Genomic DNA, 55,261 nt, shown 5'->3' on the forward strand with positions numbered 1-55,261 from the left:
CGACAATGTCGCGCGCAAGCGCTCGACCAGCGCCTGGATGGCGTCGGCCAGATGCGCCTCGGCGATGTTGTAGTCGCCACGCGCGACGCGGAGCTTGTGCGCTTCCATCAGCACGTCGGCATGGCTAAAGCCGGCCGGCGGCTCGAAACGGTAGGAAGCAAGTTCGATCAGCAGGCCAAGCGGATCCTCGAAATAGATCGAATCCATGAAACCGCGGTCCTTGACGCCACTGTGCTTGATGGCGCGCTCGTCAAGCCGGGCGACCGCCTGCAGGAAGGTCACGCGCGACACGGCAAAGGCGATGTGGTGGACGCAGCCCGTGTCGGTCGGCGTGCGGCGCTTTGCCGGCGTGCGGGTCTCGTCGGTAAAGATGGTGATCAGCCGCCCGTCGCCCGGATCGAAATAGAGATGGCTTTCGGCTGCCTTGTCGAGGTTGGGTTGCTCGAAAATGAAAGGCATGCCCAGCACGCCTTCCCAGAAATCGATCGATGTCTGGCGACCGGCGCCGACCAGCGTGATGTGATGGACGCCTTGCGATTGCAGTTTCTGCATTGCGTTCTCCCCCTGATGTCGGCGTTTCGATATCCGTAAGTGCCAGCTGTCAGGCCCACCGCGCATGATGCGAATGGCGTCTCTTATGCGAGCGCTGGCTTCCTGATCCGCACCGTTCCCTTGGCTCGCCGAACCTTACGCGCCGGCTTTGTGAGACGATGCTAAACCAATCAGTCGCGCCGCGCCAGAAGCCGCATCGGGATCGGCCCTGCCCCAACGCAAGCACGGCGCTGGAGCAGCGCCATGCAAGGTTTCGCCCCTATAGCTGGCGGGAGCGGAGCCGACAGGGGCCGGAGCCGTTTTCACACAAGGCCGCTTGTCGCATGGCCGATGTCGCCATTCTCGAAACACGCGAAAGGGTTCTCGCCGGTATCCTCCTGACCGGCGCCGCCTATTTGCTTTTTTCGACGCAGGACGCTTCGATCAAGCTGCTGGTAGCCGGCATGAGCGTCTGGCAGATCCTGTTCTTCCGCAGCATCACCATACTGACCGCCTGCGCGGCGATCGGCGGACGGCATCTCTATGCGGAGACGGCGCGGTCGCCGATCGTGTGGCCGATGCTGTTGCGCGGCGTCTTCACCCTGGCGGCGTGGCTTTGTTATTACAATGCCGCGCGCAGCCTGCAGCTCGCCGAACTGACCACCGTCTATTACGCGGCCCCGATCATCGTCACCGTGCTTTCGGTGGTGATGCTTGGCGAAAAAGTGCCAATGCTGCGCTGGCTGGCGGTGGCAATCGGCTTCGCCGGCGTCTTTGTCGCCTGTGACCCTGCCCATCTCGGGCTGTCCGTGCCGGTGCTGCTGGTGCTGGCCGCCGCTTTCCTGTGGGGCATCGCCATCGTGCTGTTGCGCAAGACAGCACTTGCCGAGCGCTCGATGATCCAGCTCATGCTCAACAATTTCTATTTCCTGATATTCTCGGCGGTGCCCGCGCTGCTCTGGTGGAAGATGCCCGGCTGGAGCGAACTGCTTCTGCTTGCCAGCGTCGGCGCGCTCGGCGGCTTGGCGCAGTATCTTCTCTTCGAAGGCATGAAACGGGCGCCGGCCTCGATCATCGCGCCGCTGGAATACACTTCGCTGTTGTGGGCCTTCGCGCTCGGCTTCGCCATCTGGGGCGACGTGCCGCGTCGCGAAGTGTTTTTCGGCGCTGCTCTCATCATCACCGCAGGGCTCCTGATCGTCGGCGGCGAGCATTTCCGCAAACGGCTGTGACGGGCCAGACTGCTGACACTACGATGTCAGGACAGAACCACGTAAATTGGCTTTCATGACCGATGTAGCAGCCGCCACCGACACCGCAGAACGGACACTTGGCATCATCCTGGTGTCGTCGTCGGCGGCGGTGTTCGGATTGACCGGCGTGCTGACCAAATCGATCCATGCCGATCCGCTGACCATCACCTGCTGGCGCGGTTTCGTCGGCTCGATCCTGATCAGCCTCTATGTGCTGTGGCGCCGCCACCGCTCCGGCAACCGCGAAACGCTGCGGCTCGGCTGGCGCGGCTGGCTGCTGGCGGTGGAAGGCGCGCTGGCCAGCATCGCCTTCATCTGCGCCTTCAAATTCACCTTCGTCGCCAATGTCACGGTCATCTACGCGACGTCGCCTTTCATTGCCGCGCTGCTCGCCTTCCTGCTGGTGCGCGAGCCCTTCCGCCTTCAGACGATGTTAGCCGCCGCCGTCTCGCTTTGCGGCGTTGCGGTCATGGTCTGGTCGAGCTTCGGCACAGGCAATCTGTTCGGAGACGGGCTGGCGCTGCTGATGACGATCGGCAGCGCGCTCTACATGATCATGGTGCGCGCCTTCCGCGACACGCCGGCGGTCTGGGCAGGCGCGGTCTCGGCCCTGCTGTTGTTCATACTCGGCTGGTTCGTCACCGACCCGCTTGCCGTCTCGGCAAGGGATGCCGTGCTGCTCGTCGCCTTCGGCTCGAGCTTCGCACTCTCCTCGATCCTGTGGACGGAAGGCGCGAGGCTCATCCCGGCGGCTGAATCCGGCCTGCTCGGCTCTGCCGAAGTGCCGTTCGCGATCCTGTTTGCCTTCCTTTTCCTGGCCGAGATACCGCCCATGGCCAGCATGATCGGCGGCGCAATCGTGCTTTGCGCGGTCTTTGCCCATGCCGGCCGCGACTGGCTGTCGGCAAAGCAGCAACAAGCGCCAGGTCCGTTGTGAAAGCCGAGCCCAAAAAAATTTGCGCAGTCACGGAACCATCATCCGGTTCAGGCATTGTTGAGCCGACGGACCACCCCCCGAGTCCCCCCAAACCCCTCGGTCCGTCCTACTCCAAGCCGACCGCAAGGTCGGCTTTTTCTTTGGCCCCACGCCTGAAGACAGGCAGCTGTCAGCCAAAAAGTCCTGGCACAGCCAGGCCGGCGCCGAGCAGTGCGGCCAAATCCCGCGCCGGGTTCTCGGCATCGGCGCGCAGCCGGATGGCGAATTCGGCAACGGGCACGGGCGGCAGGTCGAACGTGCGCGGTGCTTCGACGATGCCGGAATGGGCAAAGCGCGCGGTGCGCAGCGTCAGCGCAATGCCGGCCTTGACCGCCGTGCGCAGGCCGGCCAGGCTCGCGCTGCCGGCCGCAATGCGATAGCGCCGGCCGGCCGAATCGAGCGCCGAGATCGCCGCTTCGCGGAAGCCGCAATGCGGATCGAGCAGTGCAAGCGGCAACTCGTCCTGTCGCGCTGCCAGTCCTTTTTGCGAACAGAGCCACATCATCGGCTCGCGCAGCATGCCGATTTCGTCCGGCGTCGCAGCTTGCCGCATAACGATCGCCAGATCCAGGCTACCGCCCTGAAGGGCTTGCGCCAGCTCGGCGGAGCGGCCGACGCGCAGCTCGATCCTGACGCGCGGATGGCTTTCGGCGAAAGCACGCAATAGATCGGGCAAGCCGCTGTCGGCGAAATCCTGCGTCGTGCCGATCGCGATGCGTCCATCGGCCTTTGCGCCCTTCAAGCCGAGCCAGGCTTCACGATGCGCTGCAAGGATACGCCGGGCATGGCCGACAAGCTCCTCACCGGTCGGCGTCAGGCCGCGGCCCCTGCCCTGCGGCGCCAGGAGCGGTTCGCCGACAGCCTCTTCCAGCCGCTGCATCTGCGCCGTCACAGCCGACGGTGAACGGCCGACAATAGAGGCCGCCTGCGCCAGCGAGCCGCCGTCGGCGAAGGCGAGGAATGTCCTCAGGAAGTCGGGATCGAGCGTTTTCATAATTCGATATTATCGAACTATTCTTTGAAAACAAGTCGATTTTCATGATTCATGGTCGGTGACATGGTTGCGTCATCGGCTGACAGAGGCCGCCAGAACCAAGGAGAAGGACAATGCCCATCATCAACGTCAGCGTCACCGGGAAGCCCGACGCCACGCTGTCCGCCAGGATCGCCAAGGAGGCGACCGAACTCACCGCCACGCACCTTCGCAAGGATCCGACCATAACGGCGGTTGCCGTCTCTTATCTCGATCCGCAGCACTGGTTCGCCGGCGGCGCGTCGCTGGCCGAGCATGGGACCAATACGTTCTGGCTCGACATCAAGGTGGTCGACGGCACCAACACCAAGCTCGAGCTGGAAGCCTATCTCAAGGCGATCTTCGCCGCCTTCGGGCGCCTGCTCGGGTCCGTGCACGAAGAAAGCTACGCCTTCGTCCACGAAGTGCCGGCCGCCGCCTACGGTTATGGCGGCAAAACGCAGGAATTCCGCTTCATCAGCGGGAGACTGAAGGCGGCGTAAAGGATGCCGCTTTTGCCCTTCCCTTCGTGAGAGGCGGCAAGAGGCCCTTGCGCATTGACCTTGACCGCACATCGTCTAGGTTCTTGCCGAAGCGGCCGCAGAGCCGAGGTGCAAGGAACGTTGGGAGAGACGCGGTATGATCCTGACACTGGCGCTGCTTGCGGGTCTGGTCGTGGCCTGGCTGCTGATCGGGGTGATGGAAAAGTTCCGCCTCGGCCTGCGCTTTACCCAGGCGCTGCTCTACGTGCCGTTCAAGCTCGCCTACCGGATCAGCGACAGCCGCATGGCAATCGCGCGCGATGCGGCGGCGCCAGTCATCTATGTCATCTCACATCAGTCGCATTTCGAACCGGCGCTGATGCTGTCGCTGCTGCCTGACGACACGCTGCACATCCTCGACGGAGCCTCGGCCAGGGCACCATGGCTGGAGCCGTGGCGCGAGCTTGGCCGCACCATCGCCTTCAACGCCGAACACGTCTTCGTCAGCCGCAGGCTGGTGCGCGTGCTGAAGGGCAAGGGCCGGCTTGCCGTCTACCTGCCGGACGCGGTCGAGCCCGACGTCAAGTCGTTCCGGCTGTTTCGCGCTGTCACGCGCATCGCCATGCAGGCCGATGCCCGCATCGTGCCGATCTTCGTCGGCGGCGCCCGCGACCTTCCGGTCTCGTTGACGCCGGCCAGCATCGTGCCCCGGCGCTGGTTCCCGCGCCTGTCGATCAGCGCATTGGAACCAATGACCATCGCCGAGCTGGTGGCGCGCATTCCCGAGCAGGCCTCGAACACCAACGCGCTGTTCGACCGCTTCGCCGAGGCGCGCTTCGCAGCCGCCGATCTCGATCGCGGCCTGTTCCTGGCCATGCGTGATGCCGCAACCAGGGTCGGCGCATCCCATCCGATCATCGAGGACGTCGTCTCGGGCGCGCTCAGCTATCGAAAACTGTTCATCGGCGCGCGCGTGCTGGGCAGGCATTTCGAGGCGGTGACGGCGCCCGGCGAAGCGGTCGGCCTGCTCCTGCCCAACGCCAATGGCGTGGTGCTGTCCCTGGTCGGGCTGCTCTCGGCCGGTCGGGTGGCCGCGATGATCAACTACACCGCGGGTCCGGCCAGCGTCACCGCCGCCATCCGCACGGCGGTGATCCGCACGGTCGTCTCCTCCCGCGCCTTCATCGAGAAGGCCGACCTCGGCGATATCGTGACGGCGGTCGAAAAGGGCGGCGCGAAATTTCTCTGGCTGGAGGATACACGCGCAAGCGTGACGGCGCTGGAAAAGCTTACCGCCGCCTTGCTGTGGCGCTGGCCGCTGCAGCGCCAGGACGCAGCCAAACCCGCGGTCATCCTGTTCACCTCCGGTTCGGAAGGCACGCCGAAGGCGGTGGTGCTGTCGCACAAGAACCTTTACGCCAACGCCATGCAGGCGGAAGCCCGTATCACCATCTCGCCGGCCGATATCCTGCTCAACGTATTGCCTGTGTTCCACTCCTTCGGGCTGACGGGCGGCACCATTCTGCCGCTGGTCACAGGCGTAAAGTTGTTCCTCTACCCCTCGCCTCTCCACTACAAGATCATCCCCGAGATCGCCCGTAAGGTGAAGCCGACGGTCATGTTCGGCACCGACACTTTCCTCGCCAATTACGCGCGCACCGCCAAGGACGGCGATTTTTCCAGCCTGCGCTTCGTCGTCGCCGGCGCCGAAGCGGTGAAGCCGGAAACCCGCCGCACCTATCGCGAGCGTTTCCAGGCCGAGATCATCGAAGGCTTTGGGCTGACCGAGGCCGCGCCCGTGGTTGCCGTCAACACCGCCATCCATAGCCGCGACGGCACCGTCGGGCGGCTGCTGCCGGCCATCCGCATGAAGCTCGAACCCGTCGACGGCATCGATGGCGCCGGCCGTCTGTGGCTCGACGGCCCGAATATGATGATGGGCTACATGACCGCCGACCGACCGGGCGAATTGCAGCGGCTCGAGGGCTGGCACGACACCGGCGACATCGTCTCGGTCGACCGCGAGGGCTTCATCACCATTCGCGGCCGGGCCAAGCGTTTCGCCAAGATCGCCGGCGAGATGGTGTCGCTGGGTGCGGTCGAGATGCTGGTGCAGTCGCTGTGGCCGGAAGAGCGCCATGCCGCCGTGGCGGTGCCCGACAAACGGCGCGGCGAGCGCATCGTGCTGGTGACCACCGCCGACGATGCGAGTGCCGAGGAACTGCGCCAATTCGGCAAGAAGGCCGGGGCGGCCGAACTGATGGTGCCCAACGACATCGTCAAGGTGGAAGAGATCCCGGCGCTGGGCTCGGGCAAGACCGACTATGTGTCGGCCCGCAGACTGGCCATCGATCGTCTGGGGCTGAGTGCGGCGGCGTAGCCGAACGGCCTGAAGGGTCGTCTCGCCTAAATCGCAGGCCCGGGCGCAAAGCGCTGGCTTTCAATGCACCCTCTGTCGCCTTCGGCGACATCCCCGCCTTCAAAGAGGGATAACAGCGTTATCCTATATCCGAAGGCGGCACCTGCTCGCCTTCCAGCCTGGCGCGCTTCGAATAGGCACGCACGCTGAAGGGCAGGAAGAGGAGATAACCGGCGACGGAGGCCGTCAGCGTGTACCAGGGATAGGTCATCAAGAGCAGGATGTAGAGCACGACCCCCAGGATGACCGGCAATACCTTGTCACCCGGCACCTTGACGCTCTTACCCGAATAGACCGGCAAACGGCTGACCAGCAGGAAGGCGACCAGTACGGTGAAGCCGGTGGCGATGAAGGCGGCCGGGCGGCCGGGCTCCAGCCCAAGCCGCAGGAAATACAGATAAAGCGGCAGCATCACCAGCACGGCGCCCGCCGGCGCCGGTACCCCAACGAAATATTCGGTCTGCCATGCCGGCCGCTCGGCCTTTTCCTCGTCAAGAACATTGAAGCGGGCGAGCCGCATGCCGCAGGCGATGGTGAACAAAAGGGCGGCAATCCAGCCCGGCGATCCCGCGCGGTCGAGCAGGAAAGCGTAAAGCACCAGCGCGGGCGCGACGCCGAAATTGACGATGTCGGCCAGCGAATCCATCTGCGCGCCGAATTTCGACGTTGCCTTCAGCATTCGCGCCAACCGGCCGTCTATGCCGTCGAGGAACGCGGCGAGCAGCACCATGACCACCGCGGGCTCGAAGCGGTTCTCGAAAGCGAAGCGGATGCCGGACAAGCCGGCACAGATGGCGAGCACCGTAACCAGATTGGGCAGCACCATGCGCATCGGGATTTCGCGGATGCGCGGGCCGCCGCTGGCATGCGCCTCGAATTTCTTGAACGGCGCGCCCACCGGTCAGGAGATCCGCACGAGAGGCGTGGCGGCGATACCGCCGAATTCCGCCAGCACCGTTTCGCCGGCGACCGCCGTCTGGCCGACGGCCACGCGTGGTGTCGCCGCCTCCGGCAGGAAGACGTCGACGCGCGAGCCGAAGCGGATCAGGCCGAAACGCTCGCCGATGGCGATCGAGCCGCCGGTCTCGGCCCAGCAGACGATGCGCCGCGCCACGAGGCCAGCGATCTGCACTGCCGCGACGGTGCCGTTGGGGCTGTCGATGACCAGCCCGTTGCGCTCGTTCTCGGTGCTTGCCTTGTCGAGTTCGGCATTGAGGAATTTCCCCGGCCGATGCTCGATACGGGAAATCTTGCCGCGCACCGGGGCGCGGTTCACGTGGCAGGAAAAGACGTTCATGAACACCGATATCCGGGTCATTTCGGTATTGCCGAGGCCAAGCTCGCGCGGCGGCACGGCCGGGCCGACCGCCGAGATGACGCCGTCGGCGGGGCTCACCACCAGACGGTCGTCGACCGGCGTCACCCGCTCGGGATCGCGGAAGAAATAGGCGCACCAGGCGGTGAGGATGAGCCCGATCCAGAACAGGATCGAGGAGAAATAGCCGAGGAAAAGCGTGCCCGCGCCGAACGCGGCGATGAACGGATAGCCCTCGCGATGGATCGGTACGAACGCGTTCTTGACCGTATCGACAAGGCTCATGGGATGGGGCAGTCCCTGTTTCAGGTCCGGCCTCAATAACCGAAACACCCTCTGCCCGCAACGCGACAATGGGAAAGGAGGGTGGACGAGCTAGCCCGCAGCAGCGGAACGATCAAAGTGCTCGGCGAGTTCCGGGATTGTAGCGTCGGCAAGCTTTTCGTTATCTTTGCCACGCAAGAGCACACTACCATTCCACGAAGACAGCAAGAGGAAGGCCCGGTCAGACGCCAACACCACCCAGTTCACGACCACGCCTTCCGCCGTTTGCACGATTGAGTTCGCTGAAACGATGGCGTCCGTCGGGTCGAATCCGGCTTTGCGCAGTAGAAGGTCGACAGCAGCCGGGGCATGATACTGCTCAGCCAATTCGACAACCATTTTGATTTCCGAGCCTTCAGCGTGGCCAAGTCGGTTGCCTACTCGCGGAGCGATGGCTCCCAAAGAATTCTCACCCGGGCGTATGACCGGTGGGTCTTCCGCCGCGATGTATTCGTAGATATCGGCGTGCGTCTCAGTTGCAACGCATAGCCGAGGCTCCTTCGCACTGGTACGCAGTTGGAAAACCATCTGCATCTCACCCCCGACATCCAGCATTCTTGCCATGCCAAAGCCCAATCTGACCTCAGGCGGAGACACCTTGGCGCAGGCGAGACCGGCCCCAACGTCGCGCCAGCCGATCATCTGGCGCACCAGCTTGCTAATCGAACGATGAAGAAGCCTGGCTTCGCGTTGCGGGTTGGCCATCACCAGACCGTGTATAACATCGCTGTAATCGTCATCTTCGACAATCTGTAGATCAGGCCACGAGACGATCCAGCGCGCCAAGAAACCCTGCATCGGTGCAGCCTCATCTGCGTGGTAGAACTCACCGTCAAGCGCATCCAGAAAATCGTCGCAACCACCCTCGAAGCCCGTTTGTTCGGCCGCCTCATCGGGATGCTCGGCAATCCAGGAGGACATCTTTTCCAAAGTCGCCAATTGGCCGCTCGCACCGCTAGCAGCGAGTCCAACTCGGGCGTTCGTAATCATGGCGTTGGTTTCCTCTGCGCCATTGTAGATGAATTGACTGTGCCCGCCATTCTTCACCTCAGCCGAGTACGAGTTTGCGTGGGAAACCTGCATCGCCCTCGGGCTGATCTCCGGATATCGGTAGAGCCCTTCATAAGTCATGGTTTGGATGAAAATCTCAACGGCGAAGACGAGCTCCGAGGGGCTATCGATTGCCTGTTCTACTGTTGAACGGCGCACAAAAACCGGCAGCGGCAGCCTGACCTGTGGCCACCTGGCAGCATTCGACGCGAGTTTTTCAGACGTTTTTCTGGACTTGCGAAAGAAAAATCCGAACATCGAAAATGCTTTCATAGACCGCAAAGCAACCGCGGCTGGTTGTTCCCGAGGTGACAATATCACCTGTTCTTAGATTTGAAAGAGACCCAGGTATGTGCAGATTTGGCGGGGTCACCATCGCGCAGTAGCCTTTTAGAATTGTCGGCCGCCATGTCGGCAAGCCATACGCTCGCCCGTCCTTGGCAGGACAGTGCCCCGCGACGCCTTCGGAACGGTGACGTGGGTCACGCAGCCAAGGAGCCAGCCAATGTCATCCGTTGCCGAGAACGCCAAGATTATCGCCAAGGGCCTCGCTTTCGGGGAATCGCCGCGTTGGCATGAGGGACGCCTGTGGCTCTGCAACTGGGGTACCGGAGAGATCGTCGCCGTGAGCGACGAGGGCAAGAGCAGGGTGATGCTCACCGTGCCAGCGGTCCTGCCCTACTCCATCGACTGGCTGCCGGATGGCAGGTTGCTCGTGATTTCAGGCCGCGAAGGCCTGCTGCTAAGGCAGGAGGTGGATGGCAGGCTCGTCACCCATGCCGATCTGCGCGACCTTTCGAAAAGCCCCTGGAACGAGATCGTCGTCGATGGGCGCGGCAATATCTATGTCAATGGCGGCGGCCCGGCGCCGGCACCCGGCCAGCATTTCGGCCCGGGCACGATCGTGCTGATCACGCCGGACGGGACGGCCATGCAAGTGGCTGGGAATATCGCGTTTGCCAATGGCATGGCTGTGACCCCGGACAACAGGACGCTGATCATTGCCGAGTCCCACTCCAACCGGCTGACCGCCTTCGACATAGCCGCCGACGGCACTCTGGCTAATCGGCGGGTGTGGGCCGATGTCGACGGCTATCCCGATGGCATCTGCCTCGATGCCGAAGGGGCGGTCTGGTACGCGGATGTTCCCAACAAGCGCTGTGCGCAGGTACGCGAAGGCGGTGAAGTGATGCAGACCGTGACCGCCGATCGCGGCTGCTTCGCCTGCATGCTGGGCGGTGTCGACGGCAGGACGCTGTTCATCACCGCAGCCGAGTGGCGCGGCTTCGACCACATGACAAGCGACGCCCGCACTGGTCAGGTGCTGGGCGTCGCTGTTTCCTCGCCTGGCGCGGGATGGCCGTCTTACATTTCGGTCACACGCTGATTGGCGAAAGCGACGGAGATAGCCAACGCCGCTACGACAGTTCCGACGTGCGCCTGCGCACCACCACACCCAGTTCGTCGCTTTCGCGGGCGATGCGCAGACGCTCCTCGGCTTCGGTCGCCTCGCGCTGGCGGTCCCACATCGAGGCGTAAAGCCCGTGCTTGCGCATCAGATCGGCATGTGTACCGCGTTCGGCGATCTGGCCGTCCTTGAGCACGATGATTTCGTCGGCCGTGATCACCGTCGACAGCCGGTGGGCGATGACGATGGTGGTGCGGCCCCGGCTGACCAGGTCGAGCGCGGCCTGGATTTCCTGTTCGGTATGGCTGTCCAGCGCCGAAGTCGCCTCATCGAGCATCAGGATTGGCGGCGCCTTGAGGATGGTGCGGGCAATCGCCACGCGCTGCTTCTCGCCGCCGGAAAGCTTCAGCCCGCGCTCGCCGACCATCGAGCGGTAACCCTCGGGCAGCCGCTCGATGAAGGGGCCGATCTGGGCGAGTTCGGCCGCCTTGCGCACCTCCTCCTCGCTGGCGCCGATGCGGCCGTAGCGGATGTTGTAGGCGATGGTGTCGTTGAACAGCACGGTGTCCTGAGGCACCATGCCGATCGCCGCGCGCAGGCTCTCCTGCGTCACCTCCCTGACATCCTGGCCGTCGATCAGCACCTGGCCCGACTGGATGTCGTAGAAGCGGAACAGCAGCCGCGAGATGGTCGACTTGCCCGCGCCCGAAGGACCGACGATGGCGACGGTCTTGCCGGCCGGCACCTCGAAGCTGATGCCTTTCAGGATCTTGCGGTTCGGGTCGTAGGAGAAATGCACGTCACGGAATTCGACCTTGCCGGCCTCGATCGCGAGCGGCCTGGCATCAGATTTGTCGACGATCTCCTGCGGCACGTCGAGCAGGTCGAACATCTGCTCGATATCGGTGAGGCCCTGGCGAATCTCGCGGTAGATGAAGCCGATGAAATTGAGCGGCACCGAGAGCTGCATCAGCATGGCGTTGATGAAGACGAAATCACCGACGGTCTGCGTGCCACGTTGCACTTCGAGCGCGGACATGCACATCACGATGACCGTGCCCAGCCCATAGATGACGCCCTGGCCGAAATTCAGCCAGCCGAGCGACGTCCAGATTCTCGTCGCCGACATCTCGTAGCGCGCCATGGAGCGGTCGAAGCGCTCGGCCTCCATGGCCTCGTTGTTGAAATATTTGACCGTCTCGAAATTGAGCAGAGAGTCGATCGCCTTGGTGTTGGCGTCGGTGTCGCTGTCGTTCATGTCGCGGCGGATCGAAATGCGCCAGTCGCTGGCGCGAACCGTGAACCAGACATAGAGCCAGACGGTGACCGCCACCACGGCTACGTATTTCCAGCCATAGGTGTAGGCGAAGATGCCCGTGGTCAGCGCGAATTCGAGGATGGTCGGCGCCGTGTTGAGCATGATGAAGCGCACGATCGTCTCGATGCCCTTGGTGCCGCGCTCGATAATGCGCGACAAGCCGCCGGTGCGCCGTTCGAGATGGAAGCGCAGGGACAACTGGTGCATGTGGACGAAGGTGCGGAAGGCAAGCTGGCGCACCGCGTACTGGCCGACGCGGGCAAACAGCGCGTCGCGCAACTGGTTGAAGCCGAGTTGCACGAGCCGCACGACATTGTAGGCGACAACCAACATGACTGGGGCGAGCAGGAAGGCGGGCAGCGGCGGCGTCGATCTGCCGTCACCGGCCAAGGCGTCGGTCGCCCATTTGAAGAAATAGGGTCCCGCGACCAATGTCAGCTTGGCAACCACCAGCAGAATTGTCGCCCAGGTGACGCGCGCCCGCAGATCGGCACGATCCGCCGGCCACATATAGGGCCAGAGGTTAAGCAGCGTCTTGAAGGTCGGGGAATCGGCGGAGACGGTTTTTTCGGCCACTTTTCTTGCCTTTTGGGTGAGCGGGTCAGCGGCTGGTCGAGCAGGAAACGACGAGCGCGCTCAACGAAGCCGACACGCCGGCAAGCGCGGCTTGGTCCACCTCGTAGCGCGAGCGCTGGCGGTCAGGCGCGAAGCGCACCAGCCCCGCCTCGACCAGGATCTTCAGATGCTGCGAGACGGTCGACTGGGCGAGATCGAGATGGTCGACAACGTCCCGACAGCAGCAGAAACCGCTGGCGGACAGGCGTTTCAGGATCTCGATGCGCGCAGGGTGCGAGAGCGCGGCGAAGCGGGCCGCGATGGAGTGGCTGTCGGTGGTGCAAGAGGTTGGCGCGCTCGTCGCGCGGTCCGGTTCAGGCAGGGATTCGGTCATCGTTCATCGGCGATAGACGATGAACAGTGACGAGGCAAGCTGGCCGGATGGGGAGATTGCAGGCGGAGGGCTGCGAAGGATCGGCTTCGGAACGGCTTGCAGCCGCCCCGCTGACGCTTGCCTACTCCGTCTTCGCCGAATGCGTCGTCATCTGGTCACCCATCGCCTTGAGGTCGGCGGCCTCGCCTTCCTTAGACCGTGGCGGGACCTTGAACACCTGTCCCGGCCAGATGCGGTCGGGATTGCGGATCTGGTCCTGGTTGGCGAGATAGATGGTCGAGTAGCGCATGCCATAGCCGTAAACGCGCCGCGAAATCCGCCACAGCGTGTCGTGACGGCGGATGATCACGGCGCCGTTGGCATGTTCGAGCTTGGGTGAAACAGTCTCGGCCACATCGGAAGGCGGCGTGGCCACTGCATCGGCCGGAGCCGGTTCCGCCGGGTTGGCGGGCGCTTCAGCGGCAGCCGACGGTTCGGCAGACTTTGCATCGGCCGCCTTGGATCCAGCAGGCGCCACGGCGGCGACCGCCTCGCCCGGTTCGCGCTCGAACGGTACGGCGGCGCGGGCCACCACCTTCACCCCGTCGGCATCGAGGCCATCGACACGGATGGTGTAACTGCCGACCGGTACGTCGCGCCTCGCCTCAACCAGGAAATGGCCATTCGGCGATGTCTGCGCTTCGCCAAGCAGGATGTCGTTGGCATAGGCGCGCACCTTGCGGCCCGGGTCGGCGAGGCCGGCGACAAAAATCTTGCTGCCGTCAATCTCGACCGCTTCGACGACGATCTTGGGTTCGGCCACGGATGGCGCGGGCGGCGTTGTCGGCGCCGCAGGAGCAGGCGTTGCTTCGATGGCGGCGGACGCGCCTGGCGCCGGAGCCGCGGCTGCAGGCGCTTCCGGTGTTGTCTGCGGCTGGGGCACGGTCAGCAGTTCGGCCGGCTTGCCCGGTTCCTCGACCATGGCCAGCACCTGACCGCTCGCATTGGCGGGAATGGAGACGACGGCCGTCTGGGCCGAAGCGGTCACCACATCGCCGGCGGTGGAGCGCAAGGCAATCGTATAGTCACCGGGCTTCAGCGGATCATCGAGCACGATGACGAAGGCGCCATCCGGACCAGCGACCGTCGAGCCGATCACGGTCGAACCGTTGAGGATCTCGACCTTTGAATTGGGCGCGGCATTGCCGGCGACGACGATCGAACCATCGCCTTCAACGCGCACCACGTCGAAGGTCGGGGCGATCGGACCCGCGACGGCAGGCGCGGTTGCCTCAGAGGTGGGAGCGGACGGTGCCGCAGCCTGCGGCAGCCGCGCTTCCGTGCCCGGATTGGCCGGCTTCGGCGCCACAGGCGGAGCCTGCGCCGCGACGTCCGCCGGCGGCGTGCGATTGAAATATGGGGCGAGCGCGCCCGACACATAGGCGGTTCCCGCGACCGCAACGGTCCCACCCGCCGCGAACAGAAACGCCTTCAACGGATTGATCGCCATCTACTTCCCTGCCCCTTAGCCACCTAACGCCGGTCTAGCCTGTTTTACCATCACCGACAAGAAAAAGCCCGGACTTCTCGGCCCTTAGGGCTTGACCGCGCTTTCAGACCCAATCACCAATCATCGGCATGAATACGATTCGATCCGTCTGCGTGTATTGCGGCTCGTCTCCGGGCCGTGATGAAACCTATGTCAAGGCTGGTCACCTGCTCGGGCGATCGCTTGCGCGCTCCGGCCTCAGGCTGATCTATGGCGGCGGCACCAAAGGCATCATGGGCGCCGTCGCTGAAGGCGCGCTCAAGGCCGGCGGCAAGGTCACCGGCATTATTCCCCGCTTCCTGATCAACAGGGAAGCAACCGAAACCGCGCTAGACCGGCTCGACGAGCTCGTGATCACCGAAAACATGCACGAGCGCAAACATAAGATGTTCGAGAAATCCGACGCCTTTGTGGCGCTGCCGGGCGGCATCGGCACAGTCGAGGAGATCGTCGAGGTCATGACCTGGGCGCAACTTGGCCATCACCGCAAGCCGATCGTCTTCGGCAATGTCGGCGGATTCTGGGATCCGATGCTGGCGCTTATCGACCATATGGCAACCGAAGGCTTCATTCACACCGCACAGCGGGTCAAGCCGCTGGTCGTCAATGACCCCGAGGCAATCGTCGCCGCCATCATGGTGGCAGGCTCCTCGGTCGATGCGCCGACGGAGGGCGTGCAGTCGGTGATAGATAAGATGTAGGGGAGTAAGGGAGTAAGGGAGTAGGGGAGTAAGGCAGTAGCGGAAGACAGAACCTACTGCCCTACTGCCCTACTGCCCTACTGCCCTACTGCCCTACTGCCCTACTGCCCTACTGCCGGCCAGCCGCAGATCATCGATTACCGCCCGCCGATCTTGGCGCCGCCAGGCGAAATGGATCGAGACCTTGCGCTCGAACCATGGCAGGTCCCGAAACAGGATCCCGGGCGGCGCGGCGATGCGCAGGCTCGACTGGACGGTGGCAAGGCCGAGGCCGGCGCTGACAAGGCCGAGCGAGGTCAACGGGTCCGCCGTCTCATAGGCGATATCGGGCAGGAAACCCGCCTTGGCGCAGGCGGCCAGGAACTGGCCGCGATTGGTGTCGTCGGGCTGGCGCACGACGGTGATCCAGACGCGGCCGTCGAGATGGTGCGGCTGGATATCGGCCACTTCGGCGAGCGGATCGCCTTCGGGCATCGCCAGCGCCAGCGGCTCGTGGCGCAGCGGCATGCTGGCGACATCGGGATCGTCCGCGGCGGGCGGCGAATAGACCAGGCCCAGATCCAGCGACCGCTGCCGCAGCTCCTCGATCTGCGCCGCCGAGCGCAGGCTTCTCAACTGGAGATGAAAATCCGGCCGGTCGCGGCGGAATTGGCGCAGCATCGCGGCGACAAGCCCGGCGTGCACGGCGCCTTCGACATAGCCGATGGCAAGACGCCCGACAGACCCGCTGGCAAGGTTTCGACCAAGTTCCTCCAGCCGGCGCGCGTTCGACAGCAGCGCGCGGGCCTCGGCGAGAAAGGCGCGGCCCTCGGCATTGAGATGGACGCGCTGTTTTACCCGTTCGAACAGGGTTACGCCAAGCTGCTGTTCAAGCTGCATGATCTGCCGGCTCAGCGGCGACTGCGAAATATGCAGCAGCTCGGCGGCGCGACCGACATTGCCGGTTTCCGCGACGGCGACGAAATATCGGATCTGGCGCAAGTCGAACATTTTTTGCTCCGCGCGGCATCAAGTCTTCAAAAGTCTCAACTTTAGCCTAATCAGTCTTGGACAGTCTGACCATCCAGCGCGATACCTGCCGTCACCTACCGCTGACAAACAGGAGACCGACATGCAGTTCTTTGCCCTCCTCACCCGCAACACCGAAAAATTCACCGATGCCGATTTCGCGCCGCTGCTGCCCGGCGAGGCCGAGCAGCGGCGCACGCTCTACGCCCAGGGCGCGGTTCGCCAGGTCTGGAACCGTGGCGACATTCCCGGGAGCGGCATGATGTTCGAGGCGGCCAGCGATGCCGACGTGCGCAGTCATCTCGGCAGCTTGCCGCTGGTCAAGGCCGGCATGATGGACATTGCCGCAATCGTGCCGCTGAACCCTTATCCCGGTTTCGGTCCGAAGCGCTAAGTGTGGCAGTCGCAATGCGGTGGCGGCGAAAGGCGCCGCCGCACTGACGCGGCCGCTCGAGAGAGTGTGATCGGCTGTCAAGGAACCGTCACACGAAACCCCGCCGCCCATGCTAGATGTTGCAATCACGCGCCGCCAAGCGGTGCGATGCTCGAAATATGCATCCGGCACTACACCATGGATACTGCTCTCGCCCCGGAAGGCACCGACCTGTCGCCCTACCTGCCAGACGAGCATGGGCTGTTCTTCATCTATCATTTCACCGCCGACGGCCTGCGCACCAAGGATGCCGCCGGCGCGCAATGGACGTGGCGCAGCTACCAGCTTTCCGACATGCGCGCACGCCACGAGATCGCCGCCGAACAGGCCCTGCCGGCGCCAGTGCGCGAGGCCTTCCTGTCCGCCAGCCATGGCTGCCACATCGACCTCGAGGATGACTGGCTTTACGGCGACCTGCCGGACCTGCGTCACGACTATTCGGCGGAAGCCGGCGGGCTCGGCCATTTCCGTTTCGCCCTCAACGACACCATGCTGGTCGGCGCCCGCAAGCAGCCCTTGCAGTCGGTCGACAATATCCGCAAGGCGATCGAGAACGGCTCGCGCAAGTTTCGCTCGCCGGCCGAGCTGATCGAGGCGGTCGTGGGCCAGTCGTTCGACGGCATGGCGGTGGAACTCGCTGCACTTGGCGACAGTCTCGACGGCATCGAGGACCGCATCGTCTGCGACGCATGGCACAATGAGCGGCAGGCGCTCGTCGATGCGCGCCGGCACCTGGTGGTGATTCACCGGCAGATGGCGACCCTGACCAATCTGTTTCGCCATCTCGACCATTCGCACCGCAACGACCTGCCCGATTCGATCAACGACATGGCAGCACGGCTTTCGCACCGCGCGCAGACGCTGCACTATGATGGCGAGCAGTTGCAGGCGCGCGCCAGGCTTTTGCAGGACGAACTGATGGCCAAGCTGACGACGCAGTCGAACCGGCTGCTCTACGTGCTGTCGGTGATGACCGCGGTGCTGTTGCCAATGACGATCATCTCGGGCCTGTTCGGCATGAATGTCGGCGGCTTGCCGCTGGTCAACACGCCGATAGGCTTCTGGGTGGTGACTGCGGTTTCGATGCTGATCGCCGGAGCGACCTATCTCTTCGTCAGGCGGCTCGGGCAGATGTAGCCCGGCGCGCCGTCGCCAGCATCGACCAGGAATACATGGCCAGCGCCGCCCAGATCAGGGCAAAGGCGACAGCCTGGGTGGTGTCGAACGGCTCTTTGAAGATCAGCACGGCGATCAGGAACACAATGGTCGGCGCAATATATTGCATGATACCTATGGTGGAGAGACGCAAAAGCCTGGCGCCGAATGCGAACAGCAGCAGCGGCACCGCGGTCACCGGCCCGCAACCGGCCAGCAACGCCGCATCGACGCCGTTGCCGGAAACGAAATGGTCCTGTCCGGTGGCGATCAGCCAGGCGATATAACCCAAGGCCGGCACCGACAACAGAAGCACTTCGAGCAGAAAACCCTGGCTGGGGCCGATCGGCAGCGTCTTGCGGAAAAAACCGTAGGCGGCGAAGGAAAAGGCCAGCGCCAGCGATACCCATGGCAACTTGCCAGCCTCGATCGTCAGCACGGCGACCGCGATCGCCGCAAGCACCACGGCCGCGATCTGCAGCCGATCGAGCCGCTCGCCGAGCAGCAGGGCGCCGACCACGACGCTGACCAGGGGATTGATGTAATAGCCAAGGGCGGTTTCTACGGTGCGGTCGACGGCGATCGCCCAGACGTAGACGCCCCAATTGACCGAGATCAGCGCCGCCGTCAGCGCCGCCATGGCGATCGTGCGGGGCGAACGGATTGCCGCCTTGAAATCCGCCGTGCGGCCGGCCCAGACCAGAACCGCGGCGGCGATCGGCACCGACCAGACGATGCGGTGGGCAATCACCTCGGCAAGCGGCAGGTGCGCAACCGCTTTCATGTAGAAAGGCAGCAAACCCCACAAGAAATAGGCACCCAGCGCCAGCAGGAAGCCGCGGCGGGCTTTTGAAACTGCGTCCTGGGTAATTGCTTCAGCGGCCATGGCCCAACGCTATGGCCCAGTAACCTTGGCAAGACCATCGCAAAGTTCTGATGGATCAATGGACTTTCGCTGATGGTTCAAACTTACTCCGCCGCCACCAGACCCGCCATGTCCCGGTTCTTCATCAGCTTGTAGATGATGGAATCCATCAGCGCCTGGAACGAGGCGTCGATGATGTTTTCGGAAACGCCGACCGTCCACCAGCGGGCACCGGTCGCATCATGCGATTCGATCAGAACGCGAGTGATCGCCTCGGTGCCGCCATTGAGGATACGCACCTTGAAGTCGGCGAGTTCCAGATCGGCGATTTCGCCCTGGTATTTGCCGAGATCCTTGCGCAGTGCGATGTCGAGCGCATTGACGGGGCCGTGCCCCTCGGCCACCGACATCTTCTCCTCGCCCTCGACCAGCACCTTGACCACCGCTTCCGACACCGTCTTCAACTGGCCATTGGCATCGAAGCGGCGTTCGATCATGCAGCGGAACGAGGTGACATGGAAGAACTCGGGCAAACCGTGCAGCATCTTGCGTGCCAGAAGCTCGAAGGAGGCGTCGGCGCCCTCATAGGCATAGCCGGAGGCCTCACGCTCCTTGACCACCGATATCAATGCGTCGAGCCGGTGATCGTCCTTCGGCACATCGATGCCGCGCCGCTTCAGCTCGGCCAAGAAATTGGCCTTGCCGCCCTGGTCGGAAACCATGACGCGGCGGCGGTTGCCAACCGCTTCCGGCGGCACATGCTCGTAGGTCGCAGGTTCCTTGGCGAGCGCCGAAGCGTGGATGCCGGCCTTGGTGGCGAAGGCGGAAGCGCCGACATAGGGCGCCTGCGCCTCCGGAGCGCGGTTCAAGAGTTCGTCGAAAGCGCGCGACAAGCGCGAAATGCCGGTAAGCGCCTCGGCGGAAATCCCCGTCTCGAAACGGTCGGCGAAGGCCGGCTTCAACGCCAGCGTCGGCACGATGGAGATCAGATTGGCGTTGCCGCAGCGTTCGCCAATGCCGTTCAGCGTGCCCTGGATCTGGCGCACGCCCGCTTCGACCGCGGCCAGCGAATTCGCCACCGCCTGGCCGGTGTCATCATGGGCATGGATGCCGAGATGGTCGCCGGGAATGCCCGCGGCGACGACCCTTTCGACTGTTGCGCGTAGTTCCGAGGGCTGCGTGCCGCCATTGGTGTCGCACAGCACCACCCAGCGCGCGCCGGCATCATAAGCGGTCTTGGCGCACGCCAGCGCATAATCCGAATTGGCCTTGAACCCGTCGAAGAAATGCTCGCAATCGACCATCGCCTCCTTCCCCGCGGCAATGGCGGCTTCCACCGAGGCCTTGATGGACTCCAGATTCTCCTCATTGGTGCAGCCGAGCGCCACACGGACATGATAGTCCCAGCTCTTGGCGACAAAGCAGATGGCGTCCGACCGCGACTGGACGAGTGCGGCAAGCCCAGGATCGTTGGAAGCCGACACCCCCGCCCGCTTGGTCATGCCGAAGGCGACGAACTTTGCCTGCGCGGTGCGCTTCTCCCTAAAGAAGGCCGTGTCGGTCGGGTTGGCGCCGGGGTAACCGCCCTCGACATAGTCGAGGCCGAATTCGTCGAGCAGCTTGGCGATGGCGATCTTGTCCTCGACCGAGAAGTCGATACCGGGCGTCTGCTGGCCATCGCGAAGTGTTGTGTCGAAGAGGTAGAGGCGTTGCTTTTTCATCGTCCTGTGGGCGCTTGAACGCCCCCCTCTGTCCTACCGGACATCTCCCCCTCAAGGGGGGAGATCGGCAGTTCGAATGTCCCGCCATCACCTGCGGCGCTGAAAATTTGCGAAACCCCAGGTGATGGCCAATCTCCCCCCTTGAGGGGGAGATGGCCGGCAGGCCAGAGGGGGGTGAGCGCCGACATCAGTTTTTCCCCACAAACCCATCCGTCGCCCGGATCAGCCGGTCCAATATCCCTGGCTCGGAATAGGCATGGCCGGCACCCTCGATCAGGTGAAAATCCGCCTTCGGCCAGGCCTTGTGCAGCGCCCAGGCGTAGCGTGCCGGGCACGGCATGTCGTAGCGGCCGTGGACGATGGTGCCGGGAATGTCCTTCAACTTCCAGGCATCGCGCAGCAACTGTCCCTCCTCCAGCCAACCGGCATGGACGAAGTAGTGGTTCTCTATGCGGGCGAAGGCGACGGCGTAGTCGTCCTCACCAAACGGTCCGCTGGTCTCCGGCTCGGGCAAAAGCGTGATCGTCTCGCCTTCCCACAGGCTCCAGGCGCGGGCCGCCTCGATCTGCGCGTTTCTGTCGGACCCCACCAGCCGCTTGCGATAGGCGGCCATCATGTCGCCGCGCTCGGCCTCGGGGATCGGCGCCAGGAAGCGCTCCCACTTGTCGGGAAACATCTCGGAGACGCCGAACTGATAGTACCATTCGAGCTCGGGGCGGGTCAGCGTATAGATGCCCCGCACGACGAGCTCACTGACGCGTTGCGGGTGCGTCTCGGCGTAGGCGAGCGCCAGCGTCGAACCCCAGGAACCGCCGAAGACCAGCCATTTGTCGAAGCCGGCCATTTCGCGCAGGCGCTCGATATCGGCGACCAGGTGCCACGTGGTGTTGGCCTCCAGCGAGGCATTCGGCGTCGACTTGCCGCAACCGCGCTGGTCGAACAGGATGACGTCGTAGAGATCGGGATCGAACAGCCGCCGATGCTTTGGCGAAATGGTTCCGCCCGGCCCGCCATGCAGGAATACCGCCGGCTTGGCGCCTTTGGTGCCGGAGCGTTCCCAATAGACCTGGTGGCCGTCGCCGACGTCGAGCATACCGCTCTCGAAGGCTTCGATCTCGGGATAAAGCGTGCGCAGTTCAGAGCTCATAGTTGCAAACCTTTGGACGGCCAGTCCGTCGTTTCATGGTCGGGATGCTGGAAGGAGATGATCTGCTCCTGCCTTGCGTAATAGTCTGGATCCTGGTGGACGGGCTGGTCGAAGATCGTCTCCACCCAAGGCAGCCGCGCGGCGTAATTGACCTGGATCTGCGGCGCCAGGTCGGAGCGATCGTCGAAGGCGCCGATGGCGATCTCCAGGCCGCCGGGCTGGCGATAGGTCAGCGGCGTGCCGCAGCGAGCGCAGAAACCGCGATCGATGTTGACCGAGGACTGGAAATAGCTCGGCTCCTCACGGATCCATTCGACGCCGTCCTTCGGCGCCGTCACCAGGGCGCCGAAAAAGGAACCGAACTGTTTCTGGCACATGCGGCAGTGGCAGATGGACGGGCGTCCAAGCTTGCCCTTGATGCGGAAGCGCACGGCGCCGCACTGGCAGCCGCCGGTTCGAATGGTCTCGCTCATGATGTTTTCACCGGCGGCCATTGCTCGGTGTCGTGGTCGGGATGCTGGTAGGAGACAAGCTCTGCCAGATAGGGGGCCGAACCCATGTCCGCCATCGTATCCTCGCCCGGCAATTCTGGAATGGAATCGACGTAAGGCAGCTTTGCCTCGGTGCCCCATTGGATGGTCGGCGCGATGTCAGCCGGAGCGTCGAAGGCGGCAATCGCCAGCGCCATGCCGTCCGGCGCCTCGAAAGTCAGCGGCGTTCCGCATTCGGCGCAGAACCCACGCCAGGCAGCGTTCGACGAGCGGAAGCGCTTGGGCTCGCCGCGCGTCCAGTCCACCTTGGCGCCGCGCACCGAGACCAGCGGAAGGTAGAAATTGCCGCTCGCCTTCTGGCACATGCGGCAATGGCAGACCGAGGCATCGCCGAGTGCGCCCTCGACGCGAAAGCGCACGGCGCCGCACTGGCAGCCGCCGGTGTAGATCGGCCGGTTGTCGAGGCTCATGGCAGGTCACTCCGCATCATGGCAGACGGCCTCGACATTGTTGCCGTCGGGATCGAAGACGAAGGCGCCATAGTAGTCCGCATGATAGTGCGGGCGCAGGCCCGGCCCGCCATTGTCCTTGCCGCCGGCGGCGAGAGCGGCAGCATGGAAAGCATCAACCTCGGCGCGGCTGCGCGCGGTGAAGGCAACGTGCTGGCGGGCCTTTTGCCCCTCCTTGCCTTCCTGGAGCCAGAACACCGGCCGATCGCGGCCGTAGCCACCGACCTTGGCGCCGCCGGTGTATTCCAGCGGCACCATATAGAGCAGCGAGGCCCCAAGCGGCGCCATCGCCTTGTCATAGAAAGCCTTCGAAGCGTCAAAGTCAGCAACGTCGATGCCGAGATGGTCGATCATGGAACGAACTCCTCCGTTGCTGGTTCCGGCACTTCCGCGCCAGCCAGGCCGGCCGCAATCACGATGTGCTGACAGACACTGTCGATATCGCGGATCACGTCATCATTCCAGAAGCGCAGGGCGGTCCAGCCGAGCGCTGTGAGCTTGGCTGTTCGCGCGGCGTCAGACGCCGAGACCTCATGAGAGGCGTGCTGAGAACCATCCAGCTCAACGATCAGCTTCCTGTTAGGGCAAGCAAAATCGACGATGTAGCCCGCTATTGGCATTTGACGTCGAAACGCCAGCCCCATGAGTCGGTGTGCGCGTATCTCATTCCAAAGCTTCAGTTCGGCGTCGGTCATAGCCTTGCGCATCTTGCGCGCATTGGCTCGATTGACAGGAGACACACGATAATGGATCACGGCGAGGCGCCCCCCTCTGTCCTGCCGGACATCTCCCCCTCAAGGGGGGAGATCGGCAGTTTCGCTGACGGTACCCAACCTCCAACGTCAGCGATTGGCGAAAGCCTCGGTGATATCCAATCTCCCCCCTTGAGGGGGAGATGTCCGGCAGGACAGAGGGGGGTGCTTCGCGCCAACCTCTCCATTCCCGCCACAAGAACAGTCGCCCTCACCGCTTCACCTCCCACGTCGTCACACGTTCGCCGGTGACCGGGTCCTTGCCGTCCTTCAGTTGCACGCCTTGCGCCAACAACTCGTCGCGGATGCGGTCGGCTTCGGCCCAGTTCTTGGCGGCGATCAATTCCAGGCGCCTGGCGATCGCCTTGGCGAGCGCGGCTTCGTCGACCTTGGCCGCCCCGACATCGAAACCCAGGAAGGCAAGCGCACCCTTCAGCGAGGCCGCTGCGGCGTTTTCGCCATCGCCGCTGAAGTCGACCGCCTCGCCGGCCAACTGGGTCAAAACCTGGAAGGCGGCGTAGGTGGCGAGATCATCCGACAACGCCTGCACGACCTCGTCCGGCAATTGCCCGACCGCCGGCGCCAGATCGGCCGCGCGTTTCCACTTGCGCAGCGTGTTCTCCGCTTCCTCGAGCTTGCGCACGGAAAAGTCGATCGGTTCGCGATAATGGGTCATCAGCATAGCCAGCCTGAGCACCTCGCCGGGCCATTTGCGGCCGCCGAACGTTTCGGTCTCCAGCAGCTCGTTGATCGAGTAAAAATTGCCGAGGCTCTTCGACATCTTCTGCCCTTCGACCTGCAGGAAGCCGTTGTGCATCCAGATGTTGGCCATCACATCGGTGCCGTGCGCGCAGCGTGACTGGGCGATCTCGTTCTCGTGGTGCGGGAAGATCAGGTCGAGACCGCCGCCATGAATATCGAAGACCTCGCCCAGATAGGCGGCGGACATGGCTGAGCATTCGATGTGCCAGCCCGGCCGGCCCCTGCCCCATGGGCTCTGCCAGCCCGGCTCCTCCGGGGACGACAACTTCCACAGCACGAAGTCGCCAGGATTCTTCTTGTGCGCGTCGACTGCAACGCGAGCACCGGCCTGCTGCTCGTCGAGATTTCGCTTCGACAACTGGCCGTAGTCGGGCATCGAAGCGGTGTCGAACAGCACTTCGCCTGCGGCAACATAGGCATGGCCGCGTTTGATCAGGCTTTGAATCAAGGTGATCATGTCTGCCTTGCCGTCGGCACGGGGCTCGACGAACTCGGTGGCGCGCGGCTCGACTGTTGGCTCCAGGCAGCCGAGCGTCGCGACGTCCTTGTGGAATTGGCCCGCAGTCTTCTCCGTCACCCGCCTTATCGCCTCGTTAAGCGACAGTCTGCCGGCTGATATCTCGCTGCCGAAATCGCGCAGTGCGCGTGCATTGATCTTGTCGTCGACATCCGTGATGTTGCGCACATAGGTGACATGCATCTCGCCATAGAGATGGCGCAGCAGCCGGAACAGCACGTCGAAGACGATCACCGGCCTGGCATTGCCGATATGGGCGAAGTCGTAGACGGTCGGACCGCAGACATACATGCGCACGTTCAGCGCGTCGATCGGGACGAAATCCTGCTTCGCGCGCGTCAGCGTGTTGTAGAGGCGCAGGCCCTTCGATGCGTCAGACATTCCATGCCTTTCCGGTTCAGAACTTTTGCCTGGATGAAGCCAGCTCCGCGCCGAGGCGCAAAACGGACTCCAGCCTGCTGGCCGGGGCGTTTGTCCAATCTAGCGGAAGATGAGGCGAAAACGTCCGGACCAGCGCGAAGCTAGCCAATAATGCAAATGCCACAAATGGCGAAAGACGTTTTCATAGGCGGCTTTATCGCCTTGGCCAGTGTTGCCGTCAAGTCGCTTATCCCGAGAAAAACGACGCCAGAACTGGCAAATGCGTCGCCCGATCACACGGAATCAGCCACTGAAACATTTTATTAAACATGTCGGCACAGTCATGAAACATACGCCGGCTAGATCAACCTGCGTCACGATTTGGTCGGATTCGGCCGCCAAACGCAGACACGGAAACGTTATCTGGGAAGAGACACATGCCTCGAAGCAAGCAGGAAGCCAACCGCGCCAAGCAACCAGCGCTGGCAAACCATTATCGCGCAATCGGCCCGGCCGCGATCGTCGCCGCCCTGCTCCACACCGCGAAGAAGAAAAAGCCGGTGCAGAAAATCGTATCGCCCCGCGCTGCCTGAAGCAGTGCGCGATCGGCCCAAGGGTCGGAACGAGGCGCCAAACCGCACCTCGAACAGAGTTCCTGCTAAAACAGCGTCATCTGACTGTCGTCCGCGCCGGGTTTCCGGCGCTTGACCTTCTCGGGCTCGGGCCCGATCTCCCTCTTCTCCTGAATCTCCGGCCCGGTGTTGGCGACCTTGTTGACGAGGTCGGAGACCGGAATCGCTTCGAAGAAGTCGCGTTGCGCCGGCCGCAACAGGTCGGCGACGTCGCGCGGCTCAAGTCCGCGGCAATCGAGCCAGCGGGTGAAGTCTTCAGGTGCGATCACCACGGGCATGCGGTCATGGATATGCGCGATGTCGGCATTGGCCTCGACCGTCAGAACGGCGCCGGTGTCCAACTCCGAGCCGCCCGGTTCCGCATAGGTTTCAACCAGCCCGGCAAAGGCGACCAACCCGCCATGCCGCGGCCTGATCCAGTAAGGCTGCCCCTTCCTGCCGCCCGCCTCTCCGGGCCGCGCCTGGCGCCATTCGTAAAAACCTGATGCCGGCACCAGCGCCCGGCGATGGCGCATGGCGGCTTTGAACGAGGCCTTTTCGATCACGCCTTCGGAGCGTGCGTTGAACAGCAGCGGAAATTCGCCGACATCCTTTACCCAGGCGGGGATCAGGCCCCAGCGCACCAGCATCGGCCGGCGGTCCGGCAGGTTGGAACCCGGCGCCCGCGGCGGGCCTGAGATCGCCATCAGCACCGGCTGCGTCGGCGCTATATTGTAGCGCGTAGGAAACTGCTCCACCTCCGCCAGCCCGAGGAAAGCGGCTGTCTGGTCCGGTGTCGCGGTCAAGGCAAAACGTCCGCACATGTCTATTGGTCCTGATGTCCGGTTTCGAAAGTGGCGATGGAACAGCAGCACTGCAACCGCTAAAGCTGTCCGGCGTCGGCCGGTCCACAACAGGCTGCCGTAAATCAGGGCGATCGGATATCCATGGACGAAGTGCGAAAAGTCATTCCCGCGGTCTCGGTCGCCGTTGTGCGCGGCGACGCCGTGCTTCTGGTCAAGCGGGCGCGACAACCCTCGCAAGGGTTCTATGCATTCCCGGGCGGCAAGGTCGAAGCCGGTGAGACGCTGGAACAGGCGGCACGGCGCGAATTGCTGGAGGAGACGCAATTGCAGGCCGAAAACTACCGACGGCTGCGCGAAATCCTCATCGACGGCACGCTCGACGGGCATCCGGTCGATTACCTGCTGACGGTATTCGGTGCGGCCCATGCCGGCGGCGAGGCCGTGGCCAGCGACGACGCCGAGACCGCCGCCTTCTACACGCTGGCCGAAATGGCTGATCTGCCGCTTGCCGGTTCGGTGCTCGCGGTCGCCGAGGAACTGCTCGGACGGCCGTCGCAAACCCCTGAGCGACCCTGAAATCCGGAATTCGCCCGGCACAATCGCCTTGCAGGCGGCAAATTGTTTGGCCAGATTGACTTATGCGTTGCCTTCCTCTCCTTCTCGCGACATGCCTTGCCGTCAGCCCTGTGGCGGCACGACCGGCGTTCAGCGCCGAGGCACCCTTCGAACCGGGGCTGATGCGGCTGGCGGAGGTTCTGGGGTCGCTGCATTTCCTGCGCAATCTGTGCGGCGAAAAGGGCGACCAGTGGCGCGGCGAGATGCAGAAGCTGCTCGAATCGGAGAACCCGGATCCGCAACGGCGCGCCCGCTTCATCGCCAGCTTCAATCGCGGCTACCGCTCATTCGGCGGCACCTACACGCAATGCACCGCGTCGGCGACCGAAGCCATCGGCCGCTACATGAAGGAAGGCGAGACCCTGTCGCGCGACATCGCCTCGCGCTACGGCAACTAGCGCATATCGCCCAAAGTGCCCTCGCAAGAGCGCATCCGGCCTTCATCAACAGATATCCGGTCCATTGGCGACGACTGCGGGCATATCCAGCTTGTGTCGAGAACTGTCATGGTGCAATCCTTTTGTTGCGCTTATGCAACAGCGTTAATGAAACGTTAGCGCGCGGATGTGGAATTAACTCAAACTGAAGGTTTTCACCCCGCAGGCACGCCTAATCGGCTAAGTTTGACCAGGATTGAATGCAGCTTCGCAAGCGCAACCGGCCTCCTGTAAAGAACGATCAAAAAAATGTCGTATTTACAAAGACTTATTTGCGGCTGCGTGTAAACGGAACAGATCAAGCCTGATCCATCGACGGATCGCTGCTTGCAAGGGTGGACATCGCTTATGGAACATGGTGTCAACGACATCGACGCGCTGGTCAGGGAAGAAAAGCGCCTGACCGCGGTGGAGAGCCACAGCGAGGCCTGGGCCGAAGGTCTTTCGGCAGGCATAGAACCCGAGATCATCGCCGAAGCGGCGCTTGAAACCGCGTTCGGCGAAATGCTGCGCGCCAACGGCGAGACATCGGCCCTTGCCCTGCTCGACCGCATGCGTGAAAAGGTCATTGCTGGCGCCTTCGAACCCGAACGGCTGCGGCACTGAACCGACGTCCGGTTCTTTGACGGCAAATGCCGCTCGGGCATCATGCCCGGAAGCAGGGAGAAACGGGCAGTGGATTTTTCGATGTCAGGCAAGCCGCGCGGCTTGGTCCTTTGCATCTGTTTCGCCGCGTGCAGTGCCGCAATTCCCTTGGTTGCGTGTCTGGCAAGCAGCCCCGCTTATGCGCTGAGCGAGATCAAGCGCGAAGAATTCCCGTCGCCGGTCCAACCGATGGTGGACGACGACGTGTCGTCGCCGGGAGGCACCGTGCCGATACCCGATCCGGTCGGAACGCCATCTTCGACCAGCCAGCCAACCACTCCGGACAAGGCCGAGCCGGTCACCCCGCCGAACGGCGACGGTGCCACCAACAGGCCGCGCGTCGATCCCGACGCGCCCACGCCGGAGGTCGTCTACGACCTCGGCAAGCTGCCTGAACCGGTGCGGCGCATGCATGACCTGATCATCGAAGCCTGCGAGAGCGGCGACGTCGAAAGACTGAGGCCTTTGATCGGCAAGGGCGACGGCATGACCCAATTGTCACTGACCGACATAGATGGCGATGCCATTACCTTCCTCAAGGGGCTCTCCGGCGACCAGGATGGCCAGGAGATTCTTGCCATACTGGAGGAGGTGCTCAATGCCGGCTATGTCCATGTCGATGCCGGGACGCCACAAGAGCTCTATGTCTGGCCGTATTTCTTCGCTCTACCCCTGGACAAGCTCGACGCCAGGCAACGGGTCGAGCTGTTCAAGATCGTCACCGCGAGTGACTTCGACGACATGAAGCAGTTCGGCGCCTACATCTTCTACCGCGTCGGCATCACGCCCGCTGGGCAATGGACGTTTTTCGTCGCCGGCGACTGAAACTCGGACACGCGAGTGCCTATTCGTGCGGATCGCCTCGTCGAATGGCTGCATCGGGCCCGTTAATATTCCAGTTGCGGAGAAATCAGGAAGGAAACGAAACTTCAGCCAGTGGTCAAAAGAAGCCCTGGCCGAATTTTTCCGTCAGGTTCTGGATAAGCAGCCTTTCAGATGTTGTAAGGCGCTCTTGATCGACAAACCGCCAGTTGCGCTCGTAGATGGCGAAAGCTTCCTCGGCAGGAATCGGGCGCGTTGCATCGCGGCTCCAGACGAGTGCGTGTAGCTCCGGAAACTCAGCGGGGACAATCATTGGCGTGATATCTGTGCGCATAACCCACTCAACTTAGTGGATCGTGCCTAAGAAATCCAACGATGTGAAATGCCTATGCGGGCGGCGCTTCGGAGAACTCCACTGCCCTGCCCTGGCCCGGCGTCGCGATCTCGCCCTCCCACATGATGCGCTGGCCTCGAATGACAGTGCCGACCGGCCAGCCGGTGACTTCCTTGCCGTCATAAGGCGTCCAGCCGGCCTTCGAGCCGGCTTGTGCATTGGTGATGGTCTCGCGCCGCTTCATGTCGACAATTGTAAAATCGGCATCATAGCCGGCGGCGATACGGCCTTTCCTGGCCATGCCGAAGATGCGCTGCGGGCCGTGGCTTGAAAGATCGACGAAGCGCTGCAAGGTCAGCCTGCCGGCGTTGACGTGGTCAAGCATGATCGGCACCAGCGTCTGCACCCCGGTCATGCCCGAGGGCGATGCCGGATATGGTTTTGCTTTTTCGGCCAATGTGTGCGGGGCATGGTCGGAACCGAGTACGTCGACAATGCCTTGCGCGATTCCGTGCCAGACGCCGTCGCGATGGCGCGGGGCACGGACGGGCGGGTTCATCTGGATCAGCGTGCCGAGCCGTTTGTAGTCGTCCGCCGACAGTGTCAAATGGTGCGGTGTCGCCTCGCAGGTGGCGACATCCTTGTGCTGTTCGAGGAACAATATCTCCTCGGCCGTGGAGATGTGCAGGACGTGGATGCGGGCACGGGCGGCCCGCGCGACGCGCACCAGCCGCTCGGTGCAGCGCAAGGCGGCGATCTCGTCGCGCCAGACCGGATGCGATGAAGGATCGCCCCCGATGCGCTCGCCAAGGCGTTCGCGCAGCCGGAACTCGTCTTCCGAATGGAAAGCGGCGCGGCGGCGGGTGTTCCTGAGGATCGAGGCGACGCCTTCATCGTCCTCGACCAGCAGGTCGCCGGTGGACGAGCCCATGAAAACCTTTATCCCGGCCGCGCCCGGCAGGCGCTCGAGCTCGGCGACATCGTTGGCGTTGTCGCGGGTGCCGCCGACCCAGAAGGCGAAGTCGCAGTGCATACGGCCGGTGCCGCGTCGGACCTTGTCGGCAAGCGTTTCTTCGCTGGTGGTCAATGGATTGGTGTTGGGCATTTCGAACACGGCGGTGACGCCACCGAGCACCGCCGCCCGAGATCCAGTCTCCAGATCCTCCTTGTGCTCCAGTCCCGGCTCGCGGAAATGCACCTGGCTGTCGACGACGCCCGGAAGGATATGCAGGCCCCGGCAGTCGATCGTCTCGCCGGCCGAGGCCTGGCGCAGATCGCCGATGGCGGCGATGCGCCCATTCTTCACGCCGACATCGCGTTGCCCCTCGCCGTCATGGTTGACCACCATGCCGCCTGTCAGGATGAGGTCGTAGGTGTTGGCCATGCTGATCGATCTCTTGCGGGGGGAGTGTCAGCGGCTTACGTAATGGCCAACCGTTTTGCAAGATCAGGCTTTTATTCGTCCCATGCCCTTTGCCCTGCTGAAAGACCGCGCGCTCATCTCCATCTCCGGCCCTGATGCCGAACACTTCCTGCAGAACATCCTGACCACCGACCTCGACGCGCTCGGCGCCGGCGAGGCAAAACCGGGCGCGCTTTTGACACCGCAAGGCAAGATCCTGTTTGACTTCCTGATCTCACGGGCCGGCGAAAACGCGTTCCGCCTCGAATGCCGCGCCGACATCGCTGACGATTTCGTACGCCGGCTGATGCTGTACAAGTTGCGCGCCAAGGTCGAGATTGCCAAATCCGAACAGACGCTTGTCTCCATTGCCTGGGGAAATGAGTCAGCTCCCTCACAAAAGGATTCAACCGTGCTGGCCGACCGGCGCTTTCGCGATGAAAGCGTCACCCGCTCCTATGGCAGCGCTCAAGAGACTGACGACGGTGCCGCATGGCAGGCCTTGCGCATCGCGCATGGCATTGCCGAGAGCGGCACCGACTACCAGCTCGGCGACGCCTTCCCGCATGACGTGCTGCTCGACGAGACCGGTGGCGTCGGCTTCAGGAAAGGCTGCTATGTCGGCCAGGAGGTCGTCTCGCGCATGCAGCATCGTGGCACGGCAAGGCGGCGGGTGCTGATCGTCAGGGCCGAACGGGCCTTGCCTGAGGCCGGCGCCGAATTGACCGTCGACGGGCGATCGGTGGGCACTCTCGGCTCGAATGCCGGCACGATCGGCCTCGGCATCGCCCGTATCGACAGGGTCAAGACAGCGCTCGACGCCGGCCAGCCGATCCTGGCCGGAGACGTGCCGGTTACGGTGGCCATTCCACCTTTCGCCAACTTCAGCTTTCCCCAGGAAGCCGCCGGCACGGAGGAGGCCTGATGGCGGCCGACCGCATCGGTGCGCCGCCACGCGCCTGGCAGCGCATGCTGTCCGGCCGCCGGCTCGACTTGCTCGACCCCTCGCCTCTCGACATCGAGATATCGGATATCGCCCATGGGCTCGCCCGCGTCGCGCGCTGGAACGGCCAGACCAGCGGTGAGCACGCCTTCTCGGTCGCCCAGCATTCGCTGCTGGTGGAAGCGCTGTTTTGCGACCTGATGCCCGATGCGCCGGCGGACGCCCGGCTTATGGCATTGCTGCACGATGCGCCCGAATATGTCATCGGCGACATGATCTCGCCGTTCAAATCGGTGATGGGCGGCAGCTACAAGGACTGTGAACTGCGCTTGCAGCGCGCCATCCATCTGCGCTTCTCCCTGCCGCCGGAACCAGGCGCCGGCCTGCGCAAGGAGATCAAGCGCGCGGACCAGATCGCCGCCTATTTCGAGGCAACGCTGCTCGCCGGCTTTTCGACCGCGGAGGCGACCGAGTTCTTCGGTCGTCCACGCGGCTTCAGTGCCGAGCGCTTCGATTTCACGCCGCGCTCGGTAACCTGGGCACAGAATGCCTTCCTGAAGCGTTTTTCCGCGATCGAGAAGTCGCGGCGCAAGGTTGCTACGGCGGTAGGGTAGAAAACGCTAAATTAACCGGAACAGCCGACAGTGCGGTGTTCGATCACGAGCCGCAGGCACGCCTCATGCCCGTCGTTGACGACAAGGATGGTTCGACCGTCCCTGAACAGGGGGCCGAAGGCGTGGATCGTCGTGATATGGAAGACGAACTGCGCGAACAAAACGAACGCTTTTCGGCCGCCGTCGAGAACATGTCGCATGGTCTTTGCATGTTCGACGCCGACGAGCGCATGATCATCTGCAACGGCAACTATATCAACATCTTCTGCCTCGACGCCAACGTGGCGCAGCCGGGGATCCGTTTCATCGACATCCTGCGGCACAGCGTCGATGTCGGCATCGCCTCGCAAAGCGCCGAAGAACTTTACGCCATCCGCAAGCCCTATATCGATGGAGCGAAACCCTCGACCTATGAGGAGGCGCTCTCTGATGGGCGCATCATCAGCATCTCGCACCGGCCATTGGCATCGGGCGGCTGGGTTTCGATCTACGAAGACATCACCGAGCAGCGGCGCGCCGAACAGGATCTCAAGGAACAGCATCGCCGCTTCGACGCGGCGCTCGCGAACATGTCGCAGGGCCTGCTGATGTATGACGCCGGCGGCAGGCTGATCGTACGCAATCAGCGCATCCTGGAGCTTTATGGTGTGACCGAGGCGGATCTGCCGCTCGGCATGACTCACCGCGAACTCCTCGAACGGCTGGTGCGCCTTGGCGTCTATGCGCCCATAGATGTCGAGGACGAAGTTTCGAGGACCGAGGCTCGCGTGCTGGCCGGCCAGACGCGGTCGACCCCTCGCCGGCTCGCCGACGGACGAACGCTGATGGTTGCCCGCCGGCCGATGAGCGGCGGCGGCTGGGTCGCCACTTTCGACGACGTGACCGAGAGCAGGCTTGCCGAGGAGCGCATGACCCATCTTGCGCATCACGACGTGCTGACCGGGTTGCCCAATCGCTCGGTGTTTCGCGACCGGCTCGACCGGGCACTGGAGGATGCGGCCGCGGGACCGCTGGCAATCTTCTCGCTCGACCTCGACCGCTTCAAGGTCGTCAACGATACGCTGGGACATCCGGCTGGCGACCGGCTGCTGAAAGGCGTGGCCGCAAGACTGCTGCGCTGCGTGGACAACGACGCAGATATCGTCGCCCGTTTTGGCGGCGACGAGTTCGTGATCGTCCAATTCAACGTCGAGGGCCTGGCGAGCGCGGAAAAACTGGCGAAACGCATTGTCGAGGCCATCGCCAAACCATTTCATGACAAGAGCCGGGACATGCATGTGGGCGTCAGCGTTGGCATCGCGCTTTCTCCCGGCGATGGCAGGGACGCCGATACATTGCTGACAAACGCCGACATGGCGCTCTACCGGGCAAAAAGCGAAGGGCGCAACCTGTACCGTTTCTTCGAGCCCGGCATGGATGCCACGGTGCGCGCGCGCCGGGCGCTCGAAGCCGATCTCGATACGGCGCTGCCGAGCCGGGAATTCGATCTCGATTTCCAACCGATCATGGCCATAGCTTCGGGCGAGATTGTCGGCGCCGAGGCCCTGATGCGCTGGCATTCGCCGTCGCGCGGCACTGTGGCGCCGGACGAATTCATTCCGGTCGCCGAGGAAACCGGGCTGATCGTGCCGCTTGGCGAATGGGCGCTGAGAAAGGCCTGTGCGACGGCGGCAGCCTGGCCACCTGGCCTGCGCATTGCGGTCAATGTCTCCGCCGTGCAGCTCAAAAGCGGCGGCTTTGCTCGCAGCGTCATCTCTGCCCTGGCCTTTTCGGGCGTGCCGGCCAGACGACTGGAACTGGAGATCACCGAAACCGTGCTGATGGACGAGAGCAAAGCCGTCCTGAAGACGCTGCGACAGTTGCGTGAACTCGGCATCCGCATCGCGCTCGACGACTTTGGCACCGGCTATTCCTCACTCGGCTATCTCAGGCGCTTTCCCGTCGACAAGATCAAGATCGATCGTTCCTTCATCTCCGACATCGGCAATCTCGACACCGCAGCGATCGTGCGCACGATCATCGGGCTGGGCGCCGAACTGGGCATCACCGTCACCGCCGAAGGCGTGGAAACCGAAGCACAGCTCGACATGCTGCGCCGAAACGGCTGCGTTGAGGCGCAAGGCTATCTGATCGGCGTGCCGTCAAAGGCGGCGGAGATTCAGCACCTGTTGAAATCGAGCGCGGTGCGCAGCCAGACCGGCTGACGCCATAAATCAGCGCAGCGTCTCGATGTATTTTTCGTGGAAGCTGACATAACCCGGCTCGACAACCTTCAGATGCCGCTCGATCAGCGCGTGAAACTCCGGCAACCGGTGGAAGGGCACGCCCGGATAGGCGTGATGCTCGGCATGGAAGGGCATGTTCCAGGCAAGCTTGCGCACAGCCCAGTTGGTCAGCGTCGTCCTGGTGTTCTCCAGCATGTTGGCGACGAAGGGGCAGCGGCCATGCTCGGCCAACAGGTAGAGCCGCAGGAACGGCTGGCCGAGCAGCGCGGGAAAGATCCAGACATGGAGCAGCACCGTCGCCTTGAACCACAGCGCGAGCATCAGCACGACGGCGTAGAAGGCAATCATCGCGCGCGCCTCGGCGCGTACCTTCGAACGCCCCTTGGGGGGCACGTAGCTGTCCTGGCAACGTCCCACGGCATTGGCGTAGAGCGTCTTCAAATGCCCCAACCACACTGGAAGTCCGGAAACGTGGACCAGGTACTGCCGCCAGGTTTCCGGCTTCGGGAAAGCCAGCTCCGGATCGCGTTCGGGATCCTGTGTGAAACGGTGATGGGCGAAATGGAAATAGCGGAACCAGTCGGCCGGCAGCGCGATCGCCAGGCTGCAGACACGCGCGACTGCGTCGTTCAGCCATTGCCTTTCGAAAGCCGTGCGATGCACCGTCTCATGCAGCAGCGTGAACAGGAACACGATCAGTATGCCTTGCGGCAGCATCAGCAGCGGCCAGAACGGCACCTTGGCGGCGATCAACGATCCGAGGAGCAGGATCGCGCCGAGGTGGAAAGCGAGCTGAACAAGGCCGGGCCCATCCGACTTGCCGGTTAGCCGGCTGCGCTCCTCATTCGTCAGCGAGGCGATCACGTCACGATGATCCATAGGGGCATTCCGGCCGATTGAATTCATTCGGTCAGCATACCCCAGCAAGAAACCTTTCTAACAACGAGGATTTCTGCAATATAGATAAGCTGAACTTATCTTTTTGGTCACCGCCATGGTTGCAATGCCATCGTTGCGAGGTCTTCAGGCCTTCGAGGCGGCTGCGCGCACCGGCAGCTTCGCCGCGGCGGCGGAAGAGCTTTCGGTCTCGGCCGCCGCAGTCAGCCAGCTCATCCGCATCGTCGAGGAGCAAGTTGGCCGCAAGCTTTTCCACCGCGCCAACCGGCGTGTCGTCCTGAGCGAGGCTGGCGTCGAGATGCTGCCTCGATTGACCATGGCCTTCCAGGAAATCGGCAGCGTCTCGCGCCAGCTTGCAGGCGATGCGTTCCGCCCGCGGCTCGTCGTCTCGGTCCCTCCGTCCATGGCCATGGGCTGGCTTTCCGAGCGCCTTGCCGGCTTCATCGCCATCCACGGTGCCGTCGACATATCTCTCAGGGGCGATGACGACCCGGTGTCGTTCGACCGCGACCTGATCGACCTCAGGCTCTCCTACGGTCCGCACTATCATGAGCACCCGATCGAGGACATTGTCCAGGACGCGGTCTATCCCGTCTGCGCGCCAAAGCTCGCCAGCGTGCTGGAGGCGGATGGCGGTCCGCTCGCCGGGCTGCCCCTGATCCACACCGACTGGGGACCGACCGGCGCATCCTTTCCCTCATGGCGCAGCTGGTTCGAGGCGGCCGGCATAGCGCCTGGGCGCGGCATTCAGCGCGGCCTGTCGGCAAACTCCTCGCGCGCGGCGCTCGACCTCGCCATTTCGGGACTGGGCGTGGCGCTGGCGCAAGGGATCTATTGCGCCGAGGCCGTGGAGGACGGCCGGCTGGTCCGGCCTGTCGCCAAGGCGATTGCGCTGCGCCAGCCCTATTGCCTGACGATTCCGCAGCGGAGCGCAAGAAGGGACGTCGTGGCGGCGTTCCGTGAATGGCTGGTCGATGAATGCCAGCGCGTGGTGGCCTCGCCAGCGCTCCGCTGAGCCGGCAAGCGGCGATGGTCAGAGGTGCCCGCTCAATGCCTCGACCATGTCCTTGTTCGCCGCCACCGGCACGATCTCGACCTCCACCAGATCCGCCCACTCGATCACCCAGCGCTGCAGCAGCGTGACGTCGTCGGTCTCCACCAGCAGGAAACAGCGGCTCATGTCCGCCGCGATCCAGCTATGGTGCACCAGAAGCTCCTCGGGCTTCAGGCGACCGTATTCGCGGAAGCGGCGGTAGATCTCCTTGCGGTCGCAGCCGCGAAAATCCTCGGTCACCAAAAACAGCATCTCTGCCCCAATCGGATAATTATCGGCCCGGCCGCTCCAAACGTTCCAGGAACCATTGCGTCAGCCGCACCCAGACCTCGTCCTTCTCGCCGGAGTCCTCCCAGCCATGATCGAGGTTGGGATTGTCGTTGACCTCGATGACGAAGACGCCGTCCTTGGTCTCCTTGAGGTCGACGCCGTAGAGGCCGTCGCCGATGCAGCGCGCCGCCTTGACTGCCGTCTCGACGACATGGGGCGGCGTCTCCTTCAGCGTGAAGGTCTTGATGCCGCCCTGGTCGGGCTTGCCGCTGGCCTTGTGGTTGACGATCTGCCAGTGCTTCTTGGCCATTAGGTAATGTACGGCAAACAGCGGTTGGCCGCCGAGCACGCCGACACGCCAGTCATATTCGGTCGGGATGAATTTCTGCGCGATCAGAAGATCGGAATCCTCCAGCCATTCGGTGGCGAGTGTCTTCAATTCCTCGAAATTGGCGCATTTCTTGACGCCGCGCGAGAAGGAGGAATCCGGGATCTTCAGCACCAGCGGAAAACCCAGCGTCTGCGCCGCCAGTTCAAGGTCGGAAGTGCCGGCTATCATCACGGTCGGCGGAACCGGCACCTTGTTGTAGGCCATCAGCTCGTTGAGATAGACCTTGTTGGTGCAGCGGATCATCGACAGCGGGTCGTCGATGACCGGCATGCCTTCCTGCTGGGCGCGGCGCGCGAAACGATAGGTATGGTTGGAGATCGAGGTGGTCTCGCGGATGAACAGCGCGTCGTAATTGGCGAGCTTGGCGAGGTCCCTCTTGGTGATCGGCTCGATTTCGACGCCCATCTTTTCGGCGATCCTGGCCCAGTAGCGCAGCGAGGAGATTTCCGAGGGCGGCAATTCCTCATGCGGATCGACCAGCGTGGCGAAAGTGTAGCGCGCCGGCGTGCGGCCCTTGGTGTCGCGCCATTCGCGATTGGTATAGGTGTCCAGGCATTGCAGGAAGAAGCTCTCCTCCTCCTCGGTCATGCGCGCCAGGGGATGAAAGCCGATCTTGCGGATCGAGGCCCACTCGGCGCTGTCCTTGATGTGGACCTCGAGCGCCGGCGCGCGGAACCAGTCGAACAGGAGCTTGGCGAATCGGTCCCACACCTTGGACGGGCCAATGCCGAAGAAGATGCAGACCTTCGCCGGAAAAGCGCCGCCAAGATCCTTGCGGCACTTGTTGAGCGCCAGCTCCAGTTCGGGCAGCGCATGTTCGTAAAGCTTGCGCTCCGACAGATCGATCATGGTTTCTACGGTCGGGATGACCTTGTGGCCGCGCGAACCCGCCAGCAGCGAGGCATAATAGCCGCGGCTCTGGTAGCCGTAATTGTTCGACAGGTTGATGACCTTGGGACGCTGGCCGCGAAACAGCGCCGGATGCGCGAGATAGTCGCGGTTGGTGATAATCTTGTGCGGTGTCGCCACCTGGTCGAGATCGCTCTGCCGGCCAGTTAAGATAACCCAGGTCATTGTTATCAGCGCTTCCCCAGAGTGATGGCGGCGCGCAGTCCGTCGCGGCCGAACTGCGCCATGTTCATAAAGATGCCGTAAGGCACGGGAATGTTGGCGGCATCAAGGATGGTCTCCTGCCTCTCGTCCTCAACCCAGGGATCGTGGATCAGGATATGGTCGCCGTCGTCGCCGATGGCCAACACCCAGTGCGGCACCTTCTTGCCGAACATCAGGAAGCCGCTGATCAGCACCAGCACCAATTTTCCTTTCGCGATCGCGGCGCGAATGTCGTCGATGGTGAATGAACGGTAATTCACCGGGATGCCGTAAAGTTCCGCGCGTCGGCGAAAGTCGACCTGGGCCAGTTCCATCACCCGGCGCTTGTCCGCGCTGCGCACCGACTGGAGGAACAACGCGCCGTAGAACGACACGTAAATCTCGGCCGCAAGGCCGCTCTCATAGCCGGCGACCGCGAGGCCGAACGGCTCGCAGCCACCCGGGCCCGACATCATGAAGACGGTCGTCGCTTCGCGCCAAAGACGAATTTCCCTGACCGGGTCCGGTACGAAGTCGTGATCGAAATTGCCCATGGCCATCATCAGGCAGCAGGGACCGCAAGTGAATTCGCAGGTCTGCTGGTAGAATGGCACGCTCGTGGCGGCCGGAAGTTCGCCGCGCAAGGTCTTCTCGTAGCGCAGTGCCGTGGCGCCGTCCTCGTAGTAACCGGGTTCGCGGCCGATCTTGCGGTAGCCGGCCTGCTCGTAGATGCCGATGGCGCGGGCATTATCCTCCCGCACTTCTAGGCGCAGCATCATGCGGTCGTGTTCGAAGGCCGCCTCCTCCGCCGCCACTAGCAACCGGCGGCCGATGCCGAGGGCGCCAAAAAAGGGACTGGTGGCGATCGAATAAAGGCGCGCCACGCCGCTGCCCTTGCGAAACAGCACAATCGCATAACCGGCGACGCGGCCATCTCTTTCGGCGACCAGCGTCTCGGCGGTCTCGCGCTCGATGAACTGTCGGAAGGAGCGACGGGAAATGCGGTCGCTGGAGAAAACAGCTTTCTCGATGGCGGCGAGATCATCGACGTCAGTCGCGCGGGCCGTGCGGATCTCGGCAGGCATGCGGGCTTGGAAAACCTCGATTGGGTTGTGATGAAGGCCCTATTCGAAACGTCCAGACACCAGCCCAAAACGGCAGCGCCCATCCAGCGCTATCGCACCTCGATTAGGGCCGAATTGTGACAGATTCGGCGCCAGCCCGGGAGGACAAAGGCTTTGAACCAGGTCACCGTTTTCGAGTAGGCGGCGGCGCCAAAAACGATGCTGTTCAACTCGCCAAGCCGGCCAGAAGCTGGCTGTAGGCGCTCTTGGCCACGATGGCCAATTGCTCGCGCGGCACTGAGCCGACGACAGCGCAGCCATAGCCCTTGTCCAGCCAGTAGACCGCCTGCGGGCCGGCTTGCGCCGAAGCGTAGGTCCCCCTGGCGTTCTCCACCGACTCGGCCGTTACAAAGAGCGATATGCGCTCGCCCTTGTCGTCTTCATAGAGCAGCATTGCCGCCTTGCTCTCGCCAGCCGGCAGCAACCTGCCGCCGACCAGTTGGAACCCGCTGCCGGTCAAGTCCGGCGCAACCAGCTTCAATCCGACCCGGTTGGACAGCCAGGTCAGCAGATGGTCCCTGTCGCTTGCCGGCACTTCCACCGCATGCCGCTTCTCGGCGGCATAGATGACATGCGCGGCGATCGCCTGCTCGGCCAACTGATCCTCGGCCTGATCTTCCCGGCCAATACCGTCGCTGCCGGCAAAGTAGCCGCCAAACCCGCCCGCGGCCAGTAGACCGGCAGCGGCGGCAGCAAGCCACCAGCGCGAGCGTGGCATTGGCGTCCTGGCTGGCGTCTCGCCAAGCACCACCTTGCGCAACCGCACCGGCACCGGCTCGTCGATCACGCCAGCGAAGGCATCTCGCAATGCCGTCCTGTCGGCGATGAAACGGGCGCTTTTCGCCTTCATCTCGGGAGTGGCGTCGAGCCATGCGTCATAGGCGGCGCGCTCATCGGCCGGCAACTCGCCGTCGAGTGCCATGTGGATGTCGCGTTCGGAGAAATCGCGGCGGATCATTTCTAGACGATCCTTATCGAACGGCGGCGTGCCGTGTCGTCCAGCAGTCCGCGCAACTCCTCGCGCCCGCGCGCAATGCGCGACATCAGCGTTCCGGCCGGCACGCCCAGGATGTTGGCGGCCTCGGCATAGGAAAAGCCTTCGATCGCGACCATAACGAGCGCTGCACGGCGGTCGGGGCTGATCGCCTGCAATGCGTCAACGATCTCGCGCGAGGCGATGCTTTCCACCTGCTCGGCCGGCTGTGCAATCGCCTCGCCCGCTTCCAGCGGCAGCATCGCGGCTTCGCCGCGCCGGTTCACTTTGCGCATCTGGTCAATGAACAAATGATGCATGATCGTAAACAGCCACCTCCTGGGGCTTTCTCCCGTCTGCCAGTTGTCGAGCCGCATGAGGGCCCGTTCGAGACAGTCCTGGACGAGATCGTCGGCGGCATCGCGGTCGCGCAACAACGAGCGTGCGTAGCGGCGCAGGCGCGGTATTTCGCCGAGGATTGCTGCCTTCTTTTCGTCCATGACCGCTGGTTTTCGGAATTGCCCTATTCATCAGATTGAACGCGCCTTCGCGGCGCGACGCAAGCAGCCAGTGCGAAGCGGTCCACCGCCCCGGTCACCCAAGCAATGATGTAACGATGGGAGCGGCGGGTTTATTCCCGCAATCAACAGGAGGCCAACTACGCCAAATCGGTCTTGAGAAAGTCATTGCCTTTAAAGAGCAACGGAACATCAAGAGCCTTGGCGCAGGCGTAGGAAAAGCAATCACCAAAATTAAGGTCGGCCGGATGACCGACCGCTTTGCTGTACCGGATGCTGGCATCAATGGCGCGCCCACCGATATCCTCGTTGATGGTTACATTGCGAGCGTCGATCTCAACAATGAACGCATCGACCAGATTGCGCGCCGCAGACAGCATTCCGGGAGTCGGCTTTTTGGCACCGGCATTCACTCGCCCGAGGGCAAGCGTAGCTTCGAGCCGAACAAGCGCTGAAATGTACAGCTGACCGTCGACGTCGGCGATCCGCTTCAGCAATTCCTCCCAACCCGATTCCTTGGCGAGAATTGCAACGACAACCGATGCGTCGACAAACATCAGTCTTCCCACATCTCGTCCATGAATGCCTTCATATCGAAGGTGGTGTCGGACGGCCCCAACGCCGCTGCTTGCGCTTGAAGAACGGCAATCCTCTCCCGCAGCGGTTTGCGGGCGCGGCTTCGTTCAAGTTCGTGCAAAAGCGCGGTTCGCACGGCTTCCGTTTTGCTCGGCGCATTCGTCTCGCGCTGCAATTTCGTCGCCAGCGCATCTACCTCATCGTCGCGGATATAGAGCGGCATATGAATATCTCCGTGAATATTCATATATTCCATTTTGAATATTCAAACAATCCTAACCCTCACGCCCCTTCGCCACCCTGGTCAAAAGCCGCTGGTAAAACAGGCCGATGCCAATCAGCACGGCGCCAAGGCCGATGAAGGACAGCGCGCGAAGCACACCCTCCAGCTCCGACATGTCGAAGAGGAACACCTTCAGTACGGCGACCGCAATCAATGCGGCCGAGGCGATGCGCAGCACCTGCGATTTCAGCCAGACGCCGGCGGTCAGCAGCGCCACGCCGATGATCAGCCAGAGTGCCGAATAGGTGTAGGTTTCCAACTGGCCAAGGCCGCTCCACAAGCCGATGAACTCACCCTTGAACAGGCGCCGCACCGACAACGTGGCATAGGCGAAGGCAAGCAGGGCCGCCACCAGCGCCAGCATGGCGGCATACCATTTCGGCCGCTTGTTGCGGGCATAGAGCGCAAGCCCTCCGGCCGCGACCGCCGGCAGCAGATAGGCGAGGAACAACAGGTTGAAGACCGGGATCTGCCCGGTCGACTCGTCGGTGAAAAGCGGGTTCAGCACCAGGAAATGCTGCACGACGATGAAGGCGACCGAGATCACGCCCGCCGCCATGGACCCGTAGCGCAGCACGGAACTTGGCGAGCGCCTGTCGATGGCCACGAGTATGGCGCCGGCGCCGATCGCGATCAGCGTGTAGATGGCCTGTTCGGCAAGTGTGGGCGCATCGCTGTTGAGGACACCGCCATGCATGGCGTGGCGCACCAGCATGGCAAGCGTCAGCAGTGCAAACAGCGCCGCCGAAGCTTCCATGGCCAGGCGCGGCCGGCCGTCGGTGGTGCGGGCCAGTTGCCAGGCGGCGAAAGCGAAGGCGAGCGCCGGCACGCCATAGCCCGGCAGCAGCCAGTTGAAAACCGGGGTCGTCGACAGGAACTCGGGGCCAACGACGGTCGGATCGAAGATGACACGTCCAAGCACCGCCGCGACCGCGCCGACCGAAATCCAGCCGAGCACCGGATAGGAACGCCAGCGCGTGGCCAGCGCCGGCACGATTGCGGCCGCACCAAGCAGGATGGTTGTCCAGCCGGAACTGAAGGCCATATGCAGCATCAGCAGGCCTGCGAGCGCGGCTCCGCCGAGCGCGAAGAATACGGCCGCCCTGCCCTGCAACGGCGGTTGCTCGCCGCGCGCGATCCACTCGCCGCCGGCAGCGAAAACCACGACCAGCAGCGCCGCCACGGCGGCGTAGGCAAGATCGCGGTCGAGATTGCCGAACGTGAACCAGAGTGCCAGCAGGACGACCAACGGCACGATGACGCCCCACGCCGCCCATGACGCAGCGCGGAAGTGGGTCGCAGCGGCAAATTTGCGGGCGGCCCAGAAACCGGCGCCGATGAAGACAAGGCCAAGCGCAACACCGATGCGCAAGGTCAGTGCGTTCGATGTCGCCAGGGGCACGGCATCGATGCCCAAGACGTCGCCTGAAAAATCAGAAGCGATCGAAGTCGGCGGGATGATCCCGAGATAGATCAGCACCGTCACCAGTCCCGCCGCATAGAGCAGTGGCAGCGCCGGGGGGCGGTAGAGCGCGACGGCCACCATCGCGGCGAGCACGACGGCTCCCGGCAAGGCATCGCCGGCAGCGACGAAGGCCGGATCGACCGAAAGGCCCAGCGCCGAGAGGGCAACAAACAGGCCCGGCGCGACGGACGGCCAGTCGAAAGCCGTGGCTGATCCGCCTTCGTCGCTGCGGCGGCCGAGCCAGACGAAGGCGAGCACGGCCAGCGTGACGGTGTTCACGAACAGGATCACGGATAAATTCGCGCCCGGCGCATCGGTCATATAGAGGATCGTCCAGATGCCGGTACCGACAAAGGCCGCCGTCATCAGCAACTTCCAATCGCGCATGCGGGCAATGACGCCGCTGGCGGCAAGCACGATCGCCAGATAGCCGAACAGGGCCCAGGGATTGGGCGCCTGAGAGGCAATCAGCATCGGCGTCACCATGGCGCCGACGAGGCCGATACCAGCCAGCGCCTGGCCGTGGACAAGGGCGGCGGCAATCGTCGCTATGCCGATGGCGCCGAGCAGCGTGAAGGCGAGCGCCGGCCCGATAAATCCGTAGATGCCATGTGCGGCATAGACGGCGCCGAACAGGATGAAGGCGCCCGCCGCAGTCAGGATCGCCGGGATGTAGGCGCCTGCGGCGCCTTGCACGGGCACCCTGAAGCCGGTGCGGCGAATGAATTCGCCGGCTGCAATCAGCACAAGGCCGAGCAGCCCGGCCATGGTCAGCCGCACACCGGGGCCGAAAATTCCGGCTTCGATCGTGTAGCGGATGAGAAACAGGCCGCCCAGCGCCAGTGCCAAACCGCCGACCCAGACCGCCCAGCGGGTGCCGAGCGCCGTTTCGATATCGGGTTTGCCGGGCGCTTTCACCGCTGCGACAGGCTCGGATTCTGCTGCCTTGGGCGCCGCCTCGCCTGGTGTCCATGGTCCCGGCTTGACCTCGTCCGTCGCGGCGTCGGTTTCCAGAGCCGGCAGCGCCTGCCCGGTGGCTGCCTCGCTGGCCGTTGGCGAAACGACCACGGCCGCAGCAACAACGGCTTCGGCCGGCTGGCCCTCGGTCGCCGCCGGTTCGGACTGCTTGGCGAGAGGCGGCACGGCGCCGGAAAGGACGAGGCTCCGCAGTGCGCCTAGCTCACGCTCGATCAGTCCGATGCGGCTCTGCTGGCGCGAAATGATGACGAACAGCGCGATGATGGCGACAAGGCCGATCAGGCTTTCAAACATGGCGGCTCCCCCAAACCAGACCAGTTGCTACTGACAATCAAATGTGGCCTGCAAACGACCAGCCAACGGCCGTCGGATCGGCGGCTGGAAAGATCGAGCATGTTTCGGCGTCGAAAGCCAGCGGCTTGCGCCCATTGGCCCTCGGCATCGCTTGCGAATGGCCGGTTTCCGGAACATTGCCTGCCAAACCCGCAGCCGATGGCCTATGATACCTTGGCCGCAAAGGGTTCTCCAAGCGACGTCATGGGAATACGTATGCCGCAACGAAGCGCAGGACTGCTGATCTACCGGCGAAACGCCGGGGCCCTCCAGTTCCTGCTCGTCCATCCGGGTGGACCGTTCTGGGCAAGAAAAGACGAGGGGGCATGGTCTATCCCCAAAGGGCTCGTCGACGAAGGCGAGGACGAGTTGAAAGCCGCCCGACGTGAGGCGGAAGAAGAACTCGGCGTCGCCATCAACGGCGACTTTCAGCCTGTCGGCAGTTATCGGCAGCCTGGCGGCAAGATCGTGAGTGCGTGGAGCGTCGAGGCCGATGTCGACACCGATGCCATCAGAAGCAACATGTTCACCATGGAGTGGCCGCCAAGGTCGGGATCCATGAAGGCATTTCCCGAAGTTGACCGGGCCGGTTGGTTTTCAGAGTTGGAGGCCGGTCTCAAGATACTCAAAGGCCAGCGCGCGATCCTGGACGATTTCGTGGAACGGCAAAATGCCGGATAACATCCGCTGTTATCACCGCTCGCCCAGTGCGCCTTAGGACGATTCCTATCGTGCCGCCAGATTGGAGGCCGGGAAGATCGAGCATGTCTCGGTGCCGAAAGCCAGCAGCTTGCCGCCGGCGTCCTTCAGCGTCGCTTCCGAAACGGCCAGCGTGCGGCCCTTGTGAATGACCTTGCCCTCACAGACCACCTCTCCGGTCCTGGGCGTGATCGGCCGCGTCAGGTTCACCTTGAATTCCGCCGTCGTATAGGCCTCGCCTTTTGCGAGCAGCGTCTGCACGGCGCAGGCAAGCGCCGAATCGAGCAGTGTCGCCGCCCAGCCGCCATGCACGCCCCCCAACGGGTTCAGGTGGCGCTCGTTCGGCACACCCCGAAACACGGCACGGCCTTCCGAGACTTCGGTCAGCGCGAAGCTGAGCTGGAAGGAAATCGGCGGCGCCGGATATTTGCCATCGATGATGCGCTGCAAAAGTTCCAGGCCGGTGTAGGCAAGCATGTCGGCATGCGGAATGGTGCCGAGGCCGAGCGGCGAGACCCGGCCTGGATAAAGTTCCACTTCGCTCATGTGATGATTTCTCTCGCGGCGGTTTCTCCCGACAGGCCTTTTGTCGTGTGGTGCTTGCGCAGCGCGGCGAGGAAGCCGGAGCGCGCGTCCGGCTGCTCGATGCCGCGCGGCTCGTAGACGTGACGGGTGAAGAAGAAGCCGGTGAGCCGGAAGGCATCCTGGATCGCCGCCGGATCGGCGCGCAGGCCGGAGCCACGCAGGAAGGCCGGCAGCGCCAGCATCTTGTCGCGCCAAGGCGCGCCGGCTTCCCGCGACACCGCTCGGCCCGATTTCGGCGAGACATAGGCAAGATCCTGCCGCGTGCCGGTCGCGGCGCACTGGCTGAGATCGAGACCGAAACCCAGTTCGTCGAGGATCAGGAGCTCGAAACGGGCCACCAGTTCGCCGGCCGCATCGACGTCATCGAGATGCACGATCATCACCGACAGCGCCTCGTAGAGGCCGCCATGGGCGTCGCGCTCGGGCAACAGGCGCAGATGCGCGGCCATGGTCTGCAGGCCATACACGGCGACCGCACTCTCCATCAACCTGGCCGCATTCATCTCGATCGCTTCGGCCTGGAACGTGCCGAGGTGCTCATCAAGGCGCGCCCGCCAAAGCAGGTCGACACGGTTGCCGGGCTGGAGAACAGGCTGCTGCTTGCGCGAGCGCCCGCCACGCACGAGGCCGAGATGGCGGCCATGCGCACGCGTCATCACCTCGAGGATGGCGCTGGTTTCGCCATGCTTGCGGGTGCCGAGAATGATTCCCTCGTCGCGCCATTCCATGCCTGGAGCATTTCACCGATCGGGTGGCGAAATCAAGGTACGGGCTTGGTGCCTGGGCTGGCTCTCGCAAGGGTGCATAAAAAGCCGCCCGCAGCACAGCTGCGGGCGGGTCTGGTGGGGTCAGTCGATCCGTTAGAACGAGCGCTGGAAGCGGAGGATGCCGCCGACGCTGCTCTTCTTGTCGGCCTTGGTCCAGTTGTTGAAGTCGGCGTCGTCGAATTTTCCTGCATTGAGGTAATCGACTTCAGCCGTGATCGTGTAACCGGGCACAATCGTGTATGCGACGTTGGCAGCGACGCCGAGGTTCTTCCAGTCGTCATAGGAGATCTGGGCGTTGAACGAGGTCTTGTCGTTGAACTTGTAGGTGCCGCCACCCCAGATCGCCCAGTTTCCGCCCCACGGCTTGTATTGGGTGCGGCCCGTGCCGAAGTCGTTGATGTTGTCGTTGGTGCCGTAGCCGCCCATGACGAACAGCGTCAGTTCCTTGCCGACATTGACGTCCAAGCGAACCTTGCCGGCCACTTCCTCGTAATTGCTGTCATAGGCGACGACGCCGGTGACCGCACCCCAGTCGCCCTTGTACTTCAAGCCGCCGACGACATGCGGAACATAGCTGTCGATCGTGTTGACGCCGGTACCTTCTTCGAGCGAGACCACGGCCGAGAAGCCGCTGCCAGCGTCGAAATAGTACTGCACGACGTTGGTATCCTTGATACCGTACGGGATGATCGTGTCCTGGATGACGTTGCCGGCATAGCCGATAAACGAATCGTATGCCGTTTCATCCTTACCGACGCGCAGGCCGCCGAGCTGAATCCAGGCGAAGTTGAGGGTCGTCGCCTTGTTGCCGGCCTGCCAGCCAGTGCCGCCGGTCTCATAGTCGCCGCTGCTGTTGCCAAATTGAAAGCGAGTCTCGGTGTAGGTCTTCAACGTACCGAGCTCGGTTTCCTGGCCGGTCCAGGTCTTCAGCGCGAAGCGCATGTTCTTGTAGTAGGTGTCGTGGCTATCGCCGTCCATGTGATCGGCAACGTTGTTGACGCCATCCAGCGTGCCGCTGTCCCCGACGCCTATGTCATAGCGGAGATAGCCGCCGATGCGCAGGCAGGTCTCGGTGCCGGGGATATAGAAGTAGCCGGCGCCGTAGACGTCGCAGATCCTGACGTATTCAGCGGGTTCCGGCTCGGCGACGACGACAGCGTCGGCGGCGCGAGCGCCGGAGACCGCGATCAGTGCCGCGGCTGAGCCGAGAAGAAGGCTCTTGATGTTCATTTTCTGACCTCTCCAGTCAAAGTTAAAAATGGCTTCGGATTTTGGTTGGCGGATATATTTTCCCGCCTCACCACAACGAAAAAGGCCCGCACCGCGTCCCCTTTTCGCGGCGAACATACCCATCAATCTTCCGCCTTCAATGACAATTCCACAAACATTCGGGATTGATGACGTAGATTAAATCTGTGTTGCAGAAATAGCACTGGCGAATTCACTTCAAACCACGGCACCGCACAAGTGGAACATTGTCATATTTCCGTAATAATTCCCTGTATGTTCCAATTTTATGATGATATTCTACGAACACCAATTGTTTGAGAAACTTCGCGTAAATAAACCCACTTCCATGGTCGTTTCTACCTAGCCATTCCCCAGCCACGTGAAACCGAAGCCGATCCCCTCGAAGGAGTCTTTTCAGCGGGTCACGGGCACGCCGGGACGGACCACAGGCCATGATGGGAAGATCAATCCGACGTCGGCGGACTCGTCTGCAAGAATCCGCGCTGGCCAACTGAGAAGTCGACCCAACGGAACCTCGGCGTCCCTGGTCGATAGCCACCAGCCAACGGTTTGGGTCATTATTACCGGCGCTTGTGGTCGGCCAGCACCGCGTCGATCACGCGCCAGGATTGTTCGATCTCGGCCGAGTTGATGTCTATCTCGCCGGCGGCGGTGATCAGCGCCTTCCACAGTGCCTAGCCGCGGCCGCGCGCCCAGGTCGCGTCGTCGACGCCGAGGCCAGCGCGGAACGCCCCCCTGCTCTTTCCCTCGAACAATGTCCAGGCAATCGCCAGATCGCATGAGGGCTCGCCGACGCCGGAGGTGCCGAAGTCAATCACCGCGCTTAGCCTGCCGTGTTCAACCAGAAGATTGCCCCAGCTGACATCGCCGTGGAACCAGACGGGCGGGCCTTGCCAAGGGGCGGCAAGAGCCGTTTCCCAGACAGCGCTTGCCGCGCCGGCGTCGATACGGGTGTCGAGCGCCGTGATCGCTTGTCTCGTCTCCCCGTCATAGACGTTCAGCGGCCCGCCGCGAAAGAAATTGTGTTGGCCCGGCCCCGGTCCGCCAGCCGGGTCGATCCGCTTCAGCGCAACCAGAAAGCCGGCCAGGTCCGCCGCGAATTCCGACAGGTTGGCGATACGCTCGCGCTTTGCAGTCTCACCTTCGATCCACCTGTAGACGGACCAATGCCACGGATAGCCTTCGGCCGGGGCTCCCATCGCCAGCGGTATGGGGATGGGCAGCGGCAACAGCGGCGCCAGCCTCGGCAGCCAGCGATGTTCCTTCTCCACTTGCAGGGAATAGGCGGCGGCACTGGGCAACCGAACGGTCATCTCGTCGCCGAGACGAAAGCTTCTGTTGTCCCATCCGCCAGGTTCAATCGGCCGAACCGCAAGATCCCTCCAGCGAGGAAACTGCGCCGCGATCAACCGGCTGACCAAAGCTGCGTCGATATTCGACTTGCTATCCATCCATCCTAGTGCGGAAACTCGAGCCCCATCTCACGGTAGCGTTCGGGATCGTCGCCCCAGTTCTCGCGCACCTTGACGAACAGGAACAGATGCACCTTTTGCTCGAGGATGCCGGCGATTTCCATACGCGCCGCCTGGCCGATGGCACGGATGGTCTCGCCCTTGTGGCCGAGCACGATCTTCTTCTGGCTGTCGCGTTCGACATAGATGACCTGCTCGATGCGCACCGAGCCGTCCTTCTTCTCTTCCCATTTCTCGGTTTCGATGTGCGAGGAATAGGGCAGTTCCTGATGCAGCCTGAGATAGAGCTTCTCGCGAGTGATCTCGGCGGCGAGCTGGCGCATCGGCAGATCGGAGATCTGGTCTTCCGGATAATACCAGGGCCCCACCGGGAGCGCCTCGGCAAGGTAATCGAGGAGGTCCTTGCAGCCCGAGCCGGTCAGCGCCGAAACCATGAAGGTGCGCTTGAACGGCACTCTTTCGTTCGCTGCTGCCGCCAGCGCCAACAACGCCTCCGGCTTGACGCGGTCGACCTTGTTGAGGATCAGCGCCATCGGCTGGCGCACATCCTTCAGGCGTTCGAGAATGGCGTCGGCATCACCTCTAATGCCACGCTCGGCATCGATCAGGAGCAGCACGATATCGGCATCCTTGGCGCCGCCCCAGGCTGTCGTCACCATTGCCGTGTCGAGACGCCGCTTCGGCTTGAAGATGCCCGGCGTATCGACGAAGACGATCTGCGCGTTGTCGTGCGTGGCGATGCCTCTGACGATGGCACGCGTCGTCTGCACCTTGTGGGTGACGATTGACACCTTGGCGCCGACAAGCTGGTTGACCAGCGTCGACTTGCCGGCATTGGGCGCACCGATCAGCGCTACGAAGCCGGAATGCGTAACGGCCGCAGGCGCGGCCGGAACCGTGTCTTCCGTGGCTGTCATGCCGCGTCTCCCTGATCGATCCAGACACCTTCACGAATGAGAAGGGCGGCGGCGGCGGCCTGCTCGGCCTCGCGTTTGGAGCGGCCGCTGCCGACAGCCGGCTGAAACCCACCAACCATGACACTGACGGTGAACAGCGGATCGTGATCCGGCCCCTCGCGGCTATCGATGCGGTAGACGGGCACGGCGCTTGCCGCCTGATGCGCCCATTCCTGCAACTCGGTCTTGGCGTCGCGTCGGCCGGCACCCGACGCCTGCGAGCGCGGCTGCCAATATTTGTGGATGAAAGCGCGCGCCGCTTCCAGCCCTCCGTCGAGGTAGAGCACGGCGATCAGTGATTCCAGCGCGTCGGCGCGCAGATTGACGCGCTTGCGTCCCTTGAGCCCTTGAACGTCGGATCCGGCGCGGATCAGCTCCGGCAGACCAATATGTTCGGCGATCTCCGACAGCGCCTCGGCATTGACCAGCGCGTTGAACCGCAGCGACAATTCGCCTTCCGCCGCATCGGGAAACGCGGCCAGCAGCATATCGGCCACCACGAGGCCGAGAACCCGGTCGCCCAGGAACTCAAAGCGCTCATAGTCGGTGCCGGCATTGGCGCCGCGGGCGCTGGCATGGGTCAAGGCACGCTGCAGGCGCCGGCGGTCGGCAAAGGCATGGCCCGTGCGCTCCACCAGCGCTTCGGCGAGCGCGTCGGCGGTCAGCCGTCTTGTCGCCGCCATGACCCTAATTAACGAAGTGGAAGAGGCGCGAAGCACGCATAAGCGACGGCCACTTCCAGATTTCGAGCGGGCTCGCCTTGCCGGCGATCGAGAAGAAAACAAGGTTGGCCCGGCCAACCAGGTTTTCGGCCGGAACGTAGCCGACGGAGAATCGGCTGTCGGCGGAGTTGTCCCTGTTGTCGCCCATCATGAAATAGTGACCGGGCGGAACATCGAACTCGCGCGTGTTGTCGCCGATCGAGTTCGGCGACAGATCCAGCGTATCGTAGCTGACGCCGTTGGGCAGCGTCTCGCGATAGACGTCGATCGGATAATCCTTTTCGGTGATGTCGGGATTGTCGATCTGTCCGGTCTTCACGCGCGGCACGCCGACGCCGTTGATGAACAGCTGGCCGTCCTTCACCTGGATCTTGTCGCCAGGCAGGCCCACCACACGTTTGATATAGTCGACGGACGGGTCTGGCGGGAACTTGAACACAGCCACATCGCCGCGCTTCGGCTCGGAGCCCCAGATGCGGCCCGAGAAGATGTCCGGGCCGAAGGGCAGCGAATAACGGGAATAGCCGTAGGACCATTTGGTGACGAAGAGATAGTCGCCCTCGAGCAGCGTCGGCCGCATCGAACCCGACGGGATGGAAAAGGGTTGGAACAAGAGCGTGCGAATGACCAAGGCAAGCAAGAGCGCCTGGACGATGACGCTGACGGTTTCGCCAAGCCCGCCGGATTTCTTCTGGGGTTTTTCAGCCACGCTCATGTCGTCCTCGATTGTGCGTTGGATGGTATAGAGTCTCGGCGCGCGCTGGGCAACGTCATGCCGGTGGTCAGATGCAATCAATGTGGCGCTTGTTCGACGGGCAACGCTTCGATGATCACAAAGGCTTGAGCAAGCGGAAAATCATCCGTGATGGTGAGATGGATCATCGCCCGATGGCCCTTTGGCAGAATCGCGTTCAGCCGCGCCTCGGCGCCACCGGTCAGTGCCATGGTGGGCGCGCCGCTCGGAAGATTGACGACACCCATGTCGCGCCAGAACACGCCCTGCGCCAGGCCGGTGCCCAGTGCCTTGGCGCAGGCCTCCTTGGCTGCGAAGCGCTTGGCGTAGGAGGCCGCCCGCGCCCGACGGTTTTCGGAGCGGGCTTGCTCGACTTCGGTGTAGATTCTCTGGATAAAGCGCTGGCCATGGCGCTCCAAGGACTTTTCAATGCGTCTGATATCGATCAGATCGCTGCCGATGCCGATGATCATCGCGCGGTGGAACCGATGCTTGCGTTTGGGTGAGACGATTGCTCATGGCGGGCCGCGCGCTCTGCCAGCCGTTTGCGCCGCTGCTCGCGAAAGGCGTTCATGCCCCAGCGCGTGATGGCGTAGAACAGAACCCCAAAGGCCAGTCCAAGCGGTATCGCACCGATCAGCATCGGCTTCAGCACCGGGGCCCACAATTGCGCGAAGGAAAGGTTGTGCAGCATCTCGCCCAGATGTGCTGGCGGGCCGTGCGCCGGCAGGCGGCTGTGCAGGATCAGCTTGCCGGTCTCCCAGGAGGCGCCCCACAGCAGCGGGAACGTCAGAGGATTGCCGAAGAATACGGCGCCAAGTGCGGCCGCCACCAGATTGCCGGCTATGAGCCAGCACAGCACCGCGGCAATGGCGAAATGGAAACCCACCGGAAAGAACGAAGCAAAGACGCCAGCGGCGACGCCGGCCGCCACCGCATGCGGCGTGGCCTTCAGCCGCAGGATGCGCTTGGAGAAGTACTGCAGCGAGCGCGAAAACGACCGGCGCGGCCATAGATAGGTACGCACCCGCTCCAAGAGGCCATCAGGCTCGCGGCGTCGAAAAAGCACTCTATTCCAATTCCTGATCTACCAATACCCGCCGTCCTGCCACCCCAAGCCAGGTCACAGCAACTTATCTTGCGCTTCCGGGGCGCAGAAAGGCAACAACGACTTTGATATAGCGACAGGCTGCCTTCGGAACAACGAAACGCTGCCGCGATGGTCTGCCGCAGGGGGTAACAAGATCGCCATTGAGGCGAAACTGAGGAAAAGAAGGACGGCCGGCATGGCCACCATTCGACCAGCGCGCGACGACGAGGCGAAAGAGTTGCCCGATATCGGGCAATCCGCCGGGCTGGCGTTTCGTTCCATACCGGACCTCGCCTGGATCGCCGAAGACGGCAATATGAGCGTCGAGCGGCACCGCGCGCTGATCACGGAGGGCACATGCTGGGTCGCCACGGACAAGCGCGACCGCGCCATCGCCTTCTTGAGCGCCAGCGTTGAGGACGATGCATTGCATATCCTGGAATTCGACGTTCGTTTTGAGTGGCAAGGCTCGGGCATCGGCCGAGCCCTGCTGGAGACCGTCATCGAGGAGTCCAGGCGGCGCGGCCTTGCAACGATCACGCTGACGACATTTCGCGATGTTGCTTGGAACGTGCCGTTCTACCGAAAGTTCGGATTCCGCGTCCTGGAGGATGCGCGGATCGATGCGCGGCTCGCCGGGTGGCTGAGACAGGAAGCCGCGCACGGCATGCCGGTGAGCCGGCGCTGCGCAATGCTGCTCGATCTCGCGCGGATTTAACGGCGGCTATTCCAGATATTCACTGACCTCGATCAGATTGTCGTCGGGATCGCGGAAATAGACAGACATCATGCGGCCGCGTGCGCCGATCCGCTCTACTGGTCCAAGTTCCACCGCCACACGATCGGCTTCGAGACTGGCGAGGAGTTCGCCGAGCGGCCGATCGGTGATCAGGCAGAAATCACCGGATCCGGGCGTCGGCGACTTCGCCTTCGGCTCGAAGGTGCGGCCGACCTCGTGGACATTGATCTTTTGGTTGCCGAAAGCCAGCGCTGTCGGCAGGCCCGGCATATCGATGCGCCGAAAGCCCAGAACGCGCTGATAAAAGGCGCAGGTGGCCTCGATCGACGCCACTGTCAGCACGAAATGATCGATACTGACGATCATCCCGCCCCTCTCAGATATTGCGGCTGCCCGGCTTGATCGCCGGTATGGCGGCAAGTTCCGGCGGCAGCCGATCGGCCGGATAGGCCGGCACCTCGTACTCGGCGAGGGCGATCAGCGGCACGCCGACATCGGTCTTGCCGGCGGAGCGGTCGATGATGCAGGCCGCCGCCGTGACCTCGGCGCCAAGTTCGCGCAGGCAGTCGATGGTCTCGCGGATAGACAATCCAGTGGTGACGATGTCCTCGACAATGACGACACGCGCGCCGCGCGCGATCTCGAAGCGGCGCAGCCGGAACTCGCCCCCTTCCCGCTCGACCCAGATCGCCGGCACGCCAAGATGGCGCGAAGTCTCGTAGGCCGGGATCAGCCCGCCGATGGCCGGGCCGACGACATAGTCGATTTTGCCCGGCACGGCGGCGCGGATCTTTTCGGCCAGCGCCTTGCACAGCCGCTCGGTCTTATCGGCATGCATGAACACGCGCGCCTTCTGCAGGAACACCGGACTGCGCAGACCCGACGTCAGAATGAAATGCCCCTCCAGGACAGCACCAGCCTGGCGAAAAATATCCAGCACTTCGTCCGTATTCATCCGTCTATCCCCATGTAGATCAGTCACGTTAGCCATTGACACGCCGTGCATCGCTAACGCTCGAATTGTCCTTGAGCTGCGACAGCAGCCGGTTGAGATGCTTCAGATCCCAGACTTCGAGATCGATCAGCATTTCGGTGAAATCGGGCGCGGTGCGCACCATTGACAGCGTATGGATGTTGGCATCGTTCGAGGCAACGACCTGAGCGATGTCGGCGAGCGATCCCGGTGCATTGATGGCGGTGACGGAAACACGAGCGGGAAAGCGTTCCTTGGTGCGCTCGTCGATGTCCCAGCGCACGTCAATCCAGCGCTCGGGCTGGTCGTCGAAAGCCTGCAGCGCTGGCGACTGGATCGGATAGATGGTAATGCCGGTGCCCGGCTGCACGATGCCGACGATGCGGTCGCCAGGCACCGCTCCTTCCGGCGCGAAACGCACCGGCAGGTCACCGCGCACGCCACGGATCGGCACCGCGCCGTCGCGCGGCTGGTCCTTGTCCTTGCGCGCGGCACGGCCCGGGATCTGGAACAGCATGCCGGCGGCGTTGCGGATCTTCGACCAGCCTTCCTCGCGCTGCTTGGGCGCCGCCGGCGTGACGCGCTCGTCCTTGTAATCTGGGAAGACGGCTTTCATGACGTCGGTGGACGCCAATTCGCCGCGGCCGACGGACGCCAGCACGTCCTCGATGTCCTTGCGCGCCAGCCGGTGCAGGACGGGCTTCAGGTTTTCCTTGGTAAAATTCTTGCCGGCCCGCTCGAAAGCCCGTTCGAGAATGCGCGCGCCGAGACCCGAATACTGCTTGCGGATGGCGTTCTTGGTGGCGCGGCGAATGGCGGCGCGCGCCTTGCCAGTGACGACGACGGATTCCCACGCGGCCGGCGGCACCTGCGCCTTGGA

Annotated in this window: 59 protein-coding genes and 1 pseudogene (2 of these 60 running past the window's edge); 19 read left to right on the forward strand and 41 right to left on the reverse strand. The window is 63.2% G+C overall.

What is annotated here, in order from left to right; all coding sequences use genetic code 11:
- Positions 1-552, reverse strand: partial view of a VOC family protein gene (locus tag FJ973_RS10980; protein ID WP_140555764.1) — the 5' portion only. The gene continues 30 nt to the left of window position 1, outside the view; only the first 552 of its 582 coding nucleotides appear in the window; it begins with the start codon at positions 550-552; its stop codon lies off the left edge, out of view.
- A 323-nt stretch (positions 553-875) separates the two neighbouring features.
- On the opposite strand from FJ973_RS10980, the gene FJ973_RS10985 reads away from it, so the two are divergent.
- Positions 876-1,763: a DMT family transporter gene (locus FJ973_RS10985; RefSeq protein WP_140555766.1), complete on the forward strand. Its 888-nt coding sequence runs from the start codon at positions 876-878 to the stop codon at positions 1,761-1,763.
- Between the two features lie 55 nt (positions 1,764-1,818).
- Complete coding sequence (locus FJ973_RS10990) at positions 1,819-2,721, forward strand: DMT family transporter (RefSeq protein ID WP_140517836.1); 903 nt, start codon at positions 1,819-1,821, stop codon at positions 2,719-2,721.
- Between the two features lie 169 nt (positions 2,722-2,890).
- Here FJ973_RS10990 and FJ973_RS10995 read toward each other — a convergent pair whose 3' ends face one another.
- Complete coding sequence (locus FJ973_RS10995) at positions 2,891-3,754, reverse strand: LysR substrate-binding domain-containing protein (protein WP_140555767.1); 864 nt, start codon at positions 3,752-3,754, stop codon at positions 2,891-2,893.
- Between the two features lie 113 nt (positions 3,755-3,867).
- On the opposite strand from FJ973_RS10995, the gene FJ973_RS11000 reads away from it, so the two are divergent.
- Entirely contained in the window at positions 3,868-4,275 is a 408-nt protein-coding gene (locus FJ973_RS11000; protein WP_140517834.1) for a 4-oxalocrotonate tautomerase family protein, read from the forward strand.
- 136 nt (positions 4,276-4,411) lie between these two features.
- Positions 4,412-6,634 (forward strand): AMP-binding protein, encoded by a 2,223-nt coding sequence (locus tag FJ973_RS11005; protein ID WP_140517833.1) that lies wholly within the window; start codon positions 4,412-4,414, stop codon positions 6,632-6,634.
- A 118-nt stretch (positions 6,635-6,752) separates the two neighbouring features.
- On the opposite strand, the gene FJ973_RS11010 is transcribed toward FJ973_RS11005, so the two are convergent.
- The 3 genes from FJ973_RS11010 to FJ973_RS11020 form a co-directional block, all read right to left on the reverse strand.
- Positions 6,753-7,571 carry a phosphatidylcholine/phosphatidylserine synthase gene (locus FJ973_RS11010; RefSeq protein ID WP_140494505.1) on the reverse strand — a complete coding sequence of 273 codons (819 nt, stop codon included), beginning with the start codon at positions 7,569-7,571 and terminating at the stop codon, positions 6,753-6,755.
- 3 nt (positions 7,572-7,574) lie between these two features.
- A complete protein-coding gene (locus FJ973_RS11015; RefSeq protein ID WP_140494507.1) occupies positions 7,575-8,273 on the reverse strand; it encodes a phosphatidylserine decarboxylase in 699 nt (232 codons plus the stop codon).
- 90 nt (positions 8,274-8,363) lie between these two features.
- Complete coding sequence (locus FJ973_RS11020) at positions 8,364-9,635, reverse strand: DUF4375 domain-containing protein (RefSeq protein WP_140555769.1); 1,272 nt, start codon at positions 9,633-9,635, stop codon at positions 8,364-8,366.
- A gap of 232 nt (positions 9,636-9,867) precedes the next feature.
- On the opposite strand from FJ973_RS11020, the gene FJ973_RS11025 reads away from it, so the two are divergent.
- On the forward strand, positions 9,868-10,749 hold the full coding sequence (locus FJ973_RS11025) for an SMP-30/gluconolactonase/LRE family protein (protein WP_140555771.1): 882 nt from the start codon (positions 9,868-9,870) through the stop codon (positions 10,747-10,749).
- Between the two features lie 31 nt (positions 10,750-10,780).
- Here FJ973_RS11025 and FJ973_RS11030 read toward each other — a convergent pair whose 3' ends face one another.
- The 3 genes from FJ973_RS11030 to FJ973_RS11040 form a co-directional block, all read right to left on the reverse strand.
- Positions 10,781-12,664, reverse strand: a complete 1,884-nt coding sequence (locus tag FJ973_RS11030) for an ABC transporter ATP-binding protein/permease (protein ID WP_140494512.1) — start codon at positions 12,662-12,664, stop codon at positions 10,781-10,783.
- Positions 12,665-12,689: 25 nt separating this feature from the next.
- Positions 12,690-13,037 (reverse strand): metalloregulator ArsR/SmtB family transcription factor, encoded by a 348-nt coding sequence (locus FJ973_RS11035; protein ID WP_140494514.1) that lies wholly within the window; start codon positions 13,035-13,037, stop codon positions 12,690-12,692.
- A gap of 121 nt (positions 13,038-13,158) precedes the next feature.
- The gene (locus tag FJ973_RS11040) at positions 13,159-14,526 is read right to left on the reverse strand and encodes a LysM peptidoglycan-binding domain-containing protein (RefSeq protein WP_140555772.1); all 1,368 of its coding nucleotides are present in this window, start codon (positions 14,524-14,526) and stop codon (positions 13,159-13,161) included.
- A gap of 128 nt (positions 14,527-14,654) precedes the next feature.
- On the opposite strand from FJ973_RS11040, the gene FJ973_RS11045 reads away from it, so the two are divergent.
- Positions 14,655-15,266, forward strand: a complete 612-nt coding sequence (locus FJ973_RS11045; RefSeq protein WP_140517827.1) for a TIGR00730 family Rossman fold protein — start codon at positions 14,655-14,657, stop codon at positions 15,264-15,266.
- A 93-nt stretch (positions 15,267-15,359) separates the two neighbouring features.
- Here the strand turns inward: FJ973_RS11045 and FJ973_RS11050 are convergent, their stop codons facing one another.
- Positions 15,360-16,256: a LysR substrate-binding domain-containing protein gene (locus FJ973_RS11050; RefSeq protein ID WP_140555774.1), complete on the reverse strand. Its 897-nt coding sequence runs from the start codon at positions 16,254-16,256 to the stop codon at positions 15,360-15,362.
- Positions 16,257-16,377: 121 nt separating this feature from the next.
- On the opposite strand from FJ973_RS11050, the gene FJ973_RS11055 reads away from it, so the two are divergent.
- Together FJ973_RS11055 and FJ973_RS11060 are read left to right on the forward strand one after the other, a co-directional pair.
- A complete protein-coding gene (locus tag FJ973_RS11055; RefSeq protein ID WP_140555775.1) occupies positions 16,378-16,668 on the forward strand; it encodes a muconolactone Delta-isomerase family protein in 291 nt (96 codons plus the stop codon).
- Between the two features lie 177 nt (positions 16,669-16,845).
- Positions 16,846-17,844, forward strand: coding sequence for a transporter (locus FJ973_RS11060; protein ID WP_140555777.1), 999 nt, complete (start codon positions 16,846-16,848; stop codon positions 17,842-17,844).
- Here FJ973_RS11060 and rarD read toward each other — a convergent pair.
- From rarD to cysS, 8 genes are all read right to left on the reverse strand, one after another.
- Positions 17,822-18,748, reverse strand: a complete 927-nt coding sequence (gene rarD, locus FJ973_RS11065) for an EamA family transporter RarD (RefSeq protein WP_140494526.1) — start codon at positions 18,746-18,748, stop codon at positions 17,822-17,824. The two genes, FJ973_RS11060 and rarD, sit on opposite strands and share 23 nt — an antisense overlap.
- Positions 18,749-18,831: 83 nt before the next feature.
- Positions 18,832-20,448 (reverse strand): citramalate synthase, encoded by a 1,617-nt coding sequence (cimA, locus tag FJ973_RS11070; RefSeq protein WP_140494530.1) that lies wholly within the window; start codon positions 20,446-20,448, stop codon positions 18,832-18,834.
- A gap of 187 nt (positions 20,449-20,635) precedes the next feature.
- The gene (gene pip, locus FJ973_RS11075; RefSeq protein ID WP_140517824.1) at positions 20,636-21,595 is read right to left on the reverse strand and encodes a prolyl aminopeptidase; all 960 of its coding nucleotides are present in this window, start codon (positions 21,593-21,595) and stop codon (positions 20,636-20,638) included.
- Complete coding sequence (locus tag FJ973_RS11080) at positions 21,592-22,068, reverse strand: GFA family protein (RefSeq protein WP_140555778.1); 477 nt, start codon at positions 22,066-22,068, stop codon at positions 21,592-21,594. Before FJ973_RS11080 ends, pip begins: the two co-directional genes overlap by 4 nt.
- Entirely contained in the window at positions 22,065-22,556 is a 492-nt protein-coding gene (locus FJ973_RS11085; RefSeq protein ID WP_140555780.1) for a GFA family protein, read from the reverse strand. The genes FJ973_RS11080 and FJ973_RS11085 overlap by 4 nt, the downstream gene beginning before the upstream one ends.
- A gap of 6 nt (positions 22,557-22,562) precedes the next feature.
- Entirely contained in the window at positions 22,563-22,949 is a 387-nt protein-coding gene (locus FJ973_RS11090) for a VOC family protein (protein WP_140555781.1), read from the reverse strand.
- Positions 22,946-23,302 (reverse strand): endonuclease domain-containing protein, encoded by a 357-nt coding sequence (locus tag FJ973_RS11095; protein ID WP_140555932.1) that lies wholly within the window; start codon positions 23,300-23,302, stop codon positions 22,946-22,948. Before FJ973_RS11095 ends, FJ973_RS11090 begins: the two co-directional genes overlap by 4 nt.
- A gap of 256 nt (positions 23,303-23,558) precedes the next feature.
- Positions 23,559-25,007, reverse strand: coding sequence for a cysteine--tRNA ligase (gene cysS, locus FJ973_RS11105; protein WP_140555783.1), 1,449 nt, complete (start codon positions 25,005-25,007; stop codon positions 23,559-23,561).
- Between the two features lie 416 nt (positions 25,008-25,423).
- On the opposite strand from cysS, the gene FJ973_RS11110 reads away from it, so the two are divergent.
- Entirely contained in the window at positions 25,424-25,579 is a 156-nt protein-coding gene (locus FJ973_RS11110; RefSeq protein ID WP_140494544.1) for a hypothetical protein, read from the forward strand.
- Positions 25,580-25,644: 65 nt separating this feature from the next.
- Here the strand turns inward: FJ973_RS11110 and FJ973_RS11115 are convergent, their stop codons facing one another.
- Positions 25,645-26,421, reverse strand: a complete 777-nt coding sequence (locus tag FJ973_RS11115) for an SOS response-associated peptidase (protein WP_140517820.1) — start codon at positions 26,419-26,421, stop codon at positions 25,645-25,647.
- A 123-nt stretch (positions 26,422-26,544) separates the two neighbouring features.
- Between FJ973_RS11115 and FJ973_RS11120 the strand changes: the two genes are divergently transcribed.
- The 4 genes from FJ973_RS11120 to FJ973_RS11135 all read left to right on the forward strand — a co-directional run bounded on the left by FJ973_RS11120 (position 26,545) and on the right by FJ973_RS11135 (position 28,925).
- Positions 26,545-26,979 (forward strand): NUDIX domain-containing protein, encoded by a 435-nt coding sequence (locus FJ973_RS11120; RefSeq protein ID WP_140494548.1) that lies wholly within the window; start codon positions 26,545-26,547, stop codon positions 26,977-26,979.
- A 62-nt stretch (positions 26,980-27,041) separates the two neighbouring features.
- A complete protein-coding gene (locus FJ973_RS11125; RefSeq protein ID WP_140494550.1) occupies positions 27,042-27,416 on the forward strand; it encodes a TIGR02301 family protein in 375 nt (124 codons plus the stop codon).
- A gap of 387 nt (positions 27,417-27,803) precedes the next feature.
- Positions 27,804-28,061 (forward strand): hypothetical protein, encoded by a 258-nt coding sequence (locus FJ973_RS11130; RefSeq protein ID WP_008874920.1) that lies wholly within the window; start codon positions 27,804-27,806, stop codon positions 28,059-28,061.
- 69 nt (positions 28,062-28,130) lie between these two features.
- Positions 28,131-28,925, forward strand: coding sequence for a hypothetical protein (locus tag FJ973_RS11135; protein WP_181170893.1), 795 nt, complete (start codon positions 28,131-28,133; stop codon positions 28,923-28,925).
- 115 nt (positions 28,926-29,040) lie between these two features.
- Here the strand turns inward: FJ973_RS11135 and FJ973_RS11140 are convergent, their stop codons facing one another.
- Positions 29,041-29,256, reverse strand: a complete 216-nt coding sequence (locus tag FJ973_RS11140; protein ID WP_140555786.1) for a hypothetical protein — start codon at positions 29,254-29,256, stop codon at positions 29,041-29,043.
- A gap of 52 nt (positions 29,257-29,308) precedes the next feature.
- Entirely contained in the window at positions 29,309-30,640 is a 1,332-nt protein-coding gene (locus FJ973_RS11145) for a dihydroorotase (protein ID WP_140555787.1), read from the reverse strand.
- Positions 30,641-30,722: 82 nt separating this feature from the next.
- Here FJ973_RS11145 and FJ973_RS11150 point away from each other — a divergent pair, with 82 nt between their 5' ends.
- From FJ973_RS11150 to FJ973_RS11160, 3 genes are all read left to right on the forward strand, one after another.
- Complete coding sequence (locus FJ973_RS11150) at positions 30,723-31,583, forward strand: folate-binding protein YgfZ (protein ID WP_140555789.1); 861 nt, start codon at positions 30,723-30,725, stop codon at positions 31,581-31,583.
- On the forward strand, positions 31,583-32,215 hold the full coding sequence (locus tag FJ973_RS11155; RefSeq protein WP_140555790.1) for an HD family hydrolase: 633 nt from the start codon (positions 31,583-31,585) through the stop codon (positions 32,213-32,215). The genes FJ973_RS11150 and FJ973_RS11155 overlap by 1 nt, the downstream gene beginning before the upstream one ends.
- 65 nt (positions 32,216-32,280) lie before the next feature.
- Positions 32,281-34,419 carry an EAL domain-containing protein gene (locus FJ973_RS11160; protein WP_140517816.1) on the forward strand — a complete coding sequence of 713 codons (2,139 nt, stop codon included), beginning with the start codon at positions 32,281-32,283 and terminating at the stop codon, positions 34,417-34,419.
- Positions 34,420-34,428: 9 nt separating this feature from the next.
- Here FJ973_RS11160 and FJ973_RS11165 read toward each other — a convergent pair whose 3' ends face one another.
- A complete protein-coding gene (locus FJ973_RS11165) occupies positions 34,429-35,319 on the reverse strand; it encodes a fatty acid desaturase family protein (RefSeq protein WP_140555792.1) in 891 nt (296 codons plus the stop codon).
- Positions 35,320-35,434: 115 nt separating this feature from the next.
- On the opposite strand from FJ973_RS11165, the gene FJ973_RS11170 reads away from it, so the two are divergent.
- Positions 35,435-36,352 (forward strand): LysR substrate-binding domain-containing protein, encoded by a 918-nt coding sequence (locus FJ973_RS11170; RefSeq protein WP_140555793.1) that lies wholly within the window; start codon positions 35,435-35,437, stop codon positions 36,350-36,352.
- 18 nt (positions 36,353-36,370) lie between these two features.
- Here FJ973_RS11170 and FJ973_RS11175 read toward each other — a convergent pair whose 3' ends face one another.
- From FJ973_RS11175 to FJ973_RS11210, 8 genes are all read right to left on the reverse strand, one after another.
- Positions 36,371-36,643 carry a DUF3303 family protein gene (locus FJ973_RS11175; protein WP_140555795.1) on the reverse strand — a complete coding sequence of 91 codons (273 nt, stop codon included), beginning with the start codon at positions 36,641-36,643 and terminating at the stop codon, positions 36,371-36,373.
- A 19-nt stretch (positions 36,644-36,662) separates the two neighbouring features.
- A complete protein-coding gene (locus FJ973_RS11180) occupies positions 36,663-38,126 on the reverse strand; it encodes a RimK family protein (protein WP_140494569.1) in 1,464 nt (487 codons plus the stop codon).
- A 5-nt stretch (positions 38,127-38,131) separates the two neighbouring features.
- Entirely contained in the window at positions 38,132-39,229 is a 1,098-nt protein-coding gene (locus FJ973_RS11185; RefSeq protein ID WP_140555797.1) for a GNAT family N-acetyltransferase/peptidase C39 family protein, read from the reverse strand.
- 205 nt (positions 39,230-39,434) lie between these two features.
- Entirely contained in the window at positions 39,435-40,226 is a 792-nt protein-coding gene (locus FJ973_RS11190; protein ID WP_140555798.1) for an anti-sigma factor, read from the reverse strand.
- A gap of 2 nt (positions 40,227-40,228) precedes the next feature.
- Positions 40,229-40,741 (reverse strand): RNA polymerase sigma factor, encoded by a 513-nt coding sequence (locus FJ973_RS11195; protein ID WP_140555800.1) that lies wholly within the window; start codon positions 40,739-40,741, stop codon positions 40,229-40,231.
- Positions 40,742-40,899: 158 nt separating this feature from the next.
- On the reverse strand, positions 40,900-41,316 hold the full coding sequence (locus tag FJ973_RS11200; RefSeq protein WP_140520684.1) for a type II toxin-antitoxin system VapC family toxin: 417 nt from the start codon (positions 41,314-41,316) through the stop codon (positions 40,900-40,902).
- A complete protein-coding gene (locus tag FJ973_RS11205; protein WP_140520954.1) occupies positions 41,316-41,558 on the reverse strand; it encodes a type II toxin-antitoxin system VapB family antitoxin in 243 nt (80 codons plus the stop codon). Before FJ973_RS11205 ends, FJ973_RS11200 begins: the two co-directional genes overlap by 1 nt.
- 52 nt (positions 41,559-41,610) lie before the next feature.
- Positions 41,611-44,355, reverse strand: coding sequence for a DUF2339 domain-containing protein (locus tag FJ973_RS11210; RefSeq protein WP_140555802.1), 2,745 nt, complete (start codon positions 44,353-44,355; stop codon positions 41,611-41,613).
- A 255-nt stretch (positions 44,356-44,610) separates the two neighbouring features.
- On the opposite strand from FJ973_RS11210, the gene FJ973_RS11215 reads away from it, so the two are divergent.
- A complete protein-coding gene (locus FJ973_RS11215) occupies positions 44,611-45,075 on the forward strand; it encodes an NUDIX domain-containing protein (RefSeq protein ID WP_140555935.1) in 465 nt (154 codons plus the stop codon).
- 45 nt (positions 45,076-45,120) lie between these two features.
- Here the strand turns inward: FJ973_RS11215 and FJ973_RS11220 are convergent, their stop codons facing one another.
- The 9 genes and pseudogenes from FJ973_RS11220 to FJ973_RS11260 all read right to left on the reverse strand — a co-directional run bounded on the left by FJ973_RS11220 (position 45,121) and on the right by FJ973_RS11260 (position 52,648).
- Complete coding sequence (locus FJ973_RS11220; protein WP_140555803.1) at positions 45,121-45,639, reverse strand: PaaI family thioesterase; 519 nt, start codon at positions 45,637-45,639, stop codon at positions 45,121-45,123.
- A complete protein-coding gene (gene recO, locus FJ973_RS11225) occupies positions 45,636-46,406 on the reverse strand; it encodes a DNA repair protein RecO (RefSeq protein ID WP_140494585.1) in 771 nt (256 codons plus the stop codon). Before recO ends, FJ973_RS11220 begins: the two co-directional genes overlap by 4 nt.
- 132 nt (positions 46,407-46,538) lie before the next feature.
- Positions 46,539-47,675 (reverse strand): porin, encoded by a 1,137-nt coding sequence (locus FJ973_RS11230; protein WP_140517808.1) that lies wholly within the window; start codon positions 47,673-47,675, stop codon positions 46,539-46,541.
- A gap of 581 nt (positions 47,676-48,256) precedes the next feature.
- Positions 48,257-49,147: pseudogene (locus tag FJ973_RS11235) on the reverse strand (aminoglycoside phosphotransferase family protein).
- A 5-nt stretch (positions 49,148-49,152) separates the two neighbouring features.
- Positions 49,153-50,085 (reverse strand): GTPase Era, encoded by a 933-nt coding sequence (gene era / locus FJ973_RS11240; protein WP_140494591.1) that lies wholly within the window; start codon positions 50,083-50,085, stop codon positions 49,153-49,155.
- Positions 50,082-50,807: a ribonuclease III gene (gene rnc, locus FJ973_RS11245; protein ID WP_140555805.1), complete on the reverse strand. Its 726-nt coding sequence runs from the start codon at positions 50,805-50,807 to the stop codon at positions 50,082-50,084. Before rnc ends, era begins: the two co-directional genes overlap by 4 nt.
- Positions 50,808-50,811: 4 nt before the next feature.
- Positions 50,812-51,561, reverse strand: a complete 750-nt coding sequence (gene lepB, locus FJ973_RS11250; protein WP_140494595.1) for a signal peptidase I — start codon at positions 51,559-51,561, stop codon at positions 50,812-50,814.
- A 77-nt stretch (positions 51,562-51,638) separates the two neighbouring features.
- A complete protein-coding gene (acpS, locus tag FJ973_RS11255; protein WP_140494597.1) occupies positions 51,639-52,052 on the reverse strand; it encodes a holo-ACP synthase in 414 nt (137 codons plus the stop codon).
- Positions 52,049-52,648 (reverse strand): DUF2062 domain-containing protein, encoded by a 600-nt coding sequence (locus FJ973_RS11260; RefSeq protein WP_140494599.1) that lies wholly within the window; start codon positions 52,646-52,648, stop codon positions 52,049-52,051. The genes acpS and FJ973_RS11260 overlap by 4 nt, the downstream gene beginning before the upstream one ends.
- A 217-nt stretch (positions 52,649-52,865) precedes the next feature.
- On the opposite strand from FJ973_RS11260, the gene FJ973_RS11265 reads away from it, so the two are divergent.
- Positions 52,866-53,387, forward strand: coding sequence for a GNAT family N-acetyltransferase (locus FJ973_RS11265; RefSeq protein ID WP_140555807.1), 522 nt, complete (start codon positions 52,866-52,868; stop codon positions 53,385-53,387).
- Between the two features lie 6 nt (positions 53,388-53,393).
- Here FJ973_RS11265 and FJ973_RS11270 read toward each other — a convergent pair whose 3' ends face one another.
- The 3 genes in view from FJ973_RS11270 to FJ973_RS11280 are tightly spaced (at most 28 nt apart) and all read right to left on the reverse strand, a layout consistent with a single transcriptional unit that may run on beyond the window.
- Positions 53,394-53,774, reverse strand: a complete 381-nt coding sequence (locus FJ973_RS11270) for a VOC family protein (protein WP_140517802.1) — start codon at positions 53,772-53,774, stop codon at positions 53,394-53,396.
- A gap of 10 nt (positions 53,775-53,784) precedes the next feature.
- Positions 53,785-54,363 carry an orotate phosphoribosyltransferase gene (gene pyrE / locus FJ973_RS11275; RefSeq protein ID WP_140517801.1) on the reverse strand — a complete coding sequence of 193 codons (579 nt, stop codon included), beginning with the start codon at positions 54,361-54,363 and terminating at the stop codon, positions 53,785-53,787.
- A gap of 28 nt (positions 54,364-54,391) precedes the next feature.
- Positions 54,392-55,261 carry the 3' portion of a bifunctional (p)ppGpp synthetase/guanosine-3',5'-bis(diphosphate) 3'-pyrophosphohydrolase gene (locus tag FJ973_RS11280; protein WP_140517800.1) on the reverse strand. It continues 1,359 nt past the right edge of the window, so the window shows 870 of its 2,229 coding nt (coding positions 1,360-2,229); its start codon lies beyond the right edge, outside the window — the gene reads right to left on this strand; it ends in the stop codon at positions 54,392-54,394.

The sequence above is a fragment of the Mesorhizobium sp. B2-1-3 genome (assembly GCF_006442495.1).
Classification (GTDB): Bacteria; Pseudomonadota; Alphaproteobacteria; order Rhizobiales; family Rhizobiaceae; genus Mesorhizobium.

Bases quoted from the DNA above. Each gene is read 5' to 3' on its own strand.
- FJ973_RS11060 (WP_140555777.1), top strand. From the start codon at position 16,846: ATGGATACTGCTCTCGCCCCGGAAGGCACCGACCTGTCGCCCTACCTG.
- FJ973_RS11190 (WP_140555798.1), bottom strand. From the start codon at position 40,226: ATGATCCGCCGCGATTTCTCCGAACGCGACATCCACATGGCACTCGAC.
- FJ973_RS11210 (WP_140555802.1), bottom strand. From the start codon at position 44,355: ATGTTTGAAAGCCTGATCGGCCTTGTCGCCATCATCGCGCTGTTCGTC.
- FJ973_RS11045 (WP_140517827.1), top strand. From the start codon at position 14,655: ATGAATACGATTCGATCCGTCTGCGTGTATTGCGGCTCGTCTCCGGGC.
- FJ973_RS11130 (WP_008874920.1), top strand. From the start codon at position 27,804: ATGGAACATGGTGTCAACGACATCGACGCGCTGGTCAGGGAAGAAAAG.
- FJ973_RS11080 (WP_140555778.1), bottom strand. From the start codon at position 22,068: ATGAGCGAGACCATTCGAACCGGCGGCTGCCAGTGCGGCGCCGTGCGC.
- FJ973_RS11015 (WP_140494507.1), bottom strand. From the start codon at position 8,273: ATGAGCCTTGTCGATACGGTCAAGAACGCGTTCGTACCGATCCATCGC.
- FJ973_RS10990 (WP_140517836.1), top strand. From the start codon at position 1,819: ATGACCGATGTAGCAGCCGCCACCGACACCGCAGAACGGACACTTGGC.
- recO (WP_140494585.1), bottom strand. From the start codon at position 46,406: ATGGAATGGCGCGACGAGGGAATCATTCTCGGCACCCGCAAGCATGGC.
- FJ973_RS11270 (WP_140517802.1), bottom strand. From the start codon at position 53,774: ATGATCGTCAGTATCGATCATTTCGTGCTGACAGTGGCGTCGATCGAG.
- FJ973_RS11165 (WP_140555792.1), bottom strand. From the start codon at position 35,319: ATGGATCATCGTGACGTGATCGCCTCGCTGACGAATGAGGAGCGCAGC.
- FJ973_RS11175 (WP_140555795.1), bottom strand. From the start codon at position 36,643: ATGCTGTTTTTGGTGACCGAGGATTTTCGCGGCTGCGACCGCAAGGAG.
- pyrE (WP_140517801.1), bottom strand. From the start codon at position 54,363: ATGAATACGGACGAAGTGCTGGATATTTTTCGCCAGGCTGGTGCTGTC.
- FJ973_RS11120 (WP_140494548.1), top strand. From the start codon at position 26,545: ATGGACGAAGTGCGAAAAGTCATTCCCGCGGTCTCGGTCGCCGTTGTG.
- FJ973_RS10995 (WP_140555767.1), bottom strand. From the start codon at position 3,754: ATGAAAACGCTCGATCCCGACTTCCTGAGGACATTCCTCGCCTTCGCC.
- FJ973_RS11115 (WP_140517820.1), bottom strand. From the start codon at position 26,421: ATGTGCGGACGTTTTGCCTTGACCGCGACACCGGACCAGACAGCCGCT.
- FJ973_RS11145 (WP_140555787.1), bottom strand. From the start codon at position 30,640: ATGGCCAACACCTACGACCTCATCCTGACAGGCGGCATGGTGGTCAAC.
- rnc (WP_140555805.1), bottom strand. From the start codon at position 50,807: ATGGCGGCGACAAGACGGCTGACCGCCGACGCGCTCGCCGAAGCGCTG.
- FJ973_RS11095 (WP_140555932.1), bottom strand. From the start codon at position 23,302: ATGCGCAAGGCTATGACCGACGCCGAACTGAAGCTTTGGAATGAGATA.
- FJ973_RS11205 (WP_140520954.1), bottom strand. From the start codon at position 41,558: ATGCCGCTCTATATCCGCGACGATGAGGTAGATGCGCTGGCGACGAAA.
- FJ973_RS11200 (WP_140520684.1), bottom strand. From the start codon at position 41,316: ATGTTTGTCGACGCATCGGTTGTCGTTGCAATTCTCGCCAAGGAATCG.
- pip (WP_140517824.1), bottom strand. From the start codon at position 21,595: ATGAGCTCTGAACTGCGCACGCTTTATCCCGAGATCGAAGCCTTCGAG.
- FJ973_RS11265 (WP_140555807.1), top strand. From the start codon at position 52,866: ATGGCCACCATTCGACCAGCGCGCGACGACGAGGCGAAAGAGTTGCCC.
- FJ973_RS11110 (WP_140494544.1), top strand. From the start codon at position 25,424: ATGCCTCGAAGCAAGCAGGAAGCCAACCGCGCCAAGCAACCAGCGCTG.
- FJ973_RS11180 (WP_140494569.1), bottom strand. From the start codon at position 38,126: ATGACCTGGGTTATCTTAACTGGCCGGCAGAGCGATCTCGACCAGGTG.
- FJ973_RS11000 (WP_140517834.1), top strand. From the start codon at position 3,868: ATGCCCATCATCAACGTCAGCGTCACCGGGAAGCCCGACGCCACGCTG.
- FJ973_RS11140 (WP_140555786.1), bottom strand. From the start codon at position 29,256: ATGCGCACAGATATCACGCCAATGATTGTCCCCGCTGAGTTTCCGGAG.
- FJ973_RS11035 (WP_140494514.1), bottom strand. From the start codon at position 13,037: ATGACCGAATCCCTGCCTGAACCGGACCGCGCGACGAGCGCGCCAACC.
- FJ973_RS11050 (WP_140555774.1), bottom strand. From the start codon at position 16,256: ATGTTCGACTTGCGCCAGATCCGATATTTCGTCGCCGTCGCGGAAACC.
- cimA (WP_140494530.1), bottom strand. From the start codon at position 20,448: ATGAAAAAGCAACGCCTCTACCTCTTCGACACAACACTTCGCGATGGC.
- FJ973_RS11005 (WP_140517833.1), top strand. From the start codon at position 4,412: ATGATCCTGACACTGGCGCTGCTTGCGGGTCTGGTCGTGGCCTGGCTG.
- FJ973_RS11040 (WP_140555772.1), bottom strand. From the start codon at position 14,526: ATGGCGATCAATCCGTTGAAGGCGTTTCTGTTCGCGGCGGGTGGGACC.
- FJ973_RS11220 (WP_140555803.1), bottom strand. From the start codon at position 45,639: ATGAGCGAAGTGGAACTTTATCCAGGCCGGGTCTCGCCGCTCGGCCTC.
- FJ973_RS10985 (WP_140555766.1), top strand. From the start codon at position 876: ATGGCCGATGTCGCCATTCTCGAAACACGCGAAAGGGTTCTCGCCGGT.
- FJ973_RS11025 (WP_140555771.1), top strand. From the start codon at position 9,868: ATGTCATCCGTTGCCGAGAACGCCAAGATTATCGCCAAGGGCCTCGCT.
- FJ973_RS11055 (WP_140555775.1), top strand. From the start codon at position 16,378: ATGCAGTTCTTTGCCCTCCTCACCCGCAACACCGAAAAATTCACCGAT.
- FJ973_RS11195 (WP_140555800.1), bottom strand. From the start codon at position 40,741: ATGGACGAAAAGAAGGCAGCAATCCTCGGCGAAATACCGCGCCTGCGC.
- FJ973_RS11150 (WP_140555789.1), top strand. From the start codon at position 30,723: ATGCCCTTTGCCCTGCTGAAAGACCGCGCGCTCATCTCCATCTCCGGC.
- FJ973_RS11215 (WP_140555935.1), top strand. From the start codon at position 44,611: ATGCCGCAACGAAGCGCAGGACTGCTGATCTACCGGCGAAACGCCGGG.
- FJ973_RS11185 (WP_140555797.1), bottom strand. From the start codon at position 39,229: ATGCCTGCCGAGATCCGCACGGCCCGCGCGACTGACGTCGATGATCTC.
- lepB (WP_140494595.1), bottom strand. From the start codon at position 51,561: ATGAGCGTGGCTGAAAAACCCCAGAAGAAATCCGGCGGGCTTGGCGAA.
- FJ973_RS11230 (WP_140517808.1), bottom strand. From the start codon at position 47,675: ATGAACATCAAGAGCCTTCTTCTCGGCTCAGCCGCGGCACTGATCGCG.
- rarD (WP_140494526.1), bottom strand. From the start codon at position 18,748: ATGGCCGCTGAAGCAATTACCCAGGACGCAGTTTCAAAAGCCCGCCGC.
- FJ973_RS11155 (WP_140555790.1), top strand. From the start codon at position 31,583: ATGGCGGCCGACCGCATCGGTGCGCCGCCACGCGCCTGGCAGCGCATG.
- FJ973_RS11125 (WP_140494550.1), top strand. From the start codon at position 27,042: ATGCGTTGCCTTCCTCTCCTTCTCGCGACATGCCTTGCCGTCAGCCCT.
- cysS (WP_140555783.1), bottom strand. From the start codon at position 25,007: ATGTCTGACGCATCGAAGGGCCTGCGCCTCTACAACACGCTGACGCGC.
- FJ973_RS11020 (WP_140555769.1), bottom strand. From the start codon at position 9,635: ATGAAAGCATTTTCGATGTTCGGATTTTTCTTTCGCAAGTCCAGAAAA.
- FJ973_RS11085 (WP_140555780.1), bottom strand. From the start codon at position 22,556: ATGAGCCTCGACAACCGGCCGATCTACACCGGCGGCTGCCAGTGCGGC.
- FJ973_RS11160 (WP_140517816.1), top strand. From the start codon at position 32,281: ATGCCCGTCGTTGACGACAAGGATGGTTCGACCGTCCCTGAACAGGGG.
- FJ973_RS11090 (WP_140555781.1), bottom strand. From the start codon at position 22,949: ATGATCGACCATCTCGGCATCGACGTTGCTGACTTTGACGCTTCGAAG.
- acpS (WP_140494597.1), bottom strand. From the start codon at position 52,052: ATGATCATCGGCATCGGCAGCGATCTGATCGATATCAGACGCATTGAA.
- FJ973_RS11170 (WP_140555793.1), top strand. From the start codon at position 35,435: ATGGTTGCAATGCCATCGTTGCGAGGTCTTCAGGCCTTCGAGGCGGCT.
- era (WP_140494591.1), bottom strand. From the start codon at position 50,085: ATGACAGCCACGGAAGACACGGTTCCGGCCGCGCCTGCGGCCGTTACG.